Source organism: Enterobacter cloacae complex sp. P18RS, from assembly GCF_014982105.1.
Lineage (GTDB): Bacteria > Pseudomonadota > Gammaproteobacteria > Enterobacterales > Enterobacteriaceae > Enterobacter > Enterobacter hormaechei_C.
Genome location: NZ_JADCKV010000030.1, coordinates 1 through 40,684 on the forward strand (window position 1 = coordinate 1; position 40,684 = coordinate 40,684).

General features: G+C 55.8%; 33 protein-coding genes and 1 pseudogene. 11 read left to right on the forward strand and 23 right to left on the reverse strand.

The window, feature by feature from the left end; genetic code table 11:
* Positions 1-1,388: AraC family transcriptional regulator (locus tag INF61_RS20555; protein WP_193548082.1), on the reverse strand; the 1,388-nt coding region annotated here is incomplete at its 3' end.
* Between the two features lie 171 nt (positions 1,389-1,559).
* Here INF61_RS20555 and INF61_RS20560 point away from each other — a divergent pair.
* Entirely contained in the window at positions 1,560-2,729 is a 1,170-nt protein-coding gene (locus INF61_RS20560) for a M20 aminoacylase family protein (protein WP_032669308.1), read from the forward strand.
* A 27-nt stretch (positions 2,730-2,756) separates the two neighbouring features.
* Entirely contained in the window at positions 2,757-4,154 is a 1,398-nt protein-coding gene (locus INF61_RS20565; protein WP_193548083.1) for an MFS transporter, read from the forward strand.
* A gap of 17 nt (positions 4,155-4,171) precedes the next feature.
* Here INF61_RS20565 and queE read toward each other — a convergent pair whose 3' ends face one another.
* Genes queE through INF61_RS20580 form a run of 3 tightly spaced genes read right to left on the reverse strand, consistent with a single transcriptional unit; the run spans position 4,172 to position 7,164 of the window.
* A complete protein-coding gene (gene queE, locus INF61_RS20570) occupies positions 4,172-4,843 on the reverse strand; it encodes a 7-carboxy-7-deazaguanine synthase QueE (RefSeq protein ID WP_006811780.1) in 672 nt (223 codons plus the stop codon).
* Positions 4,844-4,897: 54 nt separating this feature from the next.
* On the reverse strand, positions 4,898-5,605 hold the full coding sequence (locus INF61_RS20575) for an N-acetylmannosamine-6-phosphate 2-epimerase (RefSeq protein ID WP_017692753.1): 708 nt from the start codon (positions 5,603-5,605) through the stop codon (positions 4,898-4,900).
* Positions 5,605-7,164, reverse strand: a complete 1,560-nt coding sequence (locus INF61_RS20580) for a maltose/glucose-specific PTS transporter subunit IIC (RefSeq protein ID WP_017382825.1) — start codon at positions 7,162-7,164, stop codon at positions 5,605-5,607. The genes INF61_RS20575 and INF61_RS20580 overlap by 1 nt, the downstream gene beginning before the upstream one ends.
* A gap of 166 nt (positions 7,165-7,330) precedes the next feature.
* On the opposite strand from INF61_RS20580, the gene INF61_RS20585 reads away from it, so the two are divergent.
* A complete protein-coding gene (locus tag INF61_RS20585) occupies positions 7,331-8,155 on the forward strand; it encodes a MurR/RpiR family transcriptional regulator (RefSeq protein WP_015571725.1) in 825 nt (274 codons plus the stop codon).
* A gap of 52 nt (positions 8,156-8,207) precedes the next feature.
* On the opposite strand, the gene eno is transcribed toward INF61_RS20585, so the two are convergent.
* The 5 genes from eno to rlmD form a co-directional block, all read right to left on the reverse strand.
* Entirely contained in the window at positions 8,208-9,506 is a 1,299-nt protein-coding gene (gene eno / locus INF61_RS20590) for a phosphopyruvate hydratase (RefSeq protein ID WP_006811784.1), read from the reverse strand.
* Positions 9,507-9,588: 82 nt separating this feature from the next.
* The gene (gene pyrG, locus INF61_RS20595; RefSeq protein WP_003862718.1) at positions 9,589-11,226 is read right to left on the reverse strand and encodes a glutamine hydrolyzing CTP synthase; all 1,638 of its coding nucleotides are present in this window, start codon (positions 11,224-11,226) and stop codon (positions 9,589-9,591) included.
* Positions 11,227-11,449: 223 nt separating this feature from the next.
* A complete protein-coding gene (gene mazG, locus INF61_RS20600) occupies positions 11,450-12,241 on the reverse strand; it encodes a nucleoside triphosphate pyrophosphohydrolase (RefSeq protein WP_017382826.1) in 792 nt (263 codons plus the stop codon).
* Between the two features lie 67 nt (positions 12,242-12,308).
* Positions 12,309-14,540: a GTP diphosphokinase gene (relA, locus tag INF61_RS20605; RefSeq protein WP_003862722.1), complete on the reverse strand. Its 2,232-nt coding sequence runs from the start codon at positions 14,538-14,540 to the stop codon at positions 12,309-12,311.
* 51 nt (positions 14,541-14,591) lie between these two features.
* Positions 14,592-15,890 carry a 23S rRNA (uracil(1939)-C(5))-methyltransferase RlmD gene (rlmD, locus tag INF61_RS20610; protein ID WP_023295343.1) on the reverse strand — a complete coding sequence of 433 codons (1,299 nt, stop codon included), beginning with the start codon at positions 15,888-15,890 and terminating at the stop codon, positions 14,592-14,594.
* A gap of 57 nt (positions 15,891-15,947) precedes the next feature.
* Here rlmD and barA point away from each other — a divergent pair, with 57 nt between their 5' ends.
* A complete protein-coding gene (gene barA / locus INF61_RS20615; protein ID WP_193548084.1) occupies positions 15,948-18,707 on the forward strand; it encodes a two-component sensor histidine kinase BarA in 2,760 nt (919 codons plus the stop codon).
* A gap of 50 nt (positions 18,708-18,757) precedes the next feature.
* Here the strand turns inward: barA and INF61_RS20620 are convergent, their stop codons facing one another.
* From INF61_RS20620 to syd, 8 genes and pseudogenes are all read right to left on the reverse strand, one after another.
* Positions 18,758-19,903 carry a glycerate kinase gene (locus INF61_RS20620; RefSeq protein ID WP_193548085.1) on the reverse strand — a complete coding sequence of 382 codons (1,146 nt, stop codon included), beginning with the start codon at positions 19,901-19,903 and terminating at the stop codon, positions 18,758-18,760.
* Positions 19,904-19,980: 77 nt separating this feature from the next.
* Positions 19,981-21,308: pseudogene (gene gudD / locus INF61_RS20625) on the reverse strand (glucarate dehydratase).
* Positions 21,309-21,323: 15 nt separating this feature from the next.
* Positions 21,324-22,664 carry an enolase C-terminal domain-like protein gene (locus INF61_RS20630; protein ID WP_193548087.1) on the reverse strand — a complete coding sequence of 447 codons (1,341 nt, stop codon included), beginning with the start codon at positions 22,662-22,664 and terminating at the stop codon, positions 21,324-21,326.
* Positions 22,664-24,019, reverse strand: a complete 1,356-nt coding sequence (gudP, locus tag INF61_RS20635) for a galactarate/glucarate/glycerate transporter GudP (protein ID WP_003862734.1) — start codon at positions 24,017-24,019, stop codon at positions 22,664-22,666. The genes INF61_RS20630 and gudP overlap by 1 nt, the downstream gene beginning before the upstream one ends.
* A gap of 308 nt (positions 24,020-24,327) precedes the next feature.
* On the reverse strand, positions 24,328-24,777 hold the full coding sequence (locus INF61_RS20640; protein ID WP_045911283.1) for a flavodoxin: 450 nt from the start codon (positions 24,775-24,777) through the stop codon (positions 24,328-24,330).
* Positions 24,778-24,792: 15 nt separating this feature from the next.
* The gene (gene truC / locus INF61_RS20645; RefSeq protein ID WP_193548086.1) at positions 24,793-25,578 is read right to left on the reverse strand and encodes a tRNA pseudouridine(65) synthase TruC; all 786 of its coding nucleotides are present in this window, start codon (positions 25,576-25,578) and stop codon (positions 24,793-24,795) included.
* Positions 25,575-25,904, reverse strand: coding sequence for a YqcC family protein (locus tag INF61_RS20650; protein WP_045347787.1), 330 nt, complete (start codon positions 25,902-25,904; stop codon positions 25,575-25,577). Before INF61_RS20650 ends, truC begins: the two co-directional genes overlap by 4 nt.
* A gap of 632 nt (positions 25,905-26,536) precedes the next feature.
* Positions 26,537-27,082 carry a SecY-interacting protein gene (syd, locus tag INF61_RS20655; RefSeq protein ID WP_063134874.1) on the reverse strand — a complete coding sequence of 182 codons (546 nt, stop codon included), beginning with the start codon at positions 27,080-27,082 and terminating at the stop codon, positions 26,537-26,539.
* Positions 27,083-27,151: 69 nt separating this feature from the next.
* On the opposite strand from syd, the gene queF reads away from it, so the two are divergent.
* The 5 genes from queF (at position 27,152) to xni (ending at position 33,567) form a co-directional block, all read left to right on the forward strand.
* Positions 27,152-27,994: an NADPH-dependent 7-cyano-7-deazaguanine reductase QueF gene (gene queF / locus INF61_RS20660; RefSeq protein ID WP_015571734.1), complete on the forward strand. Its 843-nt coding sequence runs from the start codon at positions 27,152-27,154 to the stop codon at positions 27,992-27,994.
* Between the two features lie 116 nt (positions 27,995-28,110).
* A complete protein-coding gene (gene ppnN, locus INF61_RS20665; protein ID WP_003862748.1) occupies positions 28,111-29,475 on the forward strand; it encodes a nucleotide 5'-monophosphate nucleosidase PpnN in 1,365 nt (454 codons plus the stop codon).
* 504 nt (positions 29,476-29,979) lie between these two features.
* The gene (locus tag INF61_RS20670; protein WP_003862749.1) at positions 29,980-31,269 is read left to right on the forward strand and encodes an HAAAP family serine/threonine permease; all 1,290 of its coding nucleotides are present in this window, start codon (positions 29,980-29,982) and stop codon (positions 31,267-31,269) included.
* A 62-nt stretch (positions 31,270-31,331) separates the two neighbouring features.
* Positions 31,332-32,699: an L-serine ammonia-lyase gene (locus INF61_RS20675; protein ID WP_015571736.1), complete on the forward strand. Its 1,368-nt coding sequence runs from the start codon at positions 31,332-31,334 to the stop codon at positions 32,697-32,699.
* Between the two features lie 112 nt (positions 32,700-32,811).
* Positions 32,812-33,567: a flap endonuclease Xni gene (gene xni / locus INF61_RS20680; RefSeq protein WP_023295348.1), complete on the forward strand. Its 756-nt coding sequence runs from the start codon at positions 32,812-32,814 to the stop codon at positions 33,565-33,567.
* Between the two features lie 57 nt (positions 33,568-33,624).
* Here xni and rlmM read toward each other — a convergent pair whose 3' ends face one another.
* The 4 genes from rlmM to INF61_RS20700 all read right to left on the reverse strand — a co-directional run bounded on the left by rlmM (position 33,625) and on the right by INF61_RS20700 (position 36,648).
* Positions 33,625-34,725, reverse strand: a complete 1,101-nt coding sequence (gene rlmM, locus INF61_RS20685; RefSeq protein ID WP_003862754.1) for a 23S rRNA (cytidine(2498)-2'-O)-methyltransferase RlmM — start codon at positions 34,723-34,725, stop codon at positions 33,625-33,627.
* On the reverse strand, positions 34,718-35,113 hold the full coding sequence (locus tag INF61_RS20690; RefSeq protein ID WP_003862756.1) for a DUF423 domain-containing protein: 396 nt from the start codon (positions 35,111-35,113) through the stop codon (positions 34,718-34,720). Before INF61_RS20690 ends, rlmM begins: the two co-directional genes overlap by 8 nt.
* Positions 35,114-35,152: 39 nt before the next feature.
* Positions 35,153-36,070, reverse strand: coding sequence for a glycine cleavage system transcriptional regulator GcvA (gene gcvA, locus INF61_RS20695; protein WP_003862758.1), 918 nt, complete (start codon positions 36,068-36,070; stop codon positions 35,153-35,155).
* A gap of 350 nt (positions 36,071-36,420) precedes the next feature.
* Positions 36,421-36,648: a YgdI/YgdR family lipoprotein gene (locus tag INF61_RS20700; RefSeq protein ID WP_015571738.1), complete on the reverse strand. Its 228-nt coding sequence runs from the start codon at positions 36,646-36,648 to the stop codon at positions 36,421-36,423.
* A gap of 191 nt (positions 36,649-36,839) precedes the next feature.
* Here INF61_RS20700 and csdA point away from each other — a divergent pair, with 191 nt between their 5' ends.
* Both csdA and csdE read left to right on the forward strand, forming a co-directional pair.
* A complete protein-coding gene (gene csdA, locus INF61_RS20705; RefSeq protein WP_015571739.1) occupies positions 36,840-38,045 on the forward strand; it encodes a cysteine desulfurase CsdA in 1,206 nt (401 codons plus the stop codon).
* Positions 38,045-38,491: a cysteine desulfurase sulfur acceptor subunit CsdE gene (csdE, locus tag INF61_RS20710; protein ID WP_047062375.1), complete on the forward strand. Its 447-nt coding sequence runs from the start codon at positions 38,045-38,047 to the stop codon at positions 38,489-38,491. The genes csdA and csdE overlap by 1 nt, the downstream gene beginning before the upstream one ends.
* On the opposite strand, the gene tcdA is transcribed toward csdE, so the two are convergent.
* Complete coding sequence (gene tcdA, locus INF61_RS20715) at positions 38,482-39,288, reverse strand: tRNA cyclic N6-threonylcarbamoyladenosine(37) synthase TcdA (RefSeq protein WP_006811804.1); 807 nt, start codon at positions 39,286-39,288, stop codon at positions 38,482-38,484. The genes csdE and tcdA overlap by 10 nt on opposite strands.
* A 75-nt stretch (positions 39,289-39,363) precedes the next feature.
* Entirely contained in the window at positions 39,364-40,461 is a 1,098-nt protein-coding gene (mltA, locus tag INF61_RS20720) for a murein transglycosylase A (RefSeq protein ID WP_015571742.1), read from the reverse strand.
* Positions 40,462-40,684: the final 223 nt, after the last annotated feature.

Below are 40,684 nucleotides of genomic sequence, written 5' to 3' on the forward strand. Positions count from 1 at the left end.
GCCAGCCAGACCTGCTCCCGGGTCTCCTCACTTGCCTGTGTTGACCAGTGCATGACGAAGTGCCAGCCCGCGGTGATCTCTGGCGAAAAATGATTAACCGACTGTTGTAAAAAACGGGTAAGAAGATCGCGACGGGTCGTTACGCCGGTGTGCAGTAGCACCGTCCACTGCTTTTTTGCCAGCCAGGTGAAGAGCTGATGCAGATTGTACCAGCAGGCGTAGCCCGCCATCTGGGGGTCATCCCACCCGGTGGCAAACAGACGACTGCTGAGAAAAGGTTCGGCGATATCAATTCCCTCAATGGGAATGGCCTCATTTATCGCCTCCAGATTTTGTCGGACGTCCTCACGCAGCAAATCGTCGAGCTCACGCAGGGTAATGCCCACCCGCATACGGCGCAGCGAGGCAGAAAGAGGATTGAGCTGCTCAAGATCCAGGCTCTGCTCCTGCTGCGGATGAACGATGAGCGGCGAGGCTCCCCAACCGCGCGCCACCGGTTCATTGAGCAGGCTAAACAGCTTGTCCACGGCGACCGGATAGCGCTGCTCACGCCTGTCCGTCCGAATACGTGCCGCCTCCGGGTGCTGGCGCCGGGCCTTACGAAACTCACCCGGAGACATATTGTGAACACGCCTGAACCGATCGCTCATCATACGCGTGCTGGCGAAACCCTGCTCAAGCGCAATCTGGTGCAGCGGTCGGTTCGTCAGCCGGAGAGCGTCGGCCGCCTTTTCCAGCCGCAGGTGGGTGATGTACTGCATGAAACTGATCCCCACCTCCTTGCGAAAGAGACGAGAGAGCCAGGCTTCAGAGACATATTCACTCGCGGCGATTTCCGCAAGCGTAATACGGCGGGAATAACTGGCATTGATCCGCTCTATCACCCGGGCGATGCGTTTGCTGTGCGCTGAGGAAAGTTCCCGTGACAGCATACGGGCGGGCTGTTGAAAGCGGCTGGTCAGCAACAGCAATATCTCGCTCAGCCAGCGGTACGCCTCCAGCCGGTAGCGGTGCGGGTCGTTGATGAGGGTGACCACAAGAAGCTGGCGCAGCAGATCGCGAAGCGCATCGCATTGGGGCCAGACGCCTCCGGCTTCTGCCGGTACAGCATAATCATGGGCAAAAAAATCATTGCAGAGCTGGACGACCCAGCGCCCGGAAAGGGTTACGCGCAGGGTGACATTTGCCGTTTCGCTCGTGAACTGCCAGCGCCGATGACGGTTGATGATAGCAAGGGTATTGGCCTCCAGGATGTCACGTCCCACATCGGTGTTCAGCTCTGCCCGCCCTTCCAGCACCCAGAGCAACGTTAGCGTATCGCCTTCATCCTCCACGCAGTGGCGAATGTCCTGAATCTCTATCCAAAACTCATCTCCCCGTTGCGCCATCTTACCCCTCACCAAAGACAAAAAATGACCTGATCTTTTTTGTCATAATTGAATTGTATGAAAAACAATCAAAGTAAAGCCGTCACTTTACAACAAAAAAATGCATTTTCAGGCGGGACGATCGTCATAGACTCGAAATTATCATCGTTTGGCAGAAAAAGGATAACAAAAATGACACATCCAATTATCGAAGCTCTGCGTGGCAACGAAGCCAGGTTCACTGAATTACGTCGCTATTTTCATCAGCATCCTGAAATTGGTTTTGAGGAGCACAACACGAGCGATCGCGTTGCAGCTCTGCTTCAGGAATGGGGATATGAGGTTCATCGCGGCCTGGCGAAAACCGGTGTGGTCGGCACACTGAAGGTGGGTAACGGGCATAAACGCCTGGGCCTGCGCGCCGATATGGATGCGCTGCCAATGCAGGAAAACAACGGCAAGGCGTGGAGCAGTACCGTTGAGGGTAAATTCCACGGCTGCGGTCATGACGGCCACACCACAACGCTCCTGTATGCAGCGGAGTACCTGGCACGCACCCGTAATTTTAACGGCACGCTGCACCTTATTTTTCAGCCCGCGGAAGAACTTCTGTATGGCGGACGCGTTATGGTAGAGGACGGTTTGTTTGACCTGTTCCCCTGCGACCACATCTTTGGTCTACACAATATGCCGTCACAGCCCCTCGGAAAAATTGGTCTGCGCGATGGCGCCATGATGGCCTCTTCCGACACCCTTCATATTGAGGTTAACGGCTTGGGTGGTCACGGCGCGGTGCCAGAACATACCGTTGACGCCACCCTGGTTGCCTGTCATATCACTATCGCGTTGCAGTCGATTGTTTCGCGCAACATTACCCCCTTCCAGCCAGCCGTCGTTACCGTAGGCAGCATTCAGGCCGGGCACGCCCCTAACATTATCAACGACAAAGTGTTGATGAAACTTACCGTACGCACGCTGGATGAACGCGTGCGGCAAACCGTGCTACAGCGTATCCATGATATCGCCGTTGCACAGGCGGAAAGTTTCAATGCGACGGCCACCATTCGACACATTAACGGCAGCCCGGTGCTGAAAAACAATCCGCAAGCCAACGAGATGGTGCGCAGCGTCGCCACCGATCTGTTCGGTCAGGATGCCGTCGCGGAGGTCAATGCGTTTATGGGCAGCGAGGACTTTGCTTTCATGCTCGAGAAAAATCCCAATGGATGCTATTTCACGCTTGGCGCCGGGGATGAGCCTGACCGCTGCATGGTACATAACCCGGGCTACGACTTTAACGACAACATTCTCCTCACCGGCGCGGCGCTGTGGGCCGCACTGACCGAACACTATCTGCGCTGATTCGCACCTTCCCGGGAGGGCTGCACTATGAGTACCGTTTCCCTGACAGGCGCATCCGCCTACGCCGGTAACGATCGGCTGCTGGCGGGTATCGTCATGAGCGTTCTGACATTCTGGCTGTTTGCCCAGTCGGTTATCAACGTGGTTCCGGCCATGCAGAATAGCCTCGATATTGCCCTCGAAACCCTTACGCTGGCCGTCAGCCTGAGCGCGTTGTTCAGCGGCTGTTTTGTCGTCGCCTGCGGTGGGTTTGCCGATAAGTATGGGCGCATGCGCCTGACCATGATTGGCCTGATCCTGAGCATGATCGGGAGTGGTCTGCTGTTCATTTCATGGGAGCCCGTCCTGTTTTTGTTGGGAAGAGCGATACAGGGGCTATCAGCGGCCTGCATCATGCCCGCCACGCTGGCGCTGATTAAAACCTGGTATGAAGGTAAAGCACGCCAGCGCGCAATCAGTTTCTGGGTTATCGGTTCATGGGGCGGGAGTGGCCTGAGCTCGTTTGTGGGAGGCGCCATCGCCACCACGCTGGGCTGGCGCTGGATTTTTATTTTGTCGATGGTGGTGGCTCTGGTCGCGCTATTGCTTATCCGCGCCACGCCGGAAAGCTGCAGCACTGATGCGTGTCGACACAAACTGGATATCAGCGGCCTGGTGAGTTTTGTCCTTATGCTGGTGCTGTTCAATCTGTTTATCAGCAAAGGACACAGCTGGGGCTGGAGCAGCAGTTTATCGCTTCTTGTATTGTGTGGAGCCGTGATTGCACTGATGTGCTTTATCGTTACCGGGCGGCGGAAAGGCGATGCGGCGCTGATCGATTTCGCCCTGTTTAAAAACCGGGCCTATAGCGCCTCGGTATTCTCAAATTTCCTGCTCAACGGCTGCATTGGCACCATGATGATCGCCAGCATCTGGTTGCAGCAGGGCCATCATCTGTCACCGCTACAGACCGGCATGATGACGCTGGGGTATCTGGTTACCGTACTGGCGATGATCCGGGTGGGTGAAAAACTGCTTCAGCGCTATGGCGCCAGGCTGCCGATGATGACCGGCCCGCTGCTGACCGCAACAGGTATTTCGCTGATTTCATGCACCTTCTTAAGCAAAGAGGTCTACATTGTTACCGTTTTTCTGAGCAATATTTTATTCGGGCTGGGGCTCGGATGTTACGCTACGCCCTCAACGGACACGGCGGTAATGAATGCCCCTGAAAACAAAGTGGGGGTGGCTTCTGGGATCTATAAGATGGGCAGTTCCCTGGGCGGCGCAATGGGTATCGCGGTCACCGCATCGCTGTACGCGCTATGGCTGCCGATGGGAACGGCCAGTGCCGCGCAGTATGCCTTGCTTTTCAACAGTGCGATTTGCCTTGGGTCGGCAGTCGTGACCTGGGCTTTACTGCCAACAACAAAAGCCCCGCGTTAAGCGGGGCCACAAAAGTATCAGGCAATGTTCAGATATTTGTGCGTCTGCATCGACAGCCGCCAGTTGCGGGCGATACAGGTTTCAATGCACAGACGGGTCGCATCGTCTTTCTGGCTGATAGGCTGTAGCGCGATCACGCGCTGCTTTTCGTCCGTCAGCGTCGCCAGCAGTTCATCCAGCGCTTCGATGTCACGCACGCGCCCCACCGGATGTTTGATCTCATCAGCACGCTCAAGCGCCTGCGACAGTACGTCATACCCGCCGCGCATATTCACTTTTGGTGAAACCGTGACCCACGTTGAATGGGAGCAGCGCACTTCATGGGTGCCGCTGGTTTCGATCTGACAGCTATAGCCGTTCTTCTCGAGCAGTTCGGTGAGCGGCATCAGATCGTGAATGCAGGGTTCCCCGCCGGTGATCACCACATGCCGCGCCGTCCAGCCCTGACGACCAATGATGGCAAGCAGATCTTCCGCGCTGCCCGCGCCCCATTTATCGCTCTCTTTGGTTTTCGCCAGAATGCTGAACAGCGACACTTCCCGATCTGCGAGCTTATCCCACGTATGTTTGGTATCACACCAGGCGCAGCCAACCGGGCATCCCTGTAAACGAATAAAGATAGCGGGAACGCCGGTAAAGTAACCCTCGCCTTGCAGGGTCTGGAACATCTCGTTAATCGGGTACTGCATAGTCAACTCTGTTAAGGGGATAAACGATAAGTATCGCAGATCCCCGTCAGATGATCATGCTCCATCGGTGCTTTGCGCGCCAATTGCCGCCATAAACCGTTCCGTAATTTGCTGTGGTCGGGTGATCGCCCCGCCGACGACAACCGTGTGCGCCCCCAGCGCCAGACACCTGGCCGCGCGTTCAGGCGTATCCACGTTACCTTCAGCAATCACGGGGATCGTGACGGCAGACAGCACCTCTTTCAAAAACGCGCAGTCATTTTCCGGTAGCGAATGGCCCGCAGTCTCCGCCGTATAACCGTAAAGGGTGGTTCCGACGCAATCAAACCCCAGCGCCTGCGCGGCCACGGCCTCCTGCACGGTGGCAATATCCGCCATCAGCAGCAGCGAAGGGTAACGGGTGCGGATCTGCGCGATCAGCATGTCCAGCGATCCGCCACCGGGCCGTTTCCGGGCGGTCGCATCCAGCGCAACGATCTCCGGGCCGACCGCCATCAACTCATCCACTTCTTTGAGCGTTGCGGTGATGAACACCTCGCTGTCCGGATAGTCTCGTTTGATGATGCCGATTACCGGCAGTGAGACCAGCCCTTTGATAGCCTCAATATCCACCACGCTATTGGCGCGGATCGCAGCGGCACCGCCCTGGGCCGCCGCCAGCGCCATTCGCGACATAATAAACGGGCTGTGCAGCGGTTCGTTTTCCAGCGCCTGGCAGGAGACGACCAGTTTTCCTTTCAGGTTATCCAGTACAGTTTTCATTACGATAAGATCTCTTCTACTTCGTTTTTGATAATGGTGACGTGCGGTCCATAGATGACCTGGACACCGTTGCCGCGGACGATTACGCCGCGGGCGCCGGTCGCTTTCAGTGCAGATTCATTGACTTTGCTACCGTCTTTCACCGTGACGCGAAGGCGCGTGGCGCAGCAGTCAACGTCATCCAGATTGTCTTTTCCTCCCAGCCCGGCGATCACCGCCGCGGCGCGCTCGCTTTGCGGCAGGGTAGCCTCGTCAGCCAACGCCTCCTTTTCACGGCCCGGCGTGGCAAAATCAAAACGTTTGATCAGATAGCGGAAGGTACAGTAGTAAAGGAAGAACCACGGTACGCCCACCAGCGGGACGAACATCCAGTTAGTTTTCGCTTCCCCCTGCAAAATGCCGAACAGCACGAAATCAATAAACCCGCCGGAGAATGTTTGTCCGATGGTGATGTGCAGCATGTGCGCGAGCATGAACGCCAGCCCGTCAAACAGCGCATGAATGACGTACAGCACCGGGGCAATAAACAGGAATGAGAACTCTATGGGCTCGGTAATTCCCGTCAGGAATGAGGTTAACGCCGCAGAGAGCAGCAGCCCGGCAACCCGCTTTTTGTTCTCCGGCCTGGCCGTGTGGTACATCGCAAGGCAGGCGCCGAGCAGACCAAACATCATGGTAATAAAGCGCCCGGACATGAAGCGCGACGTGCCCTCATAGAAATGCTGCGTGTTCGGGTCGGCGAGCTGGGCGAAGAAGATCCGCTGCGTGCCCTCAACCAGGTGACCGTTAACAATTTCACTGCCGCCAAGCGCGGTGGTCCAGAACGGAAGATAGAAGATGTGGTGCAAACCAAACGGGCCAAGCATGCGCAGGATGAAGCCGTACAGCAAAGTCCCCAGATAGCCGGTGGCATCCACCAGCCCGCCGAGGCCAAAGATCAGCTTCTGAAAATGCGGCCAGACCACGGTCATCAGCGCGCCGACGAGTATCGCCGCCAGTGAGCTGATAATGGGAACGAAGCGTGAGCCGCCAAAAAAGCCCAGGAATTGCGGAAGCGCGATTTTATTAAACCGATGATGCAGTGCGCAGGTCACCAGCCCAATAACTACCCCACCAAACACGCCCGTTTCAAGCGTCTGAATACCCAGCGTCATGCCCTGCCCTACGGCGCCCGGGTTCTCATGCGCCAGTTTTCCGGTCAGGATCAGCAGCGCATTGATAGTGGCATTCATCACCAGATAAGCGAGCAACGCCGCCAGCCCTGCCGTGCCTTTATCATTTTTCGCCAGCCCAACGGCGACCCCAACAGCAAACAGTACCGACAGGTTTGCAAACACAATCGAGCCTGCGCTGCTCATGATGGTAAAGATGGCCTGTAGCCAGCCAACGTCTAAAAATGGATACGCAGTAAGCGTATTTGGATTCGATAGCGCCCCGCCGATCCCCAGCAACAGACCTGCTGCGGGCAGTATGGCGATGGGTAACATAAAGGATTTGCCGAAGCGCTGCGCTTTTTCAAACCATCCGCCGGAAGACGCTCCGCTGAACATTTGCATCATTTTTTTATCCCCCTGGTTATTGATGAAAATTTTTACCATATATATTTTTAATTGTGAAAATTACCACCAAAAACCAGGACACCGATCATACTTTTTCGAAATGACTGGCATCTCTCCCCCGCTTTCCGCCACACTAGTTGGCAGAGAAACGCATTAAGGATCTAGCATGTCGGACCATGAAAACCTGCTGCTGAAGCTACGCCAGGAGGCTTCCGGGTACAGCCCAACGCAACAAAAACTGGGGGAGTTTGTCCTCAACGATCCTGCCAGGGTGCTCTACCTGACGATCACCGAGCTGGCGCGTGAAAGCGGCACCAGCGAGGCCAGCGTCACACGCCTTTGCCGCACGCTGGGCTGTAAGGGATATAACGAATTTAAAATGGCGCTTGCGCTGGATATTCAGCAGGGTTTGCCGGAGCGTCAGGCAGGAGATGCAATAGATAACGTGGTGGATGAGTCTGTCCAGGCGCTGCAAGATACCGCAAAACTCCTCGACCGGGCCCAGCTTGAACAGGCGACACTGGCCCTGCATCAGGCGCAGTCAGTGCAAATTTACGGGGTGGCGGCCAGCGCAATTCTGGGGGAGTATTTGCATTACAAGCTGCTGCGACTCGGCAAACCTGCACAGCTGTTTAGCGATATGCATCGCGCCGCCATGAATGCGACGACGCTCTCGAAAGAGACGCTGGTGGTGGCCATCTCAAGTTCCGGCTCTACACGGGATCTGCTTCACGTGGTGAAACTCGCCCGCAAGCGCGGCGTTAAGGTACTGGCGCTCAGCAATACGCCCCGCAGCCCGCTGGCCTCCCTGAGCGATTTACAGCTGGTTGCAGCCAAGCCAGAGGGACCGCTGAGCGCGGGTGCGCTCAACGCCAAGGTTGGCGTGATGCTGCTGGTTGAACTGCTAACCACTTCCCTTATTGCAGTAGACAGCCATTACGGTGACGTCAGCCAGCAAACGGCAAGCGCCACGTTGCCGCTTCTGCTATAGAAAACAAAAAACCCGCCGAAGCGGGTTTTTTCATAAGAACGAAGGTTCAGGCTTATGCCTGGCCTTTGATCTCTTTACGACCGTTGTAAGGTGCTTTTTCGCCCAGCGCTTCTTCGATACGAATCAGCTGGTTGTATTTAGCAACACGGTCAGAACGGCTCATAGAACCGGTTTTGATCTGGCCAGCTGCGGTACCCACAGCCAGGTCAGCGATGGTAGCGTCTTCAGTTTCGCCAGAACGGTGAGAGATAACCGCGGTGTAGCCAGCGTCTTTCGCCATTTTGATCGCAGCCAGCGTTTCGGTCAGAGAACCGATCTGGTTGAATTTGATCAGAATGGAGTTAACGATGCCTTTCTCGATACCTTCTTTCAGGATCTTGGTGTTGGTTACGAACAGATCGTCACCAACCAGCTGGATTTTGTCGCCCAGTACTTTGGTCTGGTATGCGAAACCATCCCAGTCAGACTCGTCCAGACCGTCTTCGATAGAAACGATTGGGTACTGTTTGGTCAGGTCTTCCAGGAAGTGGGTGAACTCTTCAGAGGTGAACGCTTTGTTGCCTTCGCCGGCCAGAACGTATTTACCGTCTTTGTAGAATTCAGATGCTGCGCAGTCCATCGCCAGGGTGATGTCTTTGCCCAGCTCGTAGCCTGCTGCTTTAACTGCTTCAGCGATAACAGCCAGTGCTTCTGCGTTAGAACCCAGGTTTGGCGCGTAGCCGCCTTCGTCACCAACAGCCGTGTTCATGCCTTTAGCTTTCAGAACTTTAGCCAGGTTGTGGAACACTTCAGAACCCATACGTACCGCTTCTTTCAGGGTTTTCGCGCCAACTGGCTGAATCATGAATTCCTGAATATCAACGTTGTTGTCTGCGTGCTCACCACCGTTGATGATGTTCATCATTGGTACAGGCATGGAGTATTTGCCTGGGGTGCCGTTCAGTTCAGCGATGTGCTCGAACAGTGGCATGCCTTTAGCTGCCGCTGCCGCTTTGGCGTTCGCCAGGGAAACGGCCAGGATTGCGTTCGCACCGAAGTTAGATTTGTTTTCAGTACCGTCCAGATCGATCATGATCTTGTCGATGCCAGCCTGATCTTTAGCATCTTTGCCAACGATAGCCTGAGCAATAGGACCGTTAACAGCGCCAACCGCTTTCAGTACGCCTTTGCCCATGAAACGGGATTTGTCGCCATCACGCAGTTCCAGCGCTTCGCGGGAACCTGTAGAAGCACCTGATGGAGCCGCTGCCATACCGACGAAACCACCTTCCAGATGAACTTCAGCTTCAACGGTCGGGTTACCACGGGAGTCGATGATTTCACGACCGATGACTTTAACGATTTTGGACATTAGATTTTCCTCAGTACAAGTTAAACTAAAACTCCAGACAAACAACGCGTACCAAAGGTACGCGTTGCCGTTCTAACTTTTTTTACTTCGCCTGACGCTTCTGGTACTCGCTGGCGGCTTTCACGAAGCCTGCAAACAGCGGATGCCCGTCACGCGGCGTTGAAGTAAATTCCGGGTGGAATTGGCAGGCCACGAACCACGGATGGTTAGGCACTTCGATGATCTCGACTAACTGATCATCCCCGGAACGGCCCGCAACACGCAGACCCGCAGCTTCAATTTGTTTCAACAACATGTTGTTGACTTCATAGCGGTGACGATGGCGCTCGGTGATGACCGGCTCGCCGTACAGCTTGCGTACCACGCTATCGTCGGACAGCTGGCAGGCCTGTGCGCCAAGACGCATGGTGCCACCCAGATCGCTCTTCTCGGTACGGACTTCGACGTTACCGTCTTCGTCGCGCCATTCCGTAATCAGCGCCACAACAGGGTACTTACAGTCTGGCACAAATTCCGTAGAGTTCGCGTTTTCCATTCCCGCTACGTTGCGCGCAAATTCAATCAGCGCAACCTGCATACCCAGGCAGATACCGAGGTATGGAATATTGTTTTCACGCGCATAGCGTGCAGTGGCGATCTTGCCTTCAACACCACGGTAGCCGAAGCCGCCAGGGATGAGGATAGCATCCAGATCTTTAAGAATTTCAACGCCGCGCGTCTCCACATCCTGTGAATCAATCAGCTTGATGTTCACAGAGACGCGATTCTTCAGACCACCGTGTTTCAGCGCTTCGATAACTGACTTATAGGCATCCGGCAGTTCGATGTACTTGCCGACCATACCGATAGTCACTTCGCCGCCCGGATTGGCTTCTTCGTAAATCACCTGCTCCCATTCAGACAGGTTAGCTTCCGGACAGTTCAAGCTGAATCGTTTACAAATATAATCGTCCAGACCCTGTGATTTCAACAGGCCCGGGATTTTATAAATGGAATCGACATCTTTCATTGAAATAACGGCTTTTTCAGGCACGTTACAGAACAATGCAATTTTCGCGCGTTCGTTCGCCGGAATCGCGCGATCGGAACGGCAAACCAGGATGTCAGGCTGAATACCGATGGAGAGCAACTCTTTAACAGAGTGCTGAGTCGGTTTGGTTTTCACTTCACCTGCTGCTGCCATGTAAGGCACCAGCGTCAGGTGCATGAACAGCGCGTGCTCACGACCAATATCTACCGCCAGCTGACGAATCGCTTCGAGGAACGGCAGGGATTCGATATCCCCTACGGTACCGCCGATTTCAACCAGCACAACGTCATGCCCTTCGCCACCGGCAAGGACACGTTCTTTGATGGCGTTAGTGATGTGTGGGATGACCTGCACGGTCGCGCCCAGGTAGTCACCACGGCGCTCTTTACGCAGAACGTCAGAGTAGATACGGCCAGTCGTAAAGTTGTTACGACGGGTCATTTTGGTACGGATGAAACGCTCGTAGTGGCCAAGATCCAGATCGGTTTCAGCGCCGTCTTCAGTAACGAACACTTCCCCGTGTTGGGTTGGGCTCATGGTGCCAGGATCGACGTTGATGTACGGATCCAGTTTCATCATGGTCACATTGAGGCCACGGGCTTCAAGAATGGCTGCGAGGGAGGCTGCGGCAATGCCTTTACCCAGAGAGGATACGACCCCGCCGGTCACAAAAATATAGTTCGTTGTCATGCTGAACCTGAGAAGTTAGGGTGAAACGATGGAATAACCAGGACGGGAAAGTAGTATACCCGAACACGACGAGCGCCACAAACTTTCATTCTCCGTCTCCACTCCAGGCCATGACAAACATAAGGAGTGAGAAAATAGCCCCTTTTGGGTAAATGTTTTTGACGCAAATCAAGCGCTTGTCATTTAAAAAATCACACAAATTGCGCTTGATCGCAAAATCTCGTTAGAGATCATGTTCCTGGCGTTTTACTTCCTGCCAGACTTCTTCCATCGCGTCGAGGTCAATCCCGCTCATTTCCAGGCCGCGCGAGGCCACAATCCGCTCAACTTCGCGAAAGCGTCGTTCGAATTTAATGTTCGCTTTTTGCAGGGCGGTTTCCGCTTTTACACCGAGGTGGCGCGAAAGGTTGACGGTCGCAAACAGCAGATCGCCCATCTCCTCTTCCAGCTTTGCTTCATCCACAACGGCCTGCTGCGCTTCATGCATCACTTCGTCGATCTCTTCGTGCACTTTTTCCAGCACCGGGCCGAGAGAGTTCCAGTCAAACCCTACCGCCGAGCAGCGCTTTTGAATTTTGTGCGCGCGCATCAGCGCGGGAAGGTTCAGGGGAATGTCGTCCAGCGCCGAGTGCTGGGATTTTTCAGCGCGTTCGGCGCTTTTTATCTGCTCCCAGCGCGCCAGCACTTCCGCACTGTTGCCTGCGGAGGCATCACCAAAGATATGCGGATGACGACGCTCCAGCTTGTCGCTGATAGCGGCGCAGATATCGTCAAAGTTAAAGCGCCCCTCTTCCTGCGCCATCTGCGCGTAGAACACCACCTGGAACAGCAGGTCGCCCAGCTCACCGCGCAGGTCGTCGAAATCCTCGCGCGAAATCGCGTCCAGCACTTCGTAGGTCTCTTCCAGCGTGTAAGGCGCAATGGTGGCGAAAGTCTGCTCTTTATCCCACGGGCAGCCGTTTTCCGGATCGCGCAGGCGTTTCATGATGCCAAGCAGGCGGTCGATTTGAGTCATAACAGATTCCATTAAATGCCTGAGCCGGGTGGCGGCGTTGCCTTACCCGGCCTACAGAAGAGGATGTTTAGCCGCCGTGCAGACGACGCGCGTCAATCACATCCGGCACCTGGTTCAGTTTGCCGAGTACGCGGCCCAGCACCTGAAGGTTATAGATTTCGATAGTCATATCGATGGTGGCAAGCTGCTCGCGGGTATCGCTGCGGCTGGCAACGCCCAGCACGTTGACCTTCTCGTTGGCGAGAATGGTGGTGATGTCGCGCAGCAGGCCGCTGCGGTCGTTGGCAGTGACGCGCACCACCAGCGAGTAACCCGCCGAGTAGCTCTCCCCCCAGACGGCTTCCACGATACGTTCCGGCGCATGCGATTGCAGCTCTGCAAGCTGATCGCAGTCGGAGCGGTGAATCGAGATCCCACGCCCCTGGGTGATAAAGCCGACAATATCGTCTCCCGGGATCGGCTGGCAGCAGCGGGCAATATGGTGCATGAGGTTACCCACCCCTTCAACCACCACGCGGCCATTGTCCTTGCTGCGCTGCTGCGGAGCGTAGGTTTTCTGCTGGAGTTGTTTCAGCGCTGCCGCATCCTGCTCCGCTGCGCTTGGCTTGTTGAACTGCGCTTGCAGGAAGTTCACCATCTGGTTCAGGCGGATATCGCCGCCACCAATCGCCGCTAACAGTTCGTCGAGCTCGTTGAAGTTGTAGCGCGGCAGCAGGAACTTCTCCGCCTCTTTCAGGCTTATCCCGATATGTTCCAGCTCGTCGTCCAGGATCTGACGACCGGCAAGGATGTTCTTGTCACGATCCTGCTTGCGGAACCAGGCGTGGATTTTAGAGCGCCCACGGCTGGTGGTAACGTAACCGAGGTTCGGATTCAGCCAGTCGCGGCTTGGGTTTGGCTGCTTCTGGGTGATGATTTCAATCTGATCGCCCATCTGGAGCTGGTAGGTAAACGGTACGATACGTCCGCCGATCTTCGCCCCGATGCAACGGTGCCCCACATCGCTGTGGATGTGGTAGGCGAAATCGAGCGGCGTGGAGCCTGCCGGCAAATCAACAACATCCCCTTTCGGGGTAAAGACGTAGACGCGATCGTCGAAGACCTGACTGCGCACTTCGTCGAGCATTTCGCCGGAGTCGGCCATCTCTTCCTGCCACGCAATCAGCTTACGCAGCCAGGCGATACGGTCCTCGTGACCGGAGCGACCGCCGCCGGAGGTACCCTCTTTGTATTTCCAGTGCGCCGCCACGCCCAGCTCGGCGTCTTCGTGCATCTGTTTGGTACGGATCTGAATTTCCACCGTTTTGCCGCCAGGGCCGAGCACCACGGTATGAATAGACTGATAGCCGTTTGGTTTGGGGTTGGCGACGTAGTCATCGAACTCATCCGGCAGATGGCGGAAGTGAGTATGCACTATCCCCAGCGCGGCATAGCAGTCCTGGAGACGCTCTGCCACGATACGTACGGCGCGCACGTCAAACAGCTCGTCAAAGGCGAGATGTTTCTTCTGCATTTTGCGCCAGATGCTGTAGATGTGCTTTGGACGCCCGTAGACCTCGGCGCGCACATTCTCCTCTTTCATCGACTGGCGCAGCCCGCTGACAAATTCCTCGATATAGTGCTCGCGGTCAATGCGGCGTTCGTGCAGCAATTTTGCAATGCGTTTGTATTCCGCCGGATGCAGATAGCGGAAGCAGTAATCTTCCAGCTCCCACTTCAGTTGCCCGATACCGAGACGGTTCGCCAGCGGCGCATAGATATTCGTACACTCTTTAGCGGCCAGGACGCGCTCGTCTTCCGGCGCATCCTTCACTTCACGCAGATGGGCAACCCGTTCGGCCAGCTTGATAACCACGCAGCGGAAATCATCTACCATCGCCAGCAGCATGCGACGGACGTTATCCACCTGCTCGGAAGAGACAGAGTCCGTTTGGGCGGCTTTAAGCTGACGAATGGCTGCCATGTCACGCACGCCGTGGATAAGCGCCACGACGGACTGGCCGACGCTTTCACGCAGGACGTCTTCCGTCACCACGTCGGCGTCCGCCAGGGGGAACAGCAGTGCGGCCTGTAGCGTTTCGATATCCATGTTCAGCATGGAGAGAATTTCAACCATCTCCACGCCGCGCCACAACAGCAGTTCAGCGTCCGGATGCCCCTGCGTTGTGCGTAAACAATAGGCCCAGGTTTCGGTTAAGCGTTCACACGACTGCTGGCTGGAAATCCCCAGACTTGCGATCCATTTTTGAGGGTCAAACTCACCAGCTTTATTTAAATGTGCACTTCTTACCGCAACCATCGTCCTCTCCTTTAGGGACAAGGGCCTGTCGAAGTCGACAAGCCAAACTCATTAGATGTGCTCGAACAACACCATCGATTCCAGATGACCAGTGTGCGGGAACATGTCCAGCATTGCCAGACGTCGAATCTGGTAACCCCCGCTCAATAATGCTTCGCTGTCACGGGCAAGCGTCGCCGGGTTACAGGAAACATAGACCACGCGTTCAGGCGCGAGTTTAATTATATGCTGCATCACGCCCGGCGCACCTGCGCGCGCCGGGTCGAGCAGGATCTTATCAAAGCCCTGCTTAGCCCACGGTTGCTGAGTAACATCATCCTCAAGATTTTGATGAAAGAATGTCACATTTTGCAAGCCGTTCTGTTGGGCGTTTTCCTGGCCTTTCACCACCAGCGCCTCAACGCCTTCCACCCCGACCACGCTTGCTGCTTTGCGGGCCAGCGGCAGGGTAAAGTTCCCCATACCGCAGAACAGATCGAGCACCCGGTCAGTGGGCTGTACGTCCAGCCACGCCAGCGCGTTCGCCACCATCTGCTGGTTCACGCCGTCGTTAACCTGGATAAAATCCCGCGGGCTGAACGTTAAGCGTAGCCCGTCTGACGCATACCAGGGCGCTTCTCCGCTGACCTGCTCAAGTATCTCGCTTTGCGGCGCGAGGAAAAGCGCAAGCTCATGAGAATGCGAAAAGCGTTCCAGTTTTTCGCGATCTGCCTTTGACAGCGGCGCGGTGTGGCGCAGTACCATCAGCGGGCCACTGTTGGCCAGCACCAGTTCGACATGGCCCAGCGAACGCACGCCATCCAGCGATGCAAGACAGTGGTGCACGTCCGGGAGCAACGCCTCAAGATGGGGCACCAAAACAGGGCACTGCGTGACAGAGACGATATCGCTGGAGCCGGCTTTGCGAAAACCCATCTCCAGCCGCTCGGTTTTGGACTGGTAGCTGAGGCTCAGCCGAGCGCGGCGACGGTAGCCCCAGGGCCGATCGGCAATGATGTCATTCACGTCGTGTCCGACCAGGCGGGCCAGCGCGCTGCTTTTACTTTTTTGCTGTAATTCTGTGCTGGCATGCTGTTGCTGGCAGCCACCGCAGACGCCAAAATGGGGGCAGCGAGGCATCACGCGCTCCGGGCTATCATTAAGACGGCGCTTGACCTGACCGCGCGCATACTGACGTTTTTCTTCCGTCAGCGTAATATCTGCGCGTTCTCCTGGCAGCAAACCTGTGATAAACAGTGTCTTACCCTTGTGACGCGCCACCCCCTGTCCAAAAGGATCGAGGTCCGTGGCTTCAACAGTTATGATCTGACGCGTCGTCACGCGTCGTTTTGCAGAGTAGAATTGCGCCATCGCCGAGATTGTTCTCAAATAAACATAATTAGCCTGATTGTCCCATAACGGAACTCCATGACCAACTACAGCCTGCGCGCGCGCATGATGATTTTGATCCTCGCTCCTACCGTTCTCATCGGTTTGCTGCTGAGCATTTTCTTTGTGGTGCATCGCTATAACGATTTGCAGAGACAGCTTGAAGATGCCGGGGCCAGCATTATCGAACCGCTGGCCGTCTCCAGCGAGTACGGTATGAACCTGCAAAACCGTGAATCCATTGGTCAGTTAATCAGCGTGCTGCACCGCCGTCATTCAGAGATTGTGCGCGCCATTTCCGTTTACGATGAGCATAACCGTCTGTTCGTCACCTCGAATTTCCATCTGGATCCCACGTCGCTGAAAATCCCGGATGGTACCCCCTTCCCGCGTCACCTTACGGTGTTGCGGCGCGGCGATATCATGATCCTGCGCACGCCGATTATCTCCGAAAGCTATTCACCCGATGAATCCGCCCAGTCCGATGCGAAGTCCAGCAATAATATGCTGGGATATGTGGCGCTGGAGCTGGATCTTAAGTCGGTACGGCTCCAGCAGTACAAAGAAATATTCATCTCCGGCGTGATGATGCTGTTCTGTATCGGCATCGCGCTGATCTTCGGCTGGCGACTGATGCGCGACGTCACGGGGCCTATCCGCAACATGGTGAATACCGTTGACCGGATCCGCCGGGGTCAGCTCGACAGCCGCGTGGAAGGCTTTATGCTCGGCGAGCTGGATATGCTGAAAAATGGCATCAACTCAATGGCGATGTCGCTGGCGGCTTATCACGAAGAGATGCAGCACAACGTTGACCAGGCCACCTCTGACCTGCGCGAAACGCTGGAGCAGATGGAGATCCAGAACGTGGAGCTGGATCTGGCGAAAAAACGTGCGCAGGAGGCGGCACGTATTAAGTCTGAGTTCCTGGCGAACATGTCGCACGAGCTGCGCACGCCGCTGAACGGGGTGATTGGCTTCACCCGTCTGACGCTCAAAAGCGAGCTGAACCCGACCCAGCGTGACCATCTGCATACCATTGAACGCTCAGCCAACAACCTGCTGACCATTATTAACGACGTACTGGACTTCTCGAAGCTGGAAGCGGGCAAGCTGATTCTGGAGAGTATTCCCTTCCCGCTGCGCAGCACGCTGGATGACGTGGTCACGCTTCTTGCCCACTCATCGCATGATAAGGGTCTGGAACTGACGCTCAATATTAAAAATGATGTGCCGGATAACGTCATTGGCGACCCGCTGCGCCTGCAACAGGTCATTACCAATCTGGTGGGCAACGCGATTAAGTTCACCGAGAGCGGCAACATCGACATTCTGGTCGAAAAAAGGGCGCTCAGTAATAACAAAGTCCAGATTGAAGTGCAGATCCGGGATACCGGCATCGGTATTCCGGAGCGCGATCAGACGCGTCTGTTCCAGGCTTTCCGCCAGGCCGATGCGAGCATTTCCCGTCGTCACGGCGGAACGGGCCTGGGGCTGGTGATCACCCAAAAGCTGGTGAAAGAGATGGGAGGCGATATCTCCTTCCACAGCCAGCCTAACCGGGGCTCAACCTTCTGGTTCCATATCAACCTTGATCTTAACCCGAACGTGCAGACCGACGGCCCGGTCACCGGCTGCCTGAAGGGGATGCGTCTGGCCTATGTGGAACCGAACGCCGCGGCGGCGCAGTGTACGCTTGATGTATTAAGCAGCACGCCGCTGGAGGTCATCTACAGCCCGACCTTCTCCGCGCTGGCGAACGATCATTACGATATCCTGTTGTTGGGGATTCCGGTGACGTTTACCGGAGAACTGACCATGCAGCAGGAACGCCTGGCGAAGGCGGCCTCAATGACGGACTACCTGCTGCTGGCGCTGCCGTGCCACGCCCAAATCAACGCCGAAGAGCTGAAAAACGACGGAGCGGCGGCGTGTCTGCTGAAACCCCTCACCGCCACACGGCTGTTACCTGCGTTGACCGAATATTGCCGTCTGACGCATCAGTCCCTGCCGCTGGAAAACGACGAACATAAGCTGCCGATGACGGTGATGGCCGTGGACGATAACCCGGCGAACCTGAAGCTGATTGGCGTGCTGCTTGAGGATCAGGTTCAGCATGTTGAGCTGTGTACCAGCGGCGCCGAAGCCGTGGAACAAGCCAAACAGATGCAGTTCGACCTGATCCTGATGGATATTCAGATGCCGGGCATGGATGGCATCCGTGCCTGCGAGTTGATTCGCCAGCTTCCGCACCAGCAGCAGACGCCGGTGATTGCCGTGACGGCGCACGCGATGGCGGGGCAAAAGGAGAAACTGCTGGGTGCGGGCATGAACGATTATCTGGCGAAACCGATCGACGAAGAGAAGCTGCACAGCCTGCTGCTGCGCTACAAGCCGGGGCACATTGGCGGGACATACACCATCACAGCTGAATCGCCGGAGATCAGCGTTAACCAGAATGCCACGTTTGACTGGCAACTGGCGCTGCGCCAGGCGGCAGGCAAACCCGATCTGGCCCGCGATATGCTGCAAATGCTGGCGGACTTCCTGCCTGAGATCCGTAACAAGGTTGAAGAACAGCTGGTGGGTGAAAACCCCGAAGGACTGCTGGAAGCCATTCATAAACTGCATGGCAGCTGCGGCTACAGCGGCGTACCGCGGTTGAAAAATCTCTGCCAGTTGCTTGAACAGCAGCTCCGCGCGGGTACGCCAGAATCCGATCTCGAACCGGAGTTCCTGGAGCTGCTGGACGAGATGGACAACGTGACGCGGGAAGCAATGAAGGTGTTGGGGAGCTAAGACCAAAGCCCGGTGGCGCTTCGCTTACCGGGCCTACAGGAGAACGAACGTTAACGCGACATCCCCTGCCCCATCTTTATCACCGCCGCAATATTCCTTGCGGCCAACTGTACATTCTGTTGCGCATTTTCCAGCGCATCCTCCAGCGAGCAGATGGTGTAGATCACGCTGAATACGGCATCCAGTCCATGCTCATGCACCACGCCAACATCCGCCGTCAGGCTGCCGGCAATGCCGATAACTGGCTTGTTATAGCGTTTCGCGACTCTCGCCACGCCAACGGGCACTTTGCCGTGGATCGTCTGGCTGTCGATACGCCCTTCGCCCGTGATCACCAGATCGGCGTCCGCGACCTGTTCATCAAGATGCAGGGCATCGGTGACAATCTCAATCCCCTGACGGAGCTGTGCGCCGCAAAATGCATACAGCGCCGCCCCCATTCCGCCAGCCGCACCGCCGCCCGCCAGGTTTAAGACGTCAATATCCAGATCCCGGGCGATAATTTTTGCGTAATGCGCCAGCGCGTTGTCCAGCGTCCTGACCATCTCCGGCGTCGCCCCTTTCTGCGGACCAAATACCGCAGAAGCGCCTGTCTCGCCGATCAGAGGGTTGGTTACATCGCAGGCCACTTCAATTCGACAGTCTGCCAGCCGCTTATCCAGCCCGCTAAGATCGATATGTGCAAGGCTTGCCAGTTCGCCGCCGCCCGGCCCTACGGGCTGCGCTTTCGCATCCAGCAGTTTTACGCCCAGCGCCTGCACCATGCCTGCGCCACCGTCATTGGTCGCGCTGCCTCCAATGCCAATAATGATATGCTTAACGCCCGCATCCAGCGCGTGACGGATCAGTTCCCCGGTTCCCCAGGAGGTGGTGATTAACGGGTTACGCTTTGCGGGAGCAACAAGCTCCAGACCGCTCGCTGCCGCCATCTCGATAAAGGCGCTTTTCCCGTCTCCGGATAACCCGAAAAACCCTTCCACGCGTTCACCCAAAGGCCCGGTAACGGGAACATGGATAAGACGCCCATGCGTGGCTGCCACCATCGCTTCCACCGTCCCTTCGCCACCATCGGCAACCGGTAATTTGACATAGTCCGCTGACGGGAAAATGTCGCGAAAACCGACCTCTATCGCTGTCGCCACCTCCAGCGCGCTCAAGCTTTCCTTATACGAGTCCGGAGCGATAACAATTTTCATAAGCCATCCTTACGCATGTTAGTTACGTTAAGCATACACCACGTAAGGGACCACTCATGGGAGCGGTCCCAATGTGCTTATCGTACCATGCACGGACGTTTATTGTCGAATGTCCACTCTGGGATCAGGTATTGCATCGCCAGCGCGTCATCACGCGCACCCAGACCGTGTTTCTGGTACAGCTCATGTGCTTTCATGACCTGGTCCATATCCAGTTCTACGCCCAGACCCGGCGTAGCAGGAACCTGTACCATACCGCCTTTGATTTCAAACGGCTGTTTGGTCAGGCGCTGGTTGCCCTCCTGCCAGATCCAGTGGGTGTCGATGGCGGTAATGTTGCCCGGCGCGGCAGCCGCCACGTGGGTGAACATCGCCAGCGAGATGTCGAAGTGGTTGTTGGAGTGCGAGCCCCAGGTCAGGCCGAACTCATGGCACATCTGCGCCACGCGAACCGAGCCCTGCATCGTCCAGAAGTGCGGGTCTGCCAGCGGAATGTCCACCGATTGCAGCGCCCCATCTGACGCCAGTCGGTCGCGATCATGTTGGTGGCGGTTGGCAGCCCGGTGGCGCGACGGAACTCCGCCATCACTTCACGTCCGGAGAACCCCTGCTCTGCACCGCACGGATCTTCCGCATAGGCCAGCACGCCTTTAAGCTGCTTACCGATTTTTATCGCCTCATCAAGCGACCAGGCACCGTTCGGATCCAGCGTGACGCGCGCCTGCGGGAAGCGCTTCGCCAGCGCGGCGATCGCCTCTGCTTCTTCTTCACCCGCCAGTACACCGCCTTTCAGCTTGAAGTCATTAAAGCCATATTTTTCATACGCGGCTTCCGCCAGGCGCACTACCGCGTCCGGGGTCATCGCTTCATCGTGACGCACACGATACCAGTCGCATTTTTCGTCCGGCTGGCTCTGGTACGGCAGCGGGGTGAGTTTGCGGTTGCCGATAAAGAACAGGTAGCCGAGCATTTCCACTTCGCTGCGCTGTTGGCCGTCGCCCAGCAGGGAGGCGACATTGACGCCAAGATGCTGGCCCAGCAGATCCAGCATCGCGGCTTCAATGCCCGTGACCACATGGATAGTGGTGCGCAGATCAAACGTTTGCAGACCACGGCCACCCGCATCACGATCGGCAAAGGTCGTACGCACGCGAGTCAGCACATTTTTGTACTCGCCCAGCGTTTTACCCACCACCAGCGGAATGGCGTCCTCCAGCGTTTTACGGATCTTCTCCCCGCCCGGGATTTCACCGACACCGGTATGCCCTGAGTTGTCCTTGATCACCACAATATTACGGGTGAAGAACGGCGCATGGGCGCCGCTCAGGTTCATCAGCATGCTGTCATGTCCCGCGACAGGAATGATCTGCATGGAGGTGACTACAGGGGTAGAAAATGTGCTCATCGTTCGATCCTTTTATCAGTGACGTCCAAATACAGGGCGCTTACGGTCAAATGTCCAGCCGGGGATAAGGTACTGCATCGGGCCTGCGTCGTTGCGCGCGCCGCCCGGCAGTTTTTTATACGCTTCATGCGCCTTGTGGATCTGATCCCAGTCAAGCTCCACGCCCAGCCCCGGCGCATCCGGTACGGCAATTGTGCCGTTTTTGATTTCAAGTGGATTTTTGGTCAGGCGCGCTTCGCCTTCCTGCCAGATCCAGTGCGTATCGATGGCGGTCGGGTTGCCCGGCGCCGCCGCGCCAACGTGGGTAAACATCGCCAGCGAAATGTCGAAATGGTTATTGGAGTGGCAGCCCCAGGTGAGCCCCCAGTCATCGCACAGCTGCGCCACGCGCACCGCGCCGGAAAGGGTCCAGAAGTGCGGGTCCGCCAGCGGTATGTCCACCGCATTCAGCATCACCGCATGGCCCATTTCACGCCAGTTGGTGGCGATCATGTTGGTCGCAACCGGCAGCCCGGTAGCGCGGCGGAATTCGGCCATCACCTCGCGGCCAGAAAATCCCTGCTCGGCGCCGCACGGATCTTCCGCGTAGGTCAGCACGTCGCCCAGCCCTTTGCACAGCGTGATAGCTTCATCCAGCAGCCAGGCGCCGTTCGGATCGACGGTGATGCGTGCCTCCGGGAAGCGTTTTTTCAACGCGCGCACGCTGTCAATCTCCTGCTCGCCGGGCAGAACGCCGCCTTTCAGCTTGAAGTCTTTGAAGCCGTAGCGATCCTGCGCCGCCTCTGCAAGGCGTACCACCGCCTCGTCAGAGAGCGCCTCCTGATGACGCAGGTGATACCACTCGTGGCTGCCCGGCGAGCGTTCCAGATACGGCAGATCGGTTTTCGTCCGGTCGCCAACGTAGAACAGATAGCCCAGCACCGTTACCGCATTACGCTGTTTGCCTGGCCCCAGCAGTTCGCAGACCGGCACGTTCAGCGCCTTGCCCAGTAAATCGAGGAGGGCCGCCTCCAGCGCCGCCACCGCGTTAACGCGCAGTTCAAACGTCCAGGCGCCTTTGCCGAAGGTATCAAAATCCGCCGACTGGTTACCCTTATGCACCCGCTGAACCACCTTGTTCAGGCGGGCGACCTCCTGCCCAACCACCTGCGGGATGGCGTCGACCAGCGTCTGGTAAATCACCTCTCCGCCAGGCGCTTCCCCGACGCCGGTATTCCCTGCGCTGTCGGTCAGCACCACAATGTTGCGGGTGAACCAGGCGTTATGCGCGCCACCAATGTTGAGCAGCATGCTGTCCTGCCCCGCCACCGGAATGACCTTCATCTCCGTCACGATCGGGCTTGATTGCGTTGTCATCATCCGCGCTCCCCAACAGGTTTCAGTTCGATTCGTTTGATGTCACCCACCAGCACCAGATAACTGAGTACCGCCACCAGCGCATGGACGCCCACATAAATCAGCGCGCCGTTGAAGGAGCCAGTGGTGCCGACGATGTAACCGATAGCGATTGGGGTGACAATGCCGGAAATGTTGCCAAACATGTTGAACAGACCGCCGCTCAGGCCGCTGATCTCTTTCGGCGCGGTATCTGCCATCACCGCCCAGCCCAGTGCGCCAATGCCTTTACCGAAGAAGGCCATCGCCATAAAGCCGATAATCATCCACTCCGCGCTGACATAGTTACAGAACACCATGGTCATGGAGAGCAGCATGCCGAGCACGATTGGCGTTTTACGCGCAATATTCAGCGAACCGGTACGACGCATCAGCCAGTCGGAGATGACCCCGCCAAGCACCCCACCCACGAAGCCGCAGATGGCCGGCACGGAGGCGACAAACCCCGCCTTCAGAATCGACATCCCGCGTGCCTGCACCAGGTAAACCGGGAACCAGGTGATAAAGAAGTAGGTTAAGGCGTTAATGCAGTACTGGCCGAGATAGATACCGATCATCATTCGTGAGCCGACGAGCTGTTTGATCTGCCCCCATTTCTGGCTGAACGGAACTTTTGCTTTCTGGGTTTTCTGATCCATGTTGATCAGCGCCCCGCCTTCAGCAATGTAGTCCAGCTCTTTCTTGTTCACGCCCGGATGCTGGTTTGGTTCGTGGATCACTTTCAGCCAGATGAAGCTGATGACGATCCCCAGCCCGCCCATGAAGAAGAAGACGTGCGACCAGCCCACTTCGTGCGTCAGCCAGCCCATGATTGGCGCGAAAATAACCGTCGCAAAGTATTGCGCCGAGTTAAAGATGGCTACCGCCGTTCCCCTCTCCTGCGCCGGGAACCAGGCGGCCACAATACGGCTGTTGCCAGGGAATGATGGCGCTTCCGCTAAGCCCACCAGGAAGCGGAGGGTAAAGAGCGCAATGATAATGCCGAAGCCGCTGAAGATATCCACGAAGCCCTGTAACAGGGTAAACATCGACCAGATGAAAATGGACCAGAAATAGACCCGTTTTGAACCAAAGCGGTCCAGCAGCCAGCCGCCAGGGATTTGGCCGATTACGTAGGCCCATGAAAATGCGGAGAAAACATAACCCATACCTACCGGATCAAGTCCGATGTCCTTTGCCATCTCAGAGCCGGCAATGGATAACGTGGCACGGTCGCCGTAGTTGAAAGAGGTGACGATAAACAGCATCACCACTATCCAGTAGCGGGCGTTGGTGCGCTTCTCAGCGCTGCTCGCCGCGTGGCTTAATGTACTCATTGTTGCACTCCTGAAACATAGCTTTCGCCTGGTTCATTCTGTACAGCACCTGTAGGGTAATCAGAATGAGAGATTTGTGTTTGGTTTTGGTACGGCCAGAAGCCGTTTTATAGTGACGGGAAAAGTATATGAAGGAGTGCCTCTTCACCTCACCGTGCAAAAACACAGTATTGAAGGGCGTGAGGGAGGTTGTTTAGGGCATAAGCCCAGAGGAGTGGAAGGTGGTTCACGGAAATGGCGTTTGGGGCGGGGTGTAATGCCGGGAGGCGGCTACGCCTGACCCGGCCTGGCATTGGTATAGCGCAGGGTTATTTAAGCAGCGTTGCCCAGTGCTCGACCCACGGGTTTGACTCGCTTTCTGGCTCAGGGTGTTCACCCGCATCAATCAGCAACATCTCTCCGACGCGCTGAGCGCTCTGTTCCTGCAACAGCGCGTCGAACTGTTTACCGCCGCCGCAGAAATTAGCGTAAGATCTATCGCCGAGGGCGATGATGCCATAGTGAACATCTGGCTGATAGCCGAGCTGGTCTTTAATGCCCTGGAAAAGCGGGACGATGCTGTCCGGCAGATCGCCCTGCCCGGTGGTGGAGGTCACCACCAGGATGTATTTATCTTTATACTTTTCCCAGTCCGCCAGCTCCGGATCTTCATAGACCGTTGCTTTATGGCCCTGGTTTACAAGGATTGCTTCCGCTTCCTCCGCCACCAGCAGCGAGTTGCCGTACATCGTGCCGACAAAAATGCCTACTTCAGCCATGCTTTGCTCCCGTAATTATTGCGCTTGCTTTTCATCCTGAACGTTGCCTGCGGCAAACTCAACCCTTTCATTTTCGGGGAGTTGTCCCAGCCAGCCAAACTGTGACAGCGCCTGCATCCAGACCTCGTCCAGCCCTGCGCGAATAGTCAGCGGTTCGCCGGTAAACGGGTGCGTCAGGCGTAGCTCGCTGGCGTGCAGCATCAGCCGGTTACAGCCAAAGTGCTCGGCCGCGCTGCGGTTCTGGCGCAGATCGCCGTGCTTGCTGTCGCCGATAATCGGGTAGCGCAGATGTGCAAGGTGGCGGCGAAGCTGGTGCTTGCGCCCGGTTTTGGGCGAAAGCTCAACCAGACTGTATCGCGTGGTCGGAAATTTGCTGGTCGCCACCGGCAGTTCTGTGGTCGCCATACCGCGATAGTCGGTCACCGCAGGCTGCGGGCCTTTATCTTCGCGGGCAAATTTATCGGCGATTTTATCCAGTTCCTCCACCAGCGGATAATCAAGCGTGGCGGAATCCGTCAGCCAGCCACGCACGATGGCGTGGTAGCGCTTTTGCATCTGGTGGTGCTCAAACTGCTGCGAAAGCAGTCGACCCGCCCCACTGGAAAGCCCCATCAGCAGAACGCCAGAGGTTGGCCGATCCAGACGATGGGCAGTAAAGACGTGCTGACCGATCTGATCGCGCACGGTTTGCATGACCACGACTTTCTCATCGCGATCGAGCCAGCTACGGTGCACCAGCCAGCCGGACGGTTTATTCACCGCCACTAACCACTCATCCTGATAAAGGATCTCAAGCGTCATGCATCGTCACCGGCGAAAAGCGCATCGAGCTTTTCCAGCTCCACCAGCATCATGGCACGCGCCGGGTGGGTCGCTTCCAGCGCCATTTCGTAATAGGGAGAGACGGCAAAAGACGCGGGCAACGCGTGACCACCTTCCAGCAGCGCGTGCATACGCGGAATTAAGACCCACTGGAGCCACTCGAACGGGGCCAGCGTATCCAGACAAAACGGTTGGGTGCTGGCGAACGCGTCTGGCTGCGGCGCGTTATCCTGCCACAGCTGATGGTGGCGCATAAGGGCTTCGATGGCGTGCAACTGCGCACGAACGTTGTCATGATGCGACATATATACCTCAACTGAAAAACGGAATGGCGCGAAGCATAGCATTGCGGACGACAGAAATAAAAAAAGGGAGCACTGTAAAAACAGTGCTCCCGGTTCGTTTCGCAGCATTCCAGCTACAATACGTGCTCCCTGCTCATCCGTGACAACTTTTCCTGATGCCCGAAGGCCTGGTCATCCATTTACCTTTTGCTTCCTGCTCACATCGTCCTGATGTGTAGGTTTCATCCTGAAACGTCCTGGCCATCCTGACCCACCGACCATCCTGACCGGCTCTCGTTCTCCTTCCTGGAGGTGTCCCTTACGCATCCTGCGTGATCCACTTTGCTTCATCCTGAAGCCTTCCTGCGGCGTCATCCTGACGTGTCCCTGGTAAGAAACGCCATCATCCTGATGTTCGTTTCTCGTGTCGGCATCCTGTCGACACAGATAGAATCCGCTATTCTGCTTCGTCTTACAACCCACCTTGTAAGCAATGTAAGCCAGGCGAAACGGGGGATTTCCTTTCAGAAAAACACTAACCTGTTGAAAGAAAAGTTAATATTAATCTGAAATTCCTAAGGCAACGCTAACTGTTTCGGCGATGTCTCACAGAGCGTGTAAGAGATCTCTCACACGTCCAGTAGCATCATGGATTACAGAAGCGGCTCAATTTGGGTAAGAAAATCCGCAAGTGAAGGCGCGAGAACGTCGCGATTGCGGGTGCCGAGCGTCTCTTTGATGACCTCGCCAGACAGGTTGCAGACAGAAATGACGTCCATTTCACTGTCGAGCGTCGCAATAAAAAGAGTCGGAGAGAGCTTAAGGCGTTTTTGCGTGACCAGGTGACCAATGAGGTTTTCCTGAACGCGTTGCAGATCGTCTTCGCTCCAGGTTTGCAGCAGCGTCAACGGCTGTCCTGCAAAACATGCAGTCATATCCCCGGCAAACTGCGTGGTATAAAATGCATGAAGCGCAGGTTGTATCACAATGTCCATCGCGCGTTCAACCGCATTTACATTCTGCTCGCCCGTGAACGGTTTCGGTTGCCAAATAACGTAACCATCCTGCGAAGCGATAATGCACGGTGACGGCACGCCATATAAGTCAGTACTTTGCGGCCACGTCCCCCGCTTTTCATGCCAGGCATCGCAATAGCGGGTCGTGAAGGACGTCAGGGCATTTGCAGTTTCGATATCCACCGATTTCTCTCTTCTTGTAAGACAGGATAAACTCAGCCCATAAGTGTACCTGTAAAGTGGCTATGAAACATGTCTTACGAAAATCATCAGGCGTTAACGGGCTTAACGCTGGGTAAATCGACCGATTACCGCGACACCTACGATGCAAGCCTGTTGCAGGGCGTGCCGCGCAGTCTGAACCGCGATCCTCTCGGGCTGCACGCTGACGCGCTGCCGTTTGTCGGCGGCGACATCTGGACGCTGTACGAACTCTCCTGGCTGAATGCGCGCGGTCTGCCGCAGGTGGCCGTGGGCCACGTCGAGCTGGATTACGCCAGCGTAAACCTGGTCGAATCCAAGAGCTTTAAGCTCTATCTCAACAGCTTTAACCAGACCAAATTCAACAGCTGGGACGAGGTGCAACAGACGCTTGAACGTGATTTAAGCGCGTGCGCGCAGGGGAACGTAACCGTCTCGTTATACCGTCTGCATGAGCTGGAAGGACAGCCTGTCGCCCATTTCCACGGCACCTGCATCGACGATCAGGACATTGAGGTGGAAAGCTATGAATTTAGCACCGACTACCTGGAAAACGCGGCGGGCGGAAAAGTGGTCAACGAGACGCTGGTCAGCCATCTGCTGAAATCCAACTGCCTTATCACCCATCAGCCGGACTGGGGCTCGGTACAGATCCAGTACCGCGGCCCACAGATTGACCGTGAAAAGCTGTTGCGTTACCTGGTATCATTCCGTCATCACAACGAATTCCACGAGCAGTGCGTGGAGCGCATCTTCAACGACATCCAGCGTTTCTGCCAGCCCGAAAAGCTGAGCGTTTACGCCCGCTACACCCGTCGCGGCGGTTTGGATATCAATCCGTGGCGCACCAATACCGATTTTGTGCCTGCCACCGGACGGCTGGTGCGCCAGTAAGATAAATATTTTCACAATATGCGGGCGGTATTCCGCCCGAAGTGTTGTGAAACGTCATAAGCCAGGGCTATTGTAATCAACAGGGAAAGACGATAATCGTCCCATAAGGAGCTCACTTGATTACACATATTAGCCCGCTTGGCTCTATGGATATGTTGTCGCAGCTGGAAGTGGACATGCTTAAACGCACCGCCAGTAGCGACCTTTATCAACTGTTTCGTAACTGTTCACTTGCCGTACTGAACTCCGGAAGCCTGACCGACAACAGTAAAGAGCTGCTGTCCCGCTTCGAAAGTTTTGATATCAACGTGCTGCGCCGCGAGCGCGGGGTGAAGCTGGAAGTGATCAACCCGCCGGAAGACGCTTTTGTCGACGGGCGTATTATTCGCTCACTTCAGGCCAACCTGTTTGCCGTGCTGCGCGACATTCTGTTTGTTAACGGACAGATCAGCAACGCCGGACGTTTCCAGCATCTTGACCTGGAAAGTTCCGTTCATATCACTAACCTGGTCTTCTCTATTCTGCGTAACGCCCGCGCCCTGCACGTGGGCGAAGCGCCGAACATGGTCGTCTGCTGGGGTGGTCACTCTATTAACGAAACCGAATACCTGTATGCCCGCCGCGTGGGGACGCAGCTCGGCCTGCGCGAACTGAATATCTGTACCGGTTGCGGTCCTGGCGCGATGGAAGCACCAATGAAAGGCGCGGCAGTAGGTCACGCGCAGCAACGCTATAAAGAAGGCCGTTTTATCGGCATGACCGAGCCGTCGATCATCGCCGCTGAGCCGCCTAACCCGCTGGTTAACGAACTGATTATTATGCCGGATATCGAAAAACGTCTTGAGGCGTTTGTCCGTATCGCGCACGGCATTATTATCTTCCCGGGCGGCGTAGGTACGGCGGAAGAGCTGCTTTATCTGCTCGGGATCCTGATGAATCCGGCCAACAAAGATCAGGTTCTGCCGCTGATCCTGACCGGCCCGAAAGAGAGCGCCGACTACTTCCGCGTGCTGGACGAGTTTATCGTGCATACGCTGGGCGAAGACGCGCGCCGTCACTACCGCATTATTATTGACGATGCCGCAGAAGTGGCCCGTCAGATGAAAAAAGCGATGCCGCTGGTGAAAGAGAATCGTCGTGATACCGGTGATGCCTACAGCTTTAACTGGTCCATCCGTATCGCACCGGATCTTCAGATCCCCTTCGAGCCGTCGCATGAGAACATGGCGAACCTCAAACTCTATCCGGATCAGCCGGTGGAAGTGCTGGCTGCCGACCTGCGTCGCGCCTTCTCTGGCATCGTGGCGGGGAACGTGAAAGAGGTGGGGATACGCGCAATTGAAGAGTTTGGCCCGTATAAGATCCACGGTGATCCGGAGATGATGCGCCGCATGGATGATATGTTGCAGGGCTTTGTCGCTCAGCACCGCATGAAGCTTCCAGGCTCTGCCTATATTCCGTGTTACGAAATCATCAAGTAAAGCGACATTCCTCTCCTCTCAAGCCGGATCGTCATCCGGCTTTTTTATTCGTGTTGCAATTCATAGCGATCTTCAATGTTATTAACAAATCTGACGCCTGCGCAAACGATTACCTCGTTTTTGAAACCGTAAATAATCAGTCTTAATCGAAATTACCCGCCAGAAAATCCTAAAATCCCATTTCTTTACAGCGAAAGACACCTATCTCGCGGGTCGACCTTTTCGAAAACATGTCGTTAATGGTAGCCTTCGCGCCCGTAAATTCTCTTTGATGTTTTTTTAACAGATAAATGGTCTAAAGATACCCACATCACAAGTGGATTATTGCATTTGGGATCGCGATCACTGATAGATTCATAACTAGAATGTATCTTTCCGCCCGCCAATAGTTACGGGCAAAAATTATTAAAAAACCGTCACTGAACGAATTTCATATTACCGTCAGGCGCTTTTTCATCGGATTTGACTAAAAACCTGACAATTTGCTTCCTCCAGGAGATACAGATGGAAACCACTCAAACCAGCACCGTTGCTTCGATTGAATCCCGAAGCGGTTGGCGCAAAACGGATACCATGTGGATGCTTGGCCTGTACGGCACAGCAATCGGCGCTGGTGTACTGTTCCTTCCTATCAACGCAGGTGTCGGCGGTATGATCCCGCTGATCATCATGGCTCTCATCGCCTTCCCGATGACCTTCTTTGCGCACCGAGGCCTGACCCGCTTCGTGCTGTCCGGTAAAAACCCGGGCGAAGATATCACTGAAGTCGTTGAAGAACACTTCGGCGTCGGCGCAGGTAAGCTGATTACCCTGCTCTACTTCTTCGCGATTTACCCGATTCTGCTGGTGTACAGCGTTGCTATCACCAACACCGTAGAAAGCTTTATGATGCACCAGCTTCAGATGACCCCGCCGCCGCGTGCGATTCTGTCCCTGATCCTGATCGTCGGTATGATGACCATCGTGCGCTTCGGCGAGCAGATGATTGTGAAAGCGATGAGCGTGCTGGTGTTCCCGTTTGTTGCGGCTCTGATGGTGCTGGCTCTGTACCTGATCCCACAGTGGAACGGCGCTGCGCTGGAAACCCTGTCTCTGAGCAGCGCATCCACGACCGGCAACGGTCTGCTGCTGACCCTGTGGCTGGCGATCCCGGTGATGGTGTTCTCCTTCAACCACTCGCCAATCATCTCTTCCTTCGCAGTAGCGAAGCGTGAAGAGTACGGCAATGGCGCAGAGAAGAAGTGCTCCAGCATCCTGGCTCGCGCGCACATCATGATGGTACTGACCGTAATGTTCTTCGTGTTCAGCTGCGTGCTGAGCCTCTCCCCGGCGGATCTGGCGGCGGCGAAAGAGCAGAACATCTCTATTCTGTCTTACTTGGCAAACCACTTTAACGCACCGCTGATTGCGTGGATGGCGCCGATCATCGCAATTATCGCCATCACCAAATCCTTCCTGGGCCACTACCTGGGCGCACGTGAAGGCTTCAACGGCATGGTGATTAAATCTCTGCGTGGTAAAGGCAAGACCATTGAAATCAACCGTCTGAACAAAATCACTGCGCTGTTCATGCTGGTGACCACCTGGGCGGTAGCCACCCTGAACCCAAGCATTCTGGGCATGATTGAAACCCTGGGCGGCCCGATTATCGCGATGATCCTGTTCCTGATGCCGATGTACGCGATTCAGAAAGTGCCTGCGATGCGTAAATACAGCGGCCATATCAGCAACGTGTTCGTTGTTGTGATGGGCCTGATTGCCATCTCCGCTATTTTCTACTCGCTGTTCAGCTAATACCTCCTGCGCCGTCTGCGGACGGCGCACTTCTCCCCTCTGACTGAAGCAATGGACGCATCATGATTAGCGTATTCGATATCTTCAAAATCGGTATTGGTCCTTCCAGCTCTCACACCGTCGGACCAATGAAAGCCGGTAAACAATTCACGGATGACTTGATTGCACGCGGCATTTTGCACGACATCACCCGCGTGGTTGTCGATGTATATGGTTCCCTTTCCCTGACCGGTAAAGGCCACCATACCGATATTGCCATTATCATGGGGCTGGCGGGTAATCTGCCGGATACCGTTGATATTGATGCAATACCTGGCTTTATCCAGGACGTGAACACCCATGGTCGTTTGCTGCTGGCGAACGGCGAGCATGAGGTTGAATTCCCGGTTGATCACTGCATGAATTTCCATGCGGATAACCTGTCGCTGCACGAGAATGGCATGCGCATTACCGCGCTGGCCGGCGACAAAGCGGTTTACAGCCAGACGTATTACTCCATCGGCGGCGGGTTTATCGTCGACGAGGACCATTTTGGTCAAAGCACCAATTCTGCCGTTGATGTGCCGTACCCTTACAAAAACGCGGCCGACTTACAGCGTCACTGCCAGGAGACAGGGCTTTCTCTCTCCGGCCTGATGATGAAAAACGAGCTGGCCCTGCACAGCAAAGAGGAGCTGGAACAGCACTTCGCTAACGTCTGGGAAGTGATGCGCAGCGGCATTGAGCGCGGGATCACCACCGAAGGCGTGCTGCCGGGTAAACTGCGTGTTCCGCGTCGTGCGGCTGCGCTGCGCCGCATGCTGGTCAGCACCGACAAAACCACCACCGACCCGATGGCCGTCGTCGACTGGATCAACATGTTCGCGCTGGCGGTGAACGAAGAGAACGCCGCGGGTGGCCGCGTCGTCACCGCGCCAACCAACGGGGCGTGCGGAATTGTTCCGGCGGTTCTGGCGTATTACGACAAGTTTATCCGTGAAGTGAATGCAAACTCACTCGCGCGGTATATGCTGGTCGCCAGTGCGATTGGCTCACTGTACAAGATGAACGCCTCGATTTCCGGCGCGGAAGTGGGCTGTCAGGGTGAAGTGGGCGTCGCCTGCTCTATGGCGGCGGCGGGTCTGGCCGAATTACTGGGCGCAAGTCCTGCGCAGGTTTGTATTGCGGCGGAAATCGGCATGGAACATAACCTGGGGCTGACCTGCGATCCGGTCGGCGGACAGGTCCAGGTGCCATGCATCGAGCGTAACGCCATCGCCTCTGTGAAAGCGGTGAACGCGGCCCGTATGGCGCTGCGTCGTACCAGCGAACCGCGCGTCTGCCTCGACAAGGTTATCGAAACCATGTACGAAACCGGTAAAGATATGAACGCCAAATACCGCGAAACCTCCCGCGGTGGCCTGGCGATGAAGATCGTCACCTGCGATTAAGCCTCTCAGGAAGCCTCGTTTTGCGAGGCTTCTTCCTGTTTTCCTCACCATTCATAGTTTCATGCTGCGCTCAGTGTTACCCTTCCCCCATTAGACAGAAGGGAGATTATCTGTGGCCGTTCATTTGCTTATCGTCGATGCACTTAACCTGATTCGCCGTATTCATGCGGTACAGGGCACCCCCTGCAAGGACACCTGTTTACACGCGCTGGAGCAGCTCATTCGCCATAGCGAACCCACCCACGCTGTTGCCGTATTCGACGATGAAGCACGCAATACCGGCTGGCGGCACCAGCGCCTGCCGGACTACAAAGCCGGACGTGCGCCAATGCCGGACGATCTGCACGCAGAAATGCCCGCTATCCGCGCGGCCTTTGAGCAGCGCGGCGTTCCGTGCTGGGGCGCCCACGGTAATGAGGCTGACGATTTAGCCGCAACGCTGGCGGTTAAAGTCGCGAGCGCCGGGCATCAGGCAACTATCGTTTCAACCGACAAAGGCTACTGCCAGCTGCTCTCACCAACGATCCGCATCCGGGACTACTTTCAAAAACGCTGGCTGGACGCGCCATTCATTGCCAGCGAGTTTGGCGTATCGCCTGAGCAACTGCCGGATTACTGGGGGCTGGCGGGGATCAGCAGCTCTAAAGTGCCGGGTGTCGCCGGTATTGGACCCAAAAGCGCCGCACAGCTGCTGACGGAGTTTCAGAGTCTGGAAGGAATTTACGCCAGGCTTGATGAAGTGCCGGAAAAATGGCGCAAAAAGCTGGAGGCGCATAAAGAGATGGCGTTTATCTGCCGGGAGGTGGCGACGCTACAGACGGATTTACAGCTGGACGGGAATTTACAGCAGTTAAGGTTAGAACGTTAAAACAACTACACGATTTTGTAGGCCCGGTAAGCGCAGCGCCACCGGGCGTTACAAACGTTATCGCTCGTCGCGACGCCCACCCACTGCCGCCCACCAGCGACGGATATGGACCGTCACTTCTTCGCGGTCGTGATAAAGCTGACGCGCCTGGATTTCCGCGTTAATCCCGTGTTCGTCCAGCTGCTGCTGAATATAGGCCAGGTTCTGCGACACCTCTTCGTAGCGCTTTTTCATCGGCAGCTTGAGGTTGAAAATCGTCTCACGACACCAGCCGTTCACCAGCCAGGAGGCCATCAGCGCCGCGACTTTCGCCGGTTTTTCTACCATGTCGCACACCATCCAGGAGATGTTGTTGCGGTTCGGGCGATAGCGGAAGCCGTCCTCACGCAGCCAGGTGACCTGCCCGGTATCCATCAGGCTTTGCGCCATAGGGCCGTTATCCACAGACGAAACCCACATATTGCGTTTCACCAGCTGATAGGTCCAGCCGCCCGGGCACGCGCCAAGGTCGACGGCATACATGCCGTTTGCCAGACGTTCGTCCCACTCGTCCGCCGGGATAAAGACGTGAAACGCCTCTTCCAGCTTCAGGGTTGAACGGCTCGGCGCATCTGCCGGGAAGCGCAGACGCGGGATCCCCATAAAGAACGGCGAATTATTGGTGGTATACGAGTAGCCGGCGTAGCAACATCCTGGCGCAATAAAGAAGATATGCACGACCGGGCGCTTTGGCGTTTCGTAGTTTGTCAGCACACCCGCATCACGCAGCGCCGCGCGCAGCGGCACGGTGAACTTACGGCAGAACTTCATCAGCTCTTTGCTTTCGTTGGTGTCGGCCACTTCCACGCGCAAATCGCCGCCCTTCTCCACCACACCCTGCAACAGGCCAACAATCGGCGTGATGCGATCTTCCGGCGGAAGATCTTTCAGCAGTTCGCCCGCGACAAACATCTGACGGGCGAAAATCAATGAGCTGAACGGCAGTTCGCGCGCCAGCTTGTCGGCATCATCAGGCTGATAGCATTCAAATACCACATAGCCCGCGTTCTCTTTGACACGAGCGAATCCGAAGACTTCACGCTTCGCCGCTTTATCGGTGATTTCCGCGGCGCACTCTTTCTCAAACCCCGGGCGACAATATAAAACAACCTTATTCATGAACAACGCCCTTGCGTTTCAGACGGATAGCTCCGATAAACATTAACACCCAACCCGCCAGGAAGCTGACGCCGCCGACAGGTGTAACAAACGCCCACAGGCGTAAATGCGACAGCGCCAGACAGTAAAGACTGCCGCTGAACAGTACGGTACCCAGCGCCAGAAAGACGCTGCTCCAGTAAAACCAGATGCTGATGCGGCGCTGCATCGCCACCGCCAGCCCAAAAATTGCCAGCGTGTGGAACGCCTGATATTCAAGGCCGGTCTGGATCCAACCCATCTCTACAACGCCCAGAGATTTGCTTAAGACATGCGCGCCAAACGCGCCCAGAGCTACAAAAATAAAGCCACTCACCGCGGCGAAAATCAGCATGAATCGGCTGGTCATGTTTAAGTCCTGAATTGATGCGTGCCCGGCACACAAACGTTATTGTTCATACCTGAAGCGGAATTTTTCTTGCTCGCTTGCCGCTTTCGCCAGTATCCACTGCCGGAAAGCGGCTATTTTACCCAGTTCTGCCTGACTGTCATGACAAACCAGATAAAATGCATTCTTGCTGACCAGTACATCGTTAAATGGGCAAACCAGACGGCCTGCCTCAATTTCGGACTGCGCCATAACGTTGTTTGCCAACGCCACGCCCTGCCCGTGAATGGCAGCCTGTAGCACCATCGCGCTGTGGCTAAAAATGGGCCCCTGCTGCACGTTTATATGATTAAGACCTAACTGGCGGGTATAAGTTTGCCAGTCGCGACGCGAAGCATCGTGCAAAAGCGTATGTTGCGCCAGATCGGCGGGCGTTTTGAGCGCTTTATCCCCCGTCAGCAGCAGCGGTGAACAGACCGGCAACAGATATTCTGCGTATAATTTTTCCACACGCAAGCCCGGCCAGTTACCGCGACCGTAAAAAATCGCCACGTCCACATCATCTGCCAGCTTGTCTTCCTGACGGTCCACCGCCTGGATTCGGACATCGATTCCCGGATAAGTTGAGTTAAAGCTTGAGAGTCGCGGCACCAGCCACTGAATGGCAAAACTGGGCAATAAACTCACAGTCAGAGCGCCTTTTGCGCTCCGGGCCTGAAGCTTGCGCGTGGCTTCCGTCAGCTGGGAAAAAATCTCTTTAATATCCTGAAAATAGCTCTGCCCCTCTTCGGTCAACAGCAACGAACGGTTGCGTCGACGGAACAGCTTAAGCCCCAGAAAATCCTCCAGAGACTTGATTTGATGACTTACTGCGGCCTGTGTCACAAAAAGCTCATCGGCTGCGCGGGTGAAGCTGAGGTGGCGTGCTGCTGCATCAAAAACACGTAATGCATTTAGGGGTGGCAATCGCTTGGACATGGTTATCTGGCTTAGATGTTAACGAGATTTAACATATAGGAAACAACGTTTAACCTATTAGTTTTTTTTATCTGAGCCATTATAATTTGTCCGTTGAGGAACTACCAGCAAATACCTATAGTGGCGGCACTTCCTGAGCCGGAACGAAAAGCTTTTTTTGGAATGCGTGTTCTGAAGGGCTTTTGGCTTACGGTTGTGATGTTGTGTTGTTGTGTTTGCAATTGGTCTGCGATTCAGACCACGGTAGCAACGCTACCAATTTTTCACTTCCTGTACATTTACCCTGTCTGTCCATAGTGATTAATGTAGCACCGCCAACTTGCGGTGCTTTTTTTTCGCTTATCTAACTGTTAATGCTCGATTTCCTTCATCTCTTTCACGTCACTGCGGTTGATCTGCTGTTTGTTCCCGTTAGCATCTTTGTAAGAAATCATCCCGGTATCATTATCGGTTGTCGGTTTCCCTTCAGAGACGATAGATCGACCATCGTTGGTATGCATTACGTAGTTATTACCAGAACAGGCGCTCAGGGCAAAGGTCAACGCACAGGCAGAAATGATTGCAGCTGTCTTTTTCATGATTATCTCCTTTAGCAATTAATGCTATTCAAACCTCGATTTATAACAGGCTAAAACATCCGCCTAACACTATTTAGCATAACCTGCTTTTTCAGACTCGCCAGGATAAGCAGACAAATCTGATAGATATCAACTTCCTTGCCCTGCCGATGAATTTGCGCGACGATCGTAGAATCGATATGAGGAATTCCATGAACGCTTTCAGTCCTGCGCAGTTTCGCGCACAGTTTCCTGCGCTGGCCGATGCCGGCATTTATCTTGATAGCGCCGCCACGGCCCTTAAACCGCAGGCGGTGATTGAGGCAACCCGCCAGTTTTACAGCCTGAGCGCCGGGAACGTGCACCGCAGCCAGTATGCCGACGCGCAGCGCTTAACGGCGCAATACGAAGCCGCACGGGATCAGGTCGCGCGCCTGATCAATGCTGACAGCGGTAAGAACATCGTCTGGACGCGGGGCACCACCGAGGCCATTAACATGGTGGCGCAATGTTACGCGCGTCCGCTGTTGCAGCCCGGGGATGAGATCATCGTCAGCGAGGCGGAACACCACGCCAACCTGGTACCCTGGCTGATGGTGGCCGAACAAACCGGGGCACAGGTTGTAAAGCTCCCGTTGGGTGCGGACTTCCTGCCTGACGTGGCGCGTCTGCCTGAGCTGATTACGCCGCGCAGCCGTATTCTGGCGCTGGGGCAGATGTCCAACGTCACCGGCGGCTGCCCGGATCTGGCGCGTGCCATTGAGATTGCTCATGCCAGCGGCGTGGTGGTGATGGTCGACGGTGCGCAGGGTGTGGTGCATTTTCCGGCTGACGTTCAGGCGCTGGATATCGACTTCTATGCCTTCTCAGGACACAAATTGTACGGGCCAACCGGTATCGGCGCGCTGTACGGCAAAGCTGAACTGCTGGCCCGGATGACGCCGTGGCTCGGCGGCGGCAAGATGATTACCGAAGTCACCTTCGACGGTTTTAAAACGCAGGATGTACCCTACCGCCTGGAAGCCGGTACCCCAAACGTGGCCGGGGTTATCGGTCTGAGCGCAGCGCTCGAATGGCTGGCAGAAACGGACGTGGTTCAGGCTGAAAGCTGGAGCCGGGGTCTGGCGACGCTGGCGGAAGAAGAACTGAAAAAACGTCCGGGTTTTCGCTCGTTCCGCGTCCAGGACTCCAGCCTGCTCGCCTTTGATTTCGCGGGCGTGCACCATAGCGACATGGTGACGTTGCTTGCCGGATATGGCATTGCCCTGCGTGCCGGACAGCACTGCGCCCAGCCGCTGCTGGCGGCCATTGGCGTAAGCGGTACCCTGCGCGCCTCGTTTGCACCGTACAATACAAAAAGCGACGTCGATGCGCTGGTTTCCGCCGTCGACCGCGCCCTGGAATTACTGGTGGATTAATGACAAGTTCAGCTTTAGCCGGACACCCGTTCGGCACCGTTATTACTGAAGAGACGTTAAAACAGACCTTCGTCCCGCTCACGCAGTGGGAAGATAAATATCGTCAGCTGATCCTGCTGGGTAAACAGTTGCCCACGCTGTCAGACGAGCTGAAATTACAGGCGAAGGAGATCGCAGGCTGCGAGAACCGCGTCTGGCTTGGGTTTAGCGTATCCGGTGAGAAACTGCATTTCTTCGGCGACAGCGAGGGACGCATTGTTCGCGGTCTGCTGGCGGTGCTGTTGACCGCAATCGAAGGGAAAAGCGCCGCAGAGCTGCTGGCGCATTCTCCGCTGGCGCTGTTTGATGAGCTGGGACTTCGCGCGCAGCTTAGCGCCTCGCGCGGTCAGGGACTGATTGCGCTAAACGACGCGGTACTGGATGCCGCCCGTCAGGCTCAGGCCTGACGTTCCGCCTTCGCCATCATCTTCTTCAGGGCGTGAGAGACCGCCACAAAGCCGAAGGAGGCGGTCACCATGGTGGCCGCTCCAAACCCTGAGGCACAATCCATCCGCTTTGGCCCTTCCGCCGTGCTTTTCATTGCACAGACCGAACCATCCGCCTGCGGATAAACCAGCGCTTCTGTCGAGAACACACAGTCCACGCCCAGCTTGCCTTTGCTATTTTTCACCACGTTGAAGTCGCTTTTTAAGCGCTCGCGCAGCTTAGCGGCCAGCGGATCCTGAATGGTCTTCGCCAGATCCGCCACCTGGATCTGCGTCGGATCAATTTGTCCACCCGCGCCGCCCGTTGTCACCAGCGGCACCTTGTAACGACGACAGTAAGCGATCAGCGCCGCTTTTGGCCGCACGCTGTCGATGGCATCAATCACATAGCTGTAGCCTTTGCTCATGTACTCCGCGACGTTATCTGCCGTCACAAAGTCGTCGATCACCGTCACCCTACACTCCGGGTTGATGAGACGAATACGCTCCGCCATCACCTCGGACTTCGCCAGACCGACGTTATCACGCAGGGCGTGGATCTGACGGTTAGTGTTAGTGACGCAGACGTCATCCATATCAATCAAAGTAATTGCGCCAATGCCGGTTCTCGCCAGCGCTTCTGCCGCCCACGAACCCACACCACCAATGCCCACCACGCAGACATGCGCATCCGCGAACAGTTGCAGGGCTTTTTCACCATATAACCGTGCCGTGCCGCCGAAACGCTGGCGCCAGGCATCGCTGATTACCACAGACATAAAACCTCAGATGTAAAAAGGGTGAGGTATTCCTCACCCTGAACCGTAATCCGTCTTGCCCTCAGAATACCACAATCAGCCGCTGAATACGTTTCCGGTACCCGGCGCTGCCTTCAGCACCCACACGCGTCCGTAGTGGTTATACCAGCCTGCACGATGGCCGGCATCCGGGCCGATGCCCTGATAAATGTCGAAGTGCTGGCCTTTGATCGCCCCACCCACGTCCAGCGCCACCATCAGGCGTAATTCATACTTGCCATTGAATTTGCCGTTGTTGTCGAGGAGTGGAACTTCCGCCAGCAGCGTAGTACCTGCCGGGATAATCGAACGATCCGATGCCACAGAAGCGCGGCCAATCAGCGGGACGGCGCTCGCCCCTTTCACCGGCGCAAAGTTCTGCGGTTTGAAGAAGACAAACGATGGGTTCTGCTCAAGCAGCTCACGCACTTCCGCTTCGCTGTGTTTTTCGCCCCACTCGCGGATCGCCTGCATCGACATATCTTCTCGTTTCACTTCGCCACGGTCGATGAGCACCTTACCGATGCTGCGATAGGCATGGCCATTTTTCCCGGCGTAGCTAAAGAAGTTCAGCGGCGAGCCGTCGCCAAAATCAATATAGCCGCTGCCCTGCACGTCCATAATGAAGTTGTCCATCAGGGAGTTGCTGTAGGCCAGCACGTAATTTTCGCTCAGCGCGCCAGCGTAGATCTCGGCGCGGGACGGCAGACGACCGCGTTTCGGCGGCATACGGTAAATGGGATACTGGAACTCGCCCTGGCGTGTGTGTCGCGCCTGGACAACCGGGGTGTAGTAACCGGTAAACTGGACGTTACCGTAGTTATCCGCCCCCTCCATCTGCCAGGCATCGATACCAAACTGGCGCATATTGCGGGTATCACCGCCTGCACGCAGCCAGTCCTGCACGGCGCTATAGACGTTGTTCTGCGAACCGTATAAACGCGGAGAAGCAGTGCGGATCTGGTAGACCTGCTCGGAGAAGTCTCCGGCATTGATCGGAGCGCCCACGGCGTCTGGCTGGTTAACTAAAGAGAAAGGCTGGGATAACTTCCCGTCTTTATACTGTTGACCGCGATCGGTCGGTTTGGAAGAGCAGGCCGCAAGAATCGCCACCATTGCGCCTGTCATCAGATACTTCGCCCAACGTCCTTTCATTATATCTCGTCTTTTAGTTGCCCAATTCCGCGAGATGAAGATAACAAACCCACCGTGTTAATGAAATGCAATCGCCTTCCCTTTGGCAAATTCTGCACAAAAAATAGTCCAAAGTGGCTTTTGCCGTTCATTTTGCATACAAAATAATGAATTATGTGAAAAAGGGGTTGCATCACAAACCTATCCGAGTATAGTGCGCTTCCACGGACGCGGGGTGGAGCAG

What these genes read in the sequence shown, in the direction of transcription:
- INF61_RS20560 (WP_032669308.1), top strand. Translation starts at nt 1,560, where the DNA reads ATGACACATCCAATTATCGAAGCTCTGCGTGGCAACGAAGCCAGGTTC.
- INF61_RS20565 (WP_193548083.1), top strand. Translation starts at nt 2,757, where the DNA reads ATGAGTACCGTTTCCCTGACAGGCGCATCCGCCTACGCCGGTAACGAT.
- queE (WP_006811780.1), bottom strand. Translation starts at nt 4,843, where the DNA reads ATGCAGTACCCGATTAACGAGATGTTCCAGACCCTGCAAGGCGAGGGT.
- INF61_RS20575 (WP_017692753.1), bottom strand. Translation starts at nt 5,605, where the DNA reads ATGAAAACTGTACTGGATAACCTGAAAGGAAAACTGGTCGTCTCCTGC.
- INF61_RS20580 (WP_017382825.1), bottom strand. Translation starts at nt 7,164, where the DNA reads ATGATGCAAATGTTCAGCGGAGCGTCTTCCGGCGGATGGTTTGAAAAA.
- INF61_RS20585 (WP_015571725.1), top strand. Translation starts at nt 7,331, where the DNA reads ATGTCGGACCATGAAAACCTGCTGCTGAAGCTACGCCAGGAGGCTTCC.
- eno (WP_006811784.1), bottom strand. Translation starts at nt 9,506, where the DNA reads ATGTCCAAAATCGTTAAAGTCATCGGTCGTGAAATCATCGACTCCCGT.
- pyrG (WP_003862718.1), bottom strand. Translation starts at nt 11,226, where the DNA reads ATGACAACGAACTATATTTTTGTGACCGGCGGGGTCGTATCCTCTCTG.
- mazG (WP_017382826.1), bottom strand. Translation starts at nt 12,241, where the DNA reads ATGACTCAAATCGACCGCCTGCTTGGCATCATGAAACGCCTGCGCGAT.
- relA (WP_003862722.1), bottom strand. Translation starts at nt 14,540, where the DNA reads ATGGTTGCGGTAAGAAGTGCACATTTAAATAAAGCTGGTGAGTTTGAC.
- rlmD (WP_023295343.1), bottom strand. Translation starts at nt 15,890, where the DNA reads ATGGCGCAATTCTACTCTGCAAAACGACGCGTGACGACGCGTCAGATC.
- barA (WP_193548084.1), top strand. Translation starts at nt 15,948, where the DNA reads ATGACCAACTACAGCCTGCGCGCGCGCATGATGATTTTGATCCTCGCT.
- INF61_RS20620 (WP_193548085.1), bottom strand. Translation starts at nt 19,903, where the DNA reads ATGAAAATTGTTATCGCTCCGGACTCGTATAAGGAAAGCTTGAGCGCG.
- INF61_RS20630 (WP_193548087.1), bottom strand. Translation starts at nt 22,664, where the DNA reads ATGACAACGCAATCAAGCCCGATCGTGACGGAGATGAAGGTCATTCCG.
- gudP (WP_003862734.1), bottom strand. Translation starts at nt 24,019, where the DNA reads ATGAGTACATTAAGCCACGCGGCGAGCAGCGCTGAGAAGCGCACCAAC.
- INF61_RS20640 (WP_045911283.1), bottom strand. Translation starts at nt 24,777, where the DNA reads ATGGCTGAAGTAGGCATTTTTGTCGGCACGATGTACGGCAACTCGCTG.
- truC (WP_193548086.1), bottom strand. Translation starts at nt 25,578, where the DNA reads ATGACGCTTGAGATCCTTTATCAGGATGAGTGGTTAGTGGCGGTGAAT.
- INF61_RS20650 (WP_045347787.1), bottom strand. Translation starts at nt 25,904, where the DNA reads ATGTCGCATCATGACAACGTTCGTGCGCAGTTGCACGCCATCGAAGCC.
- queF (WP_015571734.1), top strand. Translation starts at nt 27,152, where the DNA reads ATGTCTTACGAAAATCATCAGGCGTTAACGGGCTTAACGCTGGGTAAA.
- INF61_RS20670 (WP_003862749.1), top strand. Translation starts at nt 29,980, where the DNA reads ATGGAAACCACTCAAACCAGCACCGTTGCTTCGATTGAATCCCGAAGC.
- INF61_RS20675 (WP_015571736.1), top strand. Translation starts at nt 31,332, where the DNA reads ATGATTAGCGTATTCGATATCTTCAAAATCGGTATTGGTCCTTCCAGC.
- rlmM (WP_003862754.1), bottom strand. Translation starts at nt 34,725, where the DNA reads ATGAATAAGGTTGTTTTATATTGTCGCCCGGGGTTTGAGAAAGAGTGC.
- INF61_RS20690 (WP_003862756.1), bottom strand. Translation starts at nt 35,113, where the DNA reads ATGACCAGCCGATTCATGCTGATTTTCGCCGCGGTGAGTGGCTTTATT.
- gcvA (WP_003862758.1), bottom strand. Translation starts at nt 36,070, where the DNA reads ATGTCCAAGCGATTGCCACCCCTAAATGCATTACGTGTTTTTGATGCA.
- INF61_RS20700 (WP_015571738.1), bottom strand. Translation starts at nt 36,648, where the DNA reads ATGAAAAAGACAGCTGCAATCATTTCTGCCTGTGCGTTGACCTTTGCC.
- csdA (WP_015571739.1), top strand. Translation starts at nt 36,840, where the DNA reads ATGAACGCTTTCAGTCCTGCGCAGTTTCGCGCACAGTTTCCTGCGCTG.
- csdE (WP_047062375.1), top strand. Translation starts at nt 38,045, where the DNA reads ATGACAAGTTCAGCTTTAGCCGGACACCCGTTCGGCACCGTTATTACT.
- tcdA (WP_006811804.1), bottom strand. Translation starts at nt 39,288, where the DNA reads ATGTCTGTGGTAATCAGCGATGCCTGGCGCCAGCGTTTCGGCGGCACG.
- mltA (WP_015571742.1), bottom strand. Translation starts at nt 40,461, where the DNA reads ATGAAAGGACGTTGGGCGAAGTATCTGATGACAGGCGCAATGGTGGCG.